Annotated in this window: 33 protein-coding genes (1 of these 33 cut by a window edge); 25 read left to right on the top strand and 8 right to left on the bottom strand. The window is 32.7% G+C overall.

Annotation, left to right across the window (positions count from 1 at the left end):
• Positions 1–686 (bottom strand): choice-of-anchor J domain-containing protein (locus WNY60_RS04980; protein WP_342861687.1); only part of this gene is annotated, 686 nt, incomplete at its 3' end.
• A 181-nt stretch (positions 687–867) separates the two neighbouring features.
• Entirely contained in the window at positions 868–3,219 is a 2,352-nt protein-coding gene (gene pbpC, locus WNY60_RS04975) for a penicillin-binding protein 1C (protein WP_342861686.1), read from the bottom strand.
• Positions 3,220–3,307: 88 nt separating this feature from the next.
• On the opposite strand from pbpC, the gene WNY60_RS04970 reads away from it, so the two are divergent.
• Positions 3,308–5,191 carry a T9SS type B sorting domain-containing protein gene (locus tag WNY60_RS04970; protein WP_342861685.1) on the top strand — a complete coding sequence of 628 codons (1,884 nt, stop codon included), beginning with the start codon at positions 3,308–3,310 and terminating at the stop codon, positions 5,189–5,191.
• A gap of 20 nt (positions 5,192–5,211) precedes the next feature.
• On the opposite strand, the gene WNY60_RS04965 is transcribed toward WNY60_RS04970, so the two are convergent.
• Both WNY60_RS04965 and WNY60_RS04960 read right to left on the bottom strand, forming a co-directional pair.
• Positions 5,212–5,685 (bottom strand): hypothetical protein, encoded by a 474-nt coding sequence (locus WNY60_RS04965; protein WP_342861684.1) that lies wholly within the window; start codon positions 5,683–5,685, stop codon positions 5,212–5,214.
• Positions 5,686–5,725: 40 nt separating this feature from the next.
• Positions 5,726–11,302 (bottom strand): MG2 domain-containing protein, encoded by a 5,577-nt coding sequence (locus WNY60_RS04960; protein ID WP_342861683.1) that lies wholly within the window; start codon positions 11,300–11,302, stop codon positions 5,726–5,728.
• A gap of 255 nt (positions 11,303–11,557) precedes the next feature.
• Here WNY60_RS04960 and WNY60_RS04955 point away from each other — a divergent pair, with 255 nt between their 5' ends.
• From WNY60_RS04955 to WNY60_RS04945, 3 genes are all read left to right on the top strand, one after another.
• Positions 11,558–13,111: an aldehyde dehydrogenase family protein gene (locus WNY60_RS04955; protein ID WP_145005389.1), complete on the top strand. Its 1,554-nt coding sequence runs from the start codon at positions 11,558–11,560 to the stop codon at positions 13,109–13,111.
• 185 nt (positions 13,112–13,296) lie between these two features.
• Positions 13,297–14,241: an OmpA family protein gene (locus WNY60_RS04950; protein WP_342861682.1), complete on the top strand. Its 945-nt coding sequence runs from the start codon at positions 13,297–13,299 to the stop codon at positions 14,239–14,241.
• Between the two features lie 15 nt (positions 14,242–14,256).
• Positions 14,257–14,901 carry a hypothetical protein gene (locus WNY60_RS04945; protein ID WP_342861681.1) on the top strand — a complete coding sequence of 215 codons (645 nt, stop codon included), beginning with the start codon at positions 14,257–14,259 and terminating at the stop codon, positions 14,899–14,901.
• Positions 14,902–15,105: 204 nt separating this feature from the next.
• On the opposite strand, the gene WNY60_RS04940 is transcribed toward WNY60_RS04945, so the two are convergent.
• The 3 genes from WNY60_RS04940 to WNY60_RS04930 are packed head-to-tail and all read right to left on the bottom strand — an operon-like array spanning position 15,106 to position 17,917.
• Positions 15,106–16,236 carry an ATP-binding protein gene (locus WNY60_RS04940; protein WP_145005397.1) on the bottom strand — a complete coding sequence of 377 codons (1,131 nt, stop codon included), beginning with the start codon at positions 16,234–16,236 and terminating at the stop codon, positions 15,106–15,108.
• Positions 16,237–16,239: 3 nt separating this feature from the next.
• Positions 16,240–16,989 (bottom strand): SDR family NAD(P)-dependent oxidoreductase, encoded by a 750-nt coding sequence (locus WNY60_RS04935; protein ID WP_145005399.1) that lies wholly within the window; start codon positions 16,987–16,989, stop codon positions 16,240–16,242.
• Positions 16,990–17,041: 52 nt separating this feature from the next.
• Positions 17,042–17,917: an aldo/keto reductase gene (locus WNY60_RS04930; protein ID WP_342861679.1), complete on the bottom strand. Its 876-nt coding sequence runs from the start codon at positions 17,915–17,917 to the stop codon at positions 17,042–17,044.
• Positions 17,918–18,077: 160 nt separating this feature from the next.
• Here WNY60_RS04930 and WNY60_RS04925 point away from each other — a divergent pair, with 160 nt between their 5' ends.
• The 15 genes from WNY60_RS04925 (at position 18,078) to WNY60_RS04855 (ending at position 34,163) form a co-directional block, all read left to right on the top strand.
• Positions 18,078–19,079, top strand: coding sequence for a MoxR family ATPase (locus tag WNY60_RS04925; protein ID WP_028283944.1), 1,002 nt, complete (start codon positions 18,078–18,080; stop codon positions 19,077–19,079).
• A 58-nt stretch (positions 19,080–19,137) separates the two neighbouring features.
• Complete coding sequence (locus WNY60_RS04920) at positions 19,138–20,004, top strand: DUF58 domain-containing protein (RefSeq protein ID WP_145005405.1); 867 nt, start codon at positions 19,138–19,140, stop codon at positions 20,002–20,004.
• 28 nt (positions 20,005–20,032) lie between these two features.
• Positions 20,033–21,706: a hypothetical protein gene (locus WNY60_RS04915; protein ID WP_342861678.1), complete on the top strand. Its 1,674-nt coding sequence runs from the start codon at positions 20,033–20,035 to the stop codon at positions 21,704–21,706.
• Complete coding sequence (locus WNY60_RS04910; RefSeq protein ID WP_342861677.1) at positions 21,706–22,710, top strand: VWA domain-containing protein; 1,005 nt, start codon at positions 21,706–21,708, stop codon at positions 22,708–22,710. Before WNY60_RS04915 ends, WNY60_RS04910 begins: the two co-directional genes overlap by 1 nt.
• An 89-nt stretch (positions 22,711–22,799) precedes the next feature.
• Positions 22,800–23,837 (top strand): VWA domain-containing protein, encoded by a 1,038-nt coding sequence (locus WNY60_RS04905; RefSeq protein ID WP_342861676.1) that lies wholly within the window; start codon positions 22,800–22,802, stop codon positions 23,835–23,837.
• A gap of 57 nt (positions 23,838–23,894) precedes the next feature.
• Entirely contained in the window at positions 23,895–24,734 is an 840-nt protein-coding gene (locus tag WNY60_RS04900) for an aerotolerance regulator BatC (protein ID WP_342861675.1), read from the top strand.
• A 26-nt stretch (positions 24,735–24,760) separates the two neighbouring features.
• Positions 24,761–26,545 (top strand): BatD family protein, encoded by a 1,785-nt coding sequence (locus tag WNY60_RS04895; RefSeq protein ID WP_342861674.1) that lies wholly within the window; start codon positions 24,761–24,763, stop codon positions 26,543–26,545.
• 71 nt (positions 26,546–26,616) lie between these two features.
• On the top strand, positions 26,617–27,372 hold the full coding sequence (locus WNY60_RS04890) for a tetratricopeptide repeat protein (RefSeq protein WP_342861673.1): 756 nt from the start codon (positions 26,617–26,619) through the stop codon (positions 27,370–27,372).
• Between the two features lie 103 nt (positions 27,373–27,475).
• Positions 27,476–27,718: a hypothetical protein gene (locus WNY60_RS04885; RefSeq protein ID WP_342861672.1), complete on the top strand. Its 243-nt coding sequence runs from the start codon at positions 27,476–27,478 to the stop codon at positions 27,716–27,718.
• 88 nt (positions 27,719–27,806) lie between these two features.
• On the top strand, positions 27,807–29,384 hold the full coding sequence (locus WNY60_RS04880) for a SulP family inorganic anion transporter (protein ID WP_145005425.1): 1,578 nt from the start codon (positions 27,807–27,809) through the stop codon (positions 29,382–29,384).
• A 10-nt stretch (positions 29,385–29,394) separates the two neighbouring features.
• Positions 29,395–30,198, top strand: coding sequence for a universal stress protein (locus tag WNY60_RS04875; RefSeq protein WP_342861671.1), 804 nt, complete (start codon positions 29,395–29,397; stop codon positions 30,196–30,198).
• Positions 30,199–30,226: 28 nt separating this feature from the next.
• On the top strand, positions 30,227–30,853 hold the full coding sequence (locus tag WNY60_RS04870; RefSeq protein ID WP_145005431.1) for a carbonic anhydrase family protein: 627 nt from the start codon (positions 30,227–30,229) through the stop codon (positions 30,851–30,853).
• 36 nt (positions 30,854–30,889) lie between these two features.
• The gene (locus WNY60_RS04865) at positions 30,890–31,558 is read left to right on the top strand and encodes a DUF2490 domain-containing protein (protein WP_261375452.1); all 669 of its coding nucleotides are present in this window, start codon (positions 30,890–30,892) and stop codon (positions 31,556–31,558) included.
• 104 nt (positions 31,559–31,662) lie between these two features.
• A complete protein-coding gene (locus tag WNY60_RS04860; RefSeq protein ID WP_342861670.1) occupies positions 31,663–33,525 on the top strand; it encodes a SulP family inorganic anion transporter in 1,863 nt (620 codons plus the stop codon).
• 11 nt (positions 33,526–33,536) lie between these two features.
• A complete protein-coding gene (locus WNY60_RS04855; protein ID WP_145006824.1) occupies positions 33,537–34,163 on the top strand; it encodes a carbonic anhydrase in 627 nt (208 codons plus the stop codon).
• 3 nt (positions 34,164–34,166) lie between these two features.
• On the opposite strand, the gene WNY60_RS04850 is transcribed toward WNY60_RS04855, so the two are convergent.
• Positions 34,167–34,712, bottom strand: a complete 546-nt coding sequence (locus tag WNY60_RS04850) for a CvpA family protein (RefSeq protein ID WP_342861669.1) — start codon at positions 34,710–34,712, stop codon at positions 34,167–34,169.
• A 51-nt stretch (positions 34,713–34,763) separates the two neighbouring features.
• Between WNY60_RS04850 and WNY60_RS04845 the strand changes: the two genes are divergently transcribed.
• The 6 genes from WNY60_RS04845 to WNY60_RS04820 all read left to right on the top strand — a co-directional run.
• Complete coding sequence (locus WNY60_RS04845; protein ID WP_292943063.1) at positions 34,764–35,120, top strand: hypothetical protein; 357 nt, start codon at positions 34,764–34,766, stop codon at positions 35,118–35,120.
• A 142-nt stretch (positions 35,121–35,262) separates the two neighbouring features.
• Positions 35,263–36,282 carry a phenylalanine--tRNA ligase subunit alpha gene (pheS, locus tag WNY60_RS04840; RefSeq protein WP_342861668.1) on the top strand — a complete coding sequence of 340 codons (1,020 nt, stop codon included), beginning with the start codon at positions 35,263–35,265 and terminating at the stop codon, positions 36,280–36,282.
• A 171-nt stretch (positions 36,283–36,453) separates the two neighbouring features.
• The gene (locus tag WNY60_RS04835) at positions 36,454–36,957 is read left to right on the top strand and encodes a transcriptional regulator (RefSeq protein ID WP_339808106.1); all 504 of its coding nucleotides are present in this window, start codon (positions 36,454–36,456) and stop codon (positions 36,955–36,957) included.
• An 11-nt stretch (positions 36,958–36,968) separates the two neighbouring features.
• Positions 36,969–38,099 (top strand): efflux RND transporter periplasmic adaptor subunit, encoded by a 1,131-nt coding sequence (locus tag WNY60_RS04830; protein WP_342861667.1) that lies wholly within the window; start codon positions 36,969–36,971, stop codon positions 38,097–38,099.
• Between the two features lie 22 nt (positions 38,100–38,121).
• Positions 38,122–41,259: an efflux RND transporter permease subunit gene (locus WNY60_RS04825; protein WP_342861666.1), complete on the top strand. Its 3,138-nt coding sequence runs from the start codon at positions 38,122–38,124 to the stop codon at positions 41,257–41,259.
• A 4-nt stretch (positions 41,260–41,263) separates the two neighbouring features.
• Positions 41,264–41,883, top strand: the start of a protein-coding gene (locus WNY60_RS04820; protein ID WP_339808103.1) for an efflux transporter outer membrane subunit. Its footprint extends 799 nt past the window's final position; only the first 620 of its 1,419 coding nucleotides appear in the window; its start codon is at positions 41,264–41,266; its stop codon lies off the right edge, out of view.

Genomic DNA, 41,883 nt, shown 5'->3' with positions numbered 1-41,883 from the left:
GGAGAACCTGCTCCAGTTGGAGCTCCTGTTCCAGCTGGTTGAACAACTACTTCCCAAGCAGCTTCTGTCCCTCCTAAGGTCCAAGATAAATCTACAGATGTAGATGTTACTGCATCTAAAGTAAGTCCTGAAGGGTTTGGACATGTAGCGTTGTATATAAGTACGTTGTCAATTAACCAATACCAAGCCCAAGAATCGGCATCATTATATATAAATCTAACTTGCATGTTAGCGTTAGCATAGGCTGTAATATCTATGTGTTGTTGGTCAGGTGCATTAAAATTACCTGCTGATGCTGTTTGATTTAATACTTCGACCCAAGCAGTACCATCAAAAACCTCAACGATAGCATTGTCTGCTCCAATATTTCTGTAATATTGGTCAAAATCTAGAAATAGTGCAGTTGCTGCCGAAGCATCAAAAACAGGAGAGGTTAACGTTTCTAATAATAACGTACCGTTTCCGTTTGCATCACTATCTGCTATAGCTGCATTTGTGCCATCTAAGCTTGAAAAACCTCCTTGAATTCCAGAAATCCATGAATCACCTGTTGCTGCTCCTGCATCTGTTATCGTCCAGGTTGCAGGTATGGAGGCATTAAAATTTTCTTGTAAATAAGTTTGTGAATTAGCTTGCCATCCTGTTAGTAGAAATAGTAAAGCTAAAATGAACGTAGTTTTTTTCATTTTAATGAGATTGGGTGTTAGTTTATTTTTTTTTGAAAACCTTGCGAAAAACACAAGTTGGTTATTTAAAGGTATACTTTTATTAAGAATAATTTAACACAGATAGACGTAATGCGTTTTTTTTCGACGAAAAGAGTATTAATTGTTAAAATTGTAAGATTTATATATCGTGTTTAGAATATTATTTAGAAATTATCACGTTTCTTTTTATTTCATTACCAAATTCGTCGACTACAACAAGTGAATGTTCTCCAATTTCGGGCTTAATTGCGATATCATGAATATCTGTAGTTTGACCAATGTAAGTTTTGTCTATATACCAAAAAAGAGTGCTATTTTTTTTAGAATGTGCAACTTTTAAAACGAGTTCGTTCGTCGTTTCGTTAAAATCCTTAGGTAGATAAATAGTACTTTCATTTTTGGGATAAATAAATTGCATTGTGACTTCATTTTCACCTAAACAATCAAATCTAAAAGTTGGAAGTGATTTATAAAAAGGATTCTTTTTTTTATAATAGTATTCCATTAAAGGAGGAAGTGTGAACCAAGACTGAGTGTTAATGTTATTTAGATCTTCGCAAGAGGTATTAACCTGATAAGTGTTTGTTTTGTCTAGGTGAATTAACTTATGATAAGGACACGGTTTTGTTTTAAGACCACTTAGTTGTACGTATTGAAGCTCTGTATCTAAACAGTTAAGCGAGGCTCTGTAGCCACTAAGTCTACAGATTCTAGTTTCTTGCATTTCATCAAAAGGTTTTTTAAACCATTGACTATTTGGAAGCGCATCAAATACGTCAAATAAAATTGGAGCTGCAGATTGTACACCAACTAATCCTGGTCTACCTTCTCCGTCAGCATTACCTACCCAAACACCTACAACATAATCTTTTGTTGTACCAATTGCCCAAGCATCTCTAAAACCGTAGCTAGTACCTGTTTTCCAGGCGATTTGTTTAGAATTGTCAAAAAACTCCCAATTGTCATCGCCTTCTGGTCTGTTTACCTCCTTTAAACTTTGATACGTTAGATAGATTGAGGCAGCATCAAAAAGTGTTTTTTGATTAGTTTTTTTTCCAAAATCAATGGTTTGCGAGTCGTAGAAAGTAGGTTCGCAAAATTCATTAGAAAAATACTCGCTTGAAGTGTCGTTAAAATGATTTATAGTCGAAGAGAACGCTGCATAACTTTTACATAAATCCCATAAATTACTTTCTGCTCCACCTAAAATTAAGGATAATCCGTAATGATTTGCATTATAGGTTATGTCTTTTAGTTTTAAATCTTTTAGATAATGATGAAATCTATCTAAACCAAACGCTTGTAACATTCTAACTGCAGGAACATTTAAAGAGCGTGATAAAGCGCGTTTTGCAGGAACAGCTCCATCAAATTCTTTATTAAAATTTTCGGGACTATAATTTCCAAATTGAGAAGGTATGTCTGCAACTAATGTGTTAGGAAGTATATCTCCTGCATCAAGCATAGCAGCATATAAAAAAGGTTTTAAGATACTACCAGTACTTCTAGGCTTGTTAATTATGTCTACATTTTTTTGATGTGCTTTATCTGTTGGAGCGTTACCAACATAGGCTAAAACTTTTCTAGTTTTAACGTCTAAAACTAAAACTGCAATGTTATATATTTCATTTTGTTTTAAAATGTTATAATGATTAGAAACAATGCTGTTTACTTGTTCTTGAAGTTGTTTTTGAACTGTTGTTTTAACTCGTTTTCCTTTATTAGTTTTTGAAATAGTTTGTAGTAAATGAGGTGCTGTTTGTGGTAATGGATATGGTTTTTGAGGCAAGATTTCAGCTAAAGAAAGATTATAGGTTAATGAATCAATAGTATTGTTTTCTAATAATTTTTTTAATAACCTGTTGCGTTTTTCTAGTAATTTTTTTTGATTTTTACCTGGGTAAATTAGGCTTGGTGCATTGGGTAAAACAGCTAAAGTTGCGCTTTCTGCCCATGATAAATCATGAGCGTTTCTGTTATAATAACGCCAAGACGCAGCATCTATACCAACAACATTTCCGCCAAAAGGCGCATGACTTGCATAAAGCGATAATATTTTTTCTTTACTATGCCTTAACTCTAATCTAGTGGCTAAAATAATTTCTTTAAACTTTTCTAAATAGGTTCTTGATTTTCCTTTTCTAGATAGCCTAATAACTTGTTGGGTAATTGTACTTCCACCACGTTTGACTTCACCAGAATTTAAGTTTTCTTTTAAGGCTTTAATTATAGAGATAGGATTAAATCCAGGATGTTTATAAAAATAGTCATCCTCAAAAGCGATAACACACGTTTTAAATTTTTCCGGAATACTATCGCTTTCTGGAAAACGCCACTGTCCATCTTTTGCTATTTGAGCACCTAATAATACATTAGTGTTACTAGTAATAACAGTTGCTGTTGGATCTTTAAAAAGTATACTTGGTAAACAAAAAAAATAGGCTACTAATAGTATAAAAAACACTATTGTTTTTTTAAAATGTTTTGAAATAATAGCAATTAACCTATACATGAGTGCTACAAAAAGGCTTTAGTTGTTTTAATAATTGTGAATTTAAAAAAATACATTTATACTTGATGATAATATCTTAATTATAAACGTGAAAAGCTACCGATTTACTGTTAATATCATTTTATTTTTATCTCTATTTTTTGCAACTCAAAATGCAATAGGGCAGTTGGGATTTTGTAATGGTAATTCTGGAGATATTATTTTTAGTGAAACTTTTGGAACTGGAATTGGTCAAAGTGCTTTACCTGCAGGAACAACAACCTATACCTATGCTAATGGGTCTGAGCCAGAAGATGGTTTTTATACGGTAAGTAATACCTCTAACTTTTTTGATTGGTTTATAATTCAAGATCATACTTTAGATGATGTTAATGGTAAAATGTTGGTAATAAACTCTGATTTTACAACAGGTGAGTTTTACCGAACAACTATTAATGGACTTTGTGTGGACACATCTTACGAGTTTTCTTCGTGGTTAGTAAATTTGACACCTTCTACCGGATTTTGCGGTTCAGGAGCTATACCTATAAATGTAAGTTTTGAGATTTGGGATAGTTCTGATACTAATTTATTAGCCTCTGGTAGTACCGGAAACTTGGGTAGTTTGCCTTCACCAGAGTGGTTACAGTATGGATTAGTTTTTCAGACACTTCCTGGTCAGACGTCTGTTATATTAAAGATGAAAAATAATGGTGTTGGAGGATGCGGAAATGATCTTGCAATTGATGATATTGTTTTTAAAAGTTGTGGAGATAATATATCAATAGCAGATGCATCAGCTTCTAATATGATAAGTTTATGTAGTAGCCAAACACCTTTTAGTACGTTTTTGACAGTAACGCCAGATAATAGCGTATTTAGTACTCATTTTTATCAATGGGAAGAGAGTTTAGACGGAACCACATGGACCGATATTATTGGAGAAACAACTCAAAATATAACCATTAATGGTATTATAGATACTAGATATTATAGGAGTAAAGTAGCTGAATCTGTTGCAAACTTAAATAATAATCTATGCAATGTTGTATCAGAAGTTTTTCAGGTAGATGTAACACCACTGCCACCTGCTCCAACACTGGCGTGCTGGGAAACCGCAACTATAAATAATACGACTTGTTCATGGGATGTTGTTGGTGCGCAACCAATTCAGCCTATTGTAGCATGTTGGGAAACTGCGATATTTAATGCTACAACTTGTGCTTGGGAAGTCTCTGGTACGCAACCATTACAACCTTCAGTATTAGAATGTTGGGAAACCACTATATTTAATACTACTACATGTGTTTGGGATATTATTGGTGACCAACCATTTAATGAAGAAACTGAATTTGTAAATTTCTGTCAAAATGAAACGATTACTTTACAAGCCATTACAGATATAATTAGTCCAACATATATTTGGGATACAGGCCAAACGACATCGTTTTTAGAAGTAGATGCTTCTGGTATTTATATCGTAGAAGTAACTGATGGTTGTTTGACTACCATTATAACTTTTATTGTAGCCCAATTAGAAACACCTTTACTTGATAGTATTACCTCCAACGGAAACGATATTGTTGTTAATACAAGCAATACTGGTGATTTTGAATATTCTATAGATGGTGTTAACTATCAGAATTCCAATGTGTTTTTTAATATTGAAGGTGGTTTGTATACAATTTATATTAAAGCTAATGGATGTGATGATGTCGTGACCACATCGTTTTTACACTTTTACATACCGCAATTTTTTACACCAAATAACGATACAAACAATGATACCTTTGATTTAAAAGGAATCCAATATTTTCAGTCCTCAGAGGTTTATATATATGATCGTTTTGGCAAGCTTTTAAAAAGCTCAAAAAATAAATCCTTTTCTTGGGATGGTACATTTAATGGAAGCCCAATGCCTACATCAGATTATTGGTATGTTATAATAATAGATGGTCAGCGTCGTGTTGGACATTTTACTTTAAAACGATAAGGGTTTCTGCGAAAGCAGTATTATAAATTTAAAGTTTTTAATACAGACTTAAGTTCGGTTTCTTTTTGCGTGCCAATAATAAATTTACTTCCATCTTTAAGTGTGATAGATAGTCCTTTATTACCTTTTATGTTATAAACTGTTCCGTATTTAGTCCATAATCTAATTCCCCAACCACCAACAAAACCATAGTTTACAACTTCCATGGTTTTAACATCGTTTAATTTAACCTTCTTTTTTACAAACGGATTAAAAGACATTCTAATTTCGGAATGGTCAATTTCTGTTTTTAAACGAATTAATCCAAAAAGCCCAATAACTAAAAAAAGGATTATTGTAAAAGCAATTAAGCCTTGATTAGATAAAGGTTTATCTCCAAAACTTTGACCAATAATTAATTGTTTATAAATACCATATATTGGTGTCAATCCAATGCCAATTAACAACACCCAAAGCCACCATTGGTTAAATCTTTGCACTTCTTTAAAATTCATAGTTTTAGTATTAAAAAAATACCACTTTCGTGGGAAACTTTTATTTTTCAACTTCAATCCATTGTCCTTTGTTTCTAACAAAAAAGTTGTTATCGTACATTGCTTCAGCTTGTAATCCTGGTAAATAGTATTGTCCTAAATACGAAGCATTAAGCATGACGTTAAACGTGTTGGTTTTTTTAGGTCCTAAGTCAAAATAAAAATTAACACGATCGTCTCTAATATCTGTAAACCTAGCCTGACTTGAAGTTGAAGCTCCAAAGTCTGTAAAACGTGTATTTACTATTTCCCAACCTGATGGAAAAATTTGAGTCAATGCAACGTCATTTATGTTGTAGTCTTTAGTATTAGTAATTTGTACTGTTGCAACAAAATCTTGACCTTGTTGTAGTTTGGAAACATCAATTTTATTACCCTTTAAATCTTTGTAAATTATACTTGTGGTCAGACCTCTTTGTTCTGCTAACTCTTGACCCAATGGTAGTTTTCCAGAATTTAAAACACGTATATAAACTATGTTTTGTTTGTTGTTTTTAACGGTTATGCTGTTGCTTCCATCGTTAATTGCTAAAGTACGTTGTGCAATAGCATTTTTAGTATCGATTGTTTCGGTTTTACCATTAATGGAGTAGCTTAATTTCATGGCTTTTCCGCCATTTGCATTAACCCTTTTAGCCATAGCTAGTAAGCTATATGCAGTGGTTTGTGTACTCATCCAACGTTGACTTGATAAATCATTTGCAATGGTTTCTGATAAATCTTTAACCCGTTTGTCTTTAGTTAAAATCATAGTTTCTAAAGCCATAGCTCTGTTTCTGTCAACAGATCCATAGGTGTAATAATTGTATTTTTGTGGCTTAAAGTTAATATTTGCAGTACTTGACACTTGGATGCTAGCTTCGGTTTGACCAGCTAAAGCATAAGCAGCTGCTAAACGCCATTTGGCTTCGTTAGAAATTTCTGAAAATTCGCGTAAACGATTCATAGCTCCCAAATCTGCACTTCCAGCTAATGCTAAAGTGTATAAGCGATAGGCTTGTGCTAAGTCGGAATTATATGTTCTGTAGCTTGGTCTCCAACTTTGTGCAGCTTGTTTTTGGTATTTAATCCAATTACTTTTAAATGTTAATGGTAGAACAAATCCTTTTTTCTCTGCTTCTAATAAGAAATGTCCAGCATAACTAGTTCCCCAATCATTAGCACTGTTTTCTCCAATCCAATAGCTTAAACCACCATTTGGTCTTTGAAAATGACCTAAACGTTTGATTCCGTTTTCTATGTTTGCTTGGATTTCTTGTTTTTTATTGAAAGGTAAATCAAAGATGTCTTGCAAGAATAACTGAGGAAACACACTTGATGTGGTTTGCTCTACACAGCCATGAGGATATAGTACTAGATATTGTAATCTTCTAGTAAAATCCATTGGAGGCAATGTTGAAAACTCAACGCTTGCACTATTTGTTCCAGTAACACCAAATGTCGAAAAGTCAATAGTTTTAGACCCATTTGAATCTAAAGTAGCATCTAGGCTTTTAGACGAAATTGGATTTACATTTTCAACATCAATCTCTACTTTATAAGTTGAAGATTCTCCATTTCCAGTTGCAATAACTTCAACAGTATTAATGCCTTTTGCCTTGCTAACATCTAATTCAAAATAAGCCATTTGCTCATCTGGACGTGCAAAAGTTAGTGCCTTAGTTTGGTCTCCAACAACTGTAATTCCTTTGCTTAATTTTAATTTAACCGATACGTTTTTTACATTAGGTTCCATAGCAAAAACAGTAACAGGTAGTGTTACCTTTTCTCCTGGACTTAATTTTCTTGGAAGCGTTGCTAAAACCATTAAAGGTTTTTTGACCTGTACAGATTTGTCAGTGCTTCCATAAGCTTCAGTTGTGTTATTACCTGCAACAACCATTGTTCTTACTGCTCCAACGTAATTTGGTATTTTAATTTTATGTGTTTTTCTTTCGCCTGCTTCTAGATTGAATGGCCCAAGGAATTTAACAACAGGTTTAAATCTATTTGCTTTTTTGTTTTTTCCATCAGCAGCATTTCCATCTCCTCCAATAGCAAAAACTTGTTCTATACTTCCGCTATATGCACCAACTACATCATCAAAAACATCCCAAGTTTTTACGCCTAAAGCCTCTCTAGCATAAAAGGATTGCCATGCGTTTGGTGTTTTAAAACGTGTTAAGTCTAATAACCCTTCTTCAACCATAGCAATAGTGTAGGTCATGGCTTTGTTGTTTTTTTCTGAAACAAATACTTCAAATTCTTGTTCAGGTTGCAAGACGCTTGGCATTCTTATTTCTGGTTCTAATTTAGTATTTGGATCTTCTACCAATAACGGAATTACACCAAATAAGCGTAACGGTAAATCATTAGCAGTAGATGCGTGTGGTTGTAGCAATGAGATATTAATAAATACGTTTGGAGCCATGTCTTTTGTGATAGCAATATCTACAGTGGTTTCTCCTTTTTTAGTTTTTACCCATTTAGTTTGTAAGACCTCTGATCCATTTTCTATACTAACTAATGCGCGACCTTCTGTACCTGAGGGGAAAGTAATTTTTGCAGTTTCGCCAACATTATAGTTTTCTTTGTCTGCAGCAAACACTAACATTTTTGCAGCTTCTTTATCTCCAGAAGGTTGACGTTTCCACCAGTCTTTATAAAAGTATGCAGTGCGACCAGTCATGTGACCAGAAACGGGATCTTTTATAGTAATATAATAACGACCACCTTCGTTATCTGGCACTTTAATATTAAACGATGCTTTACCGCTTACATTAGTATTTACTTTGCTGTTTAAAAATGGTTTGTGATAGCTGCTAGAGGTATATTGTGATAGATTGTCGTAAGAGGAGTTCCACCACCAACGCCATTCTATTTTATACACTTTAATCTCTAAATTATTACGTTTTATTGGTTTTCCTTGATCATCCACAGTCACTAAATCAAACGTGTGATTTTCATCTGTAAAAAAAGAACCGTAAGCTTTTGCTTTAGGTGATTTTAAACCAACAAAAGAGTTGTAAGGAGCATATGGCATTGTAAATGCATCCATGGAAAAATCGCCTCCGTTTTCAAAAGCACGTACTAAAAATTGTGCATTTAGCATACCAGGAGCATCTTGTCCAATGTTTAAGTTTTTGGTAATATTTGCTAAACCTTCAGTATCCACATTACCTTCAAATATGGTAACCTCTTCTGTATTAAAGTTTTTGGATGGATCTAAAAATTGATAGTCTTCGTAATTTTTAAAACCAGAATAAGAGGTGCTAAATTTTGCTTTAATTTCGGCTTTTACATTTTTAGCTGGAGCACCATGTAGCCAATTTACAGCTAGTTTTCCGTTTAATGGCGTGTTAGATTTAAGTATATCGTCTTCAAAATCTATTTTAATTTTAAGGCGATTAGGCTTTACAGTTTCGACTTTAAGTCCTTTATAAAATGTTGCTCCTCCAACGCTAATTTTTGCATTCCAGTTTCCTGTTTTGTCTTCAGTAGCAGTTGGGATATTAAATTGATAAAAATTATTTAAGCCTTGATTACTTATATTCTTATAAGCTAATTTACCATTAGCATCAGTTACTTCTAATTTTACTGGATGTCCTTTTGGTAGCTTGTTTGCTATATCATTTAGCATAAAAGTTAAATGAATAGAATCTCCTGGTCGCCAAACGCCTCTTTCAGTATAAATATAGCCTTTAAGTCCACGTTGTAATGTTGCTCCTGAAACATCAAATTTACTCAGTGATAGCGAGTTTCCGTCGCGTAGTTTCACGTAAGTGTTATTATTACCTTTAGACACTATTGCAAAAGCAGCCAACTTATCGGATTTGATTTTTCCTAATCCATCATTATCGGTATTAGTAGTTGCTAATTCTTGTTGTTGGAAGTTGTATAGAACGACCTTAGCAGCTGGTTCTGGATTGGTAGTTAAAATATTGGTCACTGCAAAATGATACGTATTACTAGCGCCTTTTTTTACAATAGCTCCTAAATTAGAACCAATTAAGTTTTGCGAAATCACCTTATTATTATAGTAAGCATCATTGCAAGGGTTATTGCGTTCTCTCCAGTTGTAATTATTGTCGCGATAGCTGTAAGTGATATTGTCCCAATATTCTTCTTCTTTTAAATCTTCGTCTTCTGTATTTGTGTAAGTATAATCTCCACCACCATAATAATAGTCGTCTTCATAATAATAATCGTCCTCATAATATTCTTCTTCATTATCACTGCTATTACTTGCATTCGCGTCACAGTCGTACAACGAATATGCTTTTTTATAATCTAACTCTACACGATAAATTGCACCAGGATCTGATTTGATGTATTTGGATAAGTCAATGCTATAGGTTTTCCATTTTCCATCATTTTCTATAGGGTTTTCAATTAGTTTAATGGTGTGTTTAGCAATACGACGACCAACACGTCTTATTTGGTTTTGATTATTACTTTCAAGAGTATTGTCTTGTAAAAATTGCAAAATATTATCTTCAAAAATTTTGATTACTCTAACATCTACAGCGCTTAAGTTTACAGCTTCAAAATTGAATTTTAACTCTTGAGAGTTAGGTAGTATTACACCACTATTAATTAGTTTAACTTGAGGTTTGACGTCTTCAAAAGCGATAGTTTCACTAAACGGTGTTTTTAGTTTATAGTCGTCTACGTTTTTTATCCCTTGAAAAACATCGACTTGTACATTACCTGTAATTTTTGATTCAGGATAGGCTTTTAACACGTTTCCGTTTACTATAAATTTAGGGTTTTTGCTATTTTGGATAGTGACTAAACCATCAAAATTTTGCTGTTTTTTAATTGGGTCAGAAAAGTTAATTGACAAATATTGTTCTGGTGTCTGAATAACGTTTACAGACATGATTTTAAAGTTGTTTTTTCCAGGAATAGAAAAAGTGTTTTCTCCAGAATTGTCTGCTTTAATTGCTTCGCCATTCCATTTAATTAAGATTTCAGAATCTTCAACTAATCGATTAATACTATCTATTTTAAATTCAAAATATTTTGAAGGCTGGCTTTTTTCGTTCCATTCAATATTTAGGTTTTTGCCTTTTTGAGTTGCACTAATTAACTGTTTAGCCTGTTGTAATGTAATAATATCAGATGCTTTAGCAACGCCTAAAAGGTATTGCCACTCTTTGGAGTAAGATTGTAAATCATTTGTTTCAATATTAAAATTTGGAGTAATAGTTTTAAACTGAAACGTATAGCTACTAAATTGTTTTGGAAGGTCTTTATATAATTCGCCTAAATTAATTGTCGCTGCATACTCTGTATCTGGTTTTAAATTTTCATCCGGAACAAACCTTAAAGAATGATCGTTTATTACAACAATTTTACCTTCCACATAAGGTGAGATTTTAAATACGTTTTTATCAAGCACTTGGTCAGGTTGCCATCCATCTACCACTTTTGCTAAATTGATGTTTATATTATCTGCAACAGACACGCGTCCTGACGTTGTAAAACTAATGTAATCTCTAAATTTAAAAAGGTTATCCGTTTCAGTGACCTCTTTTTTACAAGAATTAGCTAGTATAAACACAAGAAATAAGATTGATAGCGATTTTAATTTCATGGTAAACAGTATTTTATATTTTTATATCTATGTTAAGAGAAGTTGCTGAGAAAAAACTTGATATCTGGTTATTAAAACAAAACTTGATGTTAAAGTTATTGCAAATTTTCAATTTTCAAGTATTAATCATAGACAATTTTTAATCTATTTTTTTGAGTTAAAGCTTAACAGTATTATAAGACAGGACGTATTTTAAAACGAAGAAATATTAGTATATTCGCTAAAAATTAAATAATTCGTAAAAATTAAAGAAATATGCAAGCAGTTTCAACTGATTTCGGAATAAAAGAAGCTTTAAAACAATTAGGCTTAAAAGATATAAATGAAGGGACTTCTACAGGGTCTAATAATTTTGGAAGTGGAGATTTAATCGCTTCATATTCTCCTACTGATGGAAAATTAATAGGAAAAGTATCTACAACTACTAAGGAAGATTACGAAAAAGTAATCACTACAGCTACGGAAGCTTTTAAAAGCTTTAGAGCGATGCCAGCACCACAAAGAGGTGAAATTGTAAGACAATTTGGTAATAAATTAAGAGAATTAAAAGAACCTTTAGGAAAGTTAGTCTCTTACGAGATGGGTAAATCTTTACAAGAAGGATATGGTGAAGTACAAGAAATGATTGACATCTGTGATTTTGCAGTTGGGCTATCAAGACAACTTAATGGGCAAACAATACCATCTGAACGTCCAGGACACGTAATGCGCGAGCAGTGGCACTCTTTAGGTGTTGTTGGTATCATCTCAGCATTTAACTTTCCAGTAGCAGTTTGGGCTTGGAATACAGCTTTAGCATGGGTTTGTGGTGATGTATGTATCTGGAAAGGATCAGAAAAAGCACCATTATGTTCTGTAGCATGTCAAAACATTATTGCTGCAGTTTTAAAAGAAAATAACTTACCAGAAGGTATTTCGGCAATCATAAATGGAGACTACAAAGTAGGAGAGTTTATGACAACAGATCATAGAATCCCATTAATATCTGCAACAGGATCTACTAGAATGGGACGTATTGTTGGAGCAACAGTAGCAGAGCGTTTTGGAAAATCGTTATTAGAATTAGGAGGAAACAACGCCATTATTATTACACCAACAGCAGATTTAAAAGTAGTTGTTCCTGGTGCTGTATTTGGAGCAGTTGGGACTTGTGGTCAACGTTGTACATCAACTAGAAGACTAATCATTCACGAGTCGGTTTACGATAAGGTAAGAGATGCAATTGTAGGTGCTTATGGACAATTAACAATTGGTAATCCATTGGATCAAAAAAATCATATTGGACCATTAATCGATAAGGATTCAGTAAATACGTATTTAGCTGCAATTGAAAAAGCAAAAGCAGAAGGAGGAAATGTACTAGTAGAAGGAGGCGTTTTAGAAGGTGAAGGTTACGAGTCTGGATGTTATGTTAAGCCAGCTATAATTGAAGCAGAAAACAGTTTTGAAATTGTACAGCATGAAACATTTGCACCAATTTTATATTTAATGAAATATTCTGGTGAAGTTGAAAACGCAATTGCTGTTCAAAACGGAGTAGCACAAGGATTATCATCTGCAATCATGACAAACGAAATGAAAGAAGCAGAAAAATTCCTATCCTTTGCAGGATCTGATTGCGGAATAGCAAACGTAAACATTGGAACATCTGGAGCAGAGATTGGTGGTGCTTTTGGAGGAGAAAAAGAAACAGGTGGTGGACGTGAGTCAGGATCTGATGCTTGGAAAGTATACATGAGAAGACAAACAAACACAGTAAATTATTCGGACGAATTACCTTTAGCTCAAGGTATTAAGTTTGATTTATAATAATTATTTTTTCGCTTTCGCGGAAGTTAAGCCACATCGAAAGATGTGGCTTTTTTTGTTTTAAGCTAACTTTTTAGGTCGTTGGTCGATTTTTAAGCGTCTATAATTCATTTAGTTAAGATAAATGTTAAAAGATTTTTAATTTTTTAATAACTTGATAGTCATTAACTTAAAACAAAACCATAATGAGTAAAAAAACCGGTTATCTTCTTGGTATTTTACTGACCATTATCTTAGGTACAATTTTGTACTGGTATTTATGTTGTAAACCATGTCTTGAAGCAGATAAAGTTGCTATAGATAATACAACAAATACTGAAGATGTTTCAGTAAAAACAGATCAAAAAACAGCAACCATTAATGCATTTGCAGTAAAAGATGTTAATGGTGATTTAGATTTTCAAATTAATGATAATTTAAACTTTAAAACTTCTAGCCCTTTAATTATTGATTCTATCACTTCTAGTGTGGGTGAAGGCGCAAATAAGCTGGTCGCGTATTACAATAGTAATCCTAATAAACTATTAAATATTTATGGTCATTATCGTAGTGATGAGGTTAATAACTCAGTCTTTCCGGATTTAGGGTTAGCACGTGCCAATGCTGCAAAAAATTATTTTGTATCAAAAGGTATGGCTTCAAAAAATATTAATACTTACGGTAAATTGGATGATAATTTTAACGCTAATGCAGAAGGTGTATTGCAAGGACCATTAAGTTACGAAGTAAAGACTGTAGCTGCAGGAGACACAAGTATTGAAGAAGACACCAAAAAGTTAGGAGACACCATAAAAGCAGATCCTTTAATTTTATACTTTGATACTGCTCAAGCGACCATTAGTTTGTCGGATAGTCAAAGACTAAAAGTTTCAAATATGGTAAAATATATAGATAAGGTTGATGGTGCATTAATTACTGTTACTGGCTTTACAGATAATACTGGTAGTCGACCAACTAACATAAAATTAGGGCAAGGACGCGCTGATTTTACAAAACAATATTTAATCCAAAATGGAATAGACAGTAGTAAAATACAATCATTTTCCAAAGGTCCAGATTTACCTATTGCAGATAATGCTACAGAAGAGGGTCGCGCAAAAAATAGAAGAGTAGAAGTAACCATTAACTAACAAAAAATAAAAATTATGAATGTATTATTAACTATAAGTATTCCATGCTGGTTAATCCCATTATTAGTAGGAGCAATATGTGCAATATTAGGCTATTTATTAGGTCGTTTATTTGGAGGTAGCAATCAGGATAATAACAATAACATAGATTTAAATGTTTATAAAAATAGAATTAGCAAATTAGAAACCGATTTAGCTGCCTGTAAAGCAAGTAAAGATAGCGTGTCACGATCCTCTGGAGCTGGTAATACCGCAACTTCATTTACTTCAAATGTAACACCAACATCAACTTCAGCAATTAAAAAAGATGTTGTAGCTAGTGCTGCTCCTATAACTCCTAAGGTAACCGAAGCAACTGTGATTGCTTTTGATGCAACAGCAGCTAAAACAGCATTGGGTAAAAAAATAAAACAAGACGATTTAACTGTAGTTGAAGGTATAGGACCAAAAATTAAAGAGTTATTTCATAATCATAATATTACAACTTGGACAGCATTGGCAGGTTGTACAGTCCAAAAATGTCAAGAGATACTTAAAAGTGGAGGGAAACGATTTGAAATGCATAAACCTGGAACTTGGCCTAAGCAAGCAGATTTAGCAGCTAAAGGATCGTGGCAAGAGTTAAAAGATTGGCAAGACCAATTAGATGGAGGAAAATAATATTTAACTCTTTAAACAAAAAAGCCAATATTTACAATTGTAAATATTGGCTTTTTAAGTTATTTAAAACCTTATTCAATGCCGAAACTTTGTCGGGAGAATCAAGGTTTTCTGTTAATTAATAGGTTTGCTATTGTTTAATAGCTGTATTAATTAACTATTTATAGTTGTTGTTTAAGTATACTTTAAACAACAACTTTAATCTTAATTGTATTTTACTTTTCGTAAAATACGCAAGACGTCTTTGTACTTTCTGTATACTTCAGGAAGCGGTTTTAAATATGGTTTTGCCTCATTTAATTTGTCCAAAGCTTCATGAAATAAATTCAGATAACATATAAGATACGTATCAGGTAGGTTGTTTAGATCTTTTATTTCGTTATTATTTAAAATTTGTCTTTTTTTTAGTTTTTCTAAAATCACATTATTACTATTGTATATGTGGTGTAATACTTTTTTGTCAAATTGTGGAGGATTAAAAACTAAGGTAGACTCTATGTTATAGCTAGCATTGTCAGTAAAATTAATAACTGTTTTTTCTAATGGATAATATTTATAAGAATTTTGAAGTCCTAGTTTTAAGTATTCAATAATCGTAAAAGAATCTTCATTAAAAGTAATTGCAACTTCATCTAAAGTTGAAAAAAATAAACGGACTTGCTCATTAATAAGCTCAATGTCTACTCTAGAGTAAAACGTTTCATCTTTAACTTGCTTTTTTTCGCCAGACCAACACAGGACAAAATATTCTTTAAAAACAATATAATTAGGATTGTAGTCTTGGCGTTTTTTCATAAAATCAAAAACACCATCTAATGTATATTGTATATTGTTTTGTGCATGGTTCTCAATAGCTTCAACGATTTTGGAGTTTACATCTTGTATTTCGCTATTAAAAACTTTAGGCATGCTAATGCTTCCATCTCTAAAAAAGACTGATCCTCCATAATATTTCCAAATGTTTTTTCTAAGAGAAGTCAAACCATTATTAGCGCGTATAGTAACTAATCCAACGACTTTGTGGTCTGGTAAGTGTGGAAAAGGAATATTCTCGTATTGTACAATTGGTGGATTTGATAAATAAGCGTTGATTAAGTTTTGGATTTTAGAATCGTCAAAAAAATCAACGCCAATTATGGTGTTATCTTCATCCTCTACGCCTATAACTATAAACGAGTTGTTTTTAGGATTGGAATTGGATAAAGCGCAAACATGTTTTAAAAATTTAGCTTTACCTTCTTTTTGATTAATATCAATTTTTCGCTTTTTATCATAAAAACTATTCTCGTCGTTATGTGCAAGTAAGTTTTTAATAAGTAAGCGTTTATTAATCATGGATTACTCTTTTTTTACAATAGTTGAGGTTGCTTGGGCTGTGCAAAACATTAAAACATCAGCAATATTAACATGTGCTGGACGTGATACTGCAAAATAAATAACCTCTGCTAAATCCTCTGGCTGTAGCGCTTTGTAGCCTTTGTATACGTTATCTGCTTTGGCGTCTCCTTTAAATCTAACCTGAGAAAATTCTGTCTCTACCAAACCAGGATTTATGGCTGTGACTTTAATGCCAAAAGGATTAAGATCAATACGCATCCCTTCTGTAAGTGCCACAACAGCATGTTTACTTGCACAATACACATTACCTTTAGGGTAGACTTCTTTTCCTGCAGAAGAGCCTATGTTAATAATATGTCCAGATTGGCGAGCAGTCATTTGTGGTATAATGGCTTTGCTAACGTATAACAACCCTTTGACATTAATGTCCATCATAGCATCCCAATCGTCTAAATCGCCATCTTGTATTGGGTCTAATCCATGTGCATTTCCTGCGTTATTAACTAATATGTCAATATGTTTAAATGTTTCTGGTAAACTATTAATTGCCTCAAATACTTCTTTTTTGTCTCTAACGTCAAAATTTAACGTGTAGACATTAGTTTGTTTTTCTAAAGCTTTTTCAATGGTGTCTAATCTTTCTTGACGACGTCCACAAAGAATTAAGTTAATGCCTTGTTTTGCAAATTCATGAGCTGTTGCACGACCTATTCCGCTAGTTGCTCCTGTTATTAATGCTGTTTTATTCATTTAATTATGTCTTGTTTAAGCAATTATTTGTTTTTAGTTTTTGACCTTGTTTTTAAGGTACTTTATGTCCTTGACTAGCTACCAAAATTAAAAACCAATCTTCTAATTCTAAATTTATCTTTGTTGCTGCAATTGCGCCAGATAACCTGTTGCTATTTGTGGTGCCAACTACAGGTGTGATGTTGGCAGGATGTTTTAATATCCAAGATAAAAGTAATTGATCTTCAGTAGCATTGTATTTTTGCGATAATACTCCTAATTGCTTATGAATTCTTCTTGTTTGTTCTGTGTCTTCTTTAAAAGTTATACCTAAAGGGGACCAACACATAGGTTTGATATTATTTAATAAAAGGTCATCCAATGTGCCATCATGCATTGCTGTATGATGAGTGAGAGAAAATTCGATTTGATTTACAGAAACCTCAATTTTTTGAGTTAATAAATTGGTTTGAGAAGGTGTAAAATTAGAGACACCAAACTCTTTTATTTTACCTTGTTGTTTTAGTGTTGTAACAGCTTCAGCTACTTCGTCAACTTGTAATAAAGGACTAGGTCTGTGCAGTAATAATAAATCTAAATAGTCCGTTTTTAAGTTTTTTAGGGATTGCTCTGCAGACCAAATTATATAATCCTTGCTATAATTATAATGTTTAACTTTTAATTGCGGACGTGCATTGCCAATATACTCTATTCCACATTTAGAAATTAGTTGTATCTGGTCTCTGTCTATATTGCTTTCCGCGAAAGCGTTACCAAACTCTGCTTCAGTTGTATAATCGCCATAAATGTCTGCGTGGTCAAATGTAGTAATCTGATTATTAATACAATGGTGCATTAGGTTTATGTATTCTTTTTGGTCTAATTGTTTGCCCCATTTTCCCCAAGTCATGGTTCCGGCAATTACTTGAGAGTACTTATTTTTTGTCATAGTTTAAAATCTTCAATAAAAGTAAAACATAAATTACTCTTAAAAGTCTAATAAACACCCTATTTTTAACCAATTATTAACACGATTGCAATAAAAAAATTAACAATTTGCACAACTTGAATTAGAATAGATAGTTCATTGCCTTTAAAAATATTACATAATGGAACAAACAAGTACAATTGATATTAAATCGATTAACGAGAAAATTGAAAAGGAAAGTGCATTTGTAGATTTACTAATGCTTGAAATGAATAAAGTTATCGTTGGACAAAAACACATGGTCGAGCGATTATTAATTGGACTATTAGGACAGGGACACATTTTGTTAGAAGGTGTACCTGGATTAGCAAAAACATTAGCTATTAATACGTTGTCTCAAGCTATTGATGCTAGTTTTAGTCGTATACAATTTACACCAGATTTATTACCATCTGATGTTGTTGGTACCTTAATTTTTAATATGAAAGAGAACGATTTTTCTATTAAAAAAGGACCGATTTTTGCAAATTTTGTGTTAGCGGATGAGATTAACAGAGCACCTGCAAAAGTACAATCTGCTTTGTTAGAAGCCATGCAAGAAAAGCAAGTGACTATTGGAGATGAAACGTTTAAATTAGATAAGCCATTTTTAGTAATGGCAACTCAAAACCCAGTAGAACAAGAAGGAACGTATACTTTGCCAGAAGCACAAGTGGATCGTTTTATGCTAAAAACGGTTATAGATTATCCTAAACAAGCCGAAGAGCAACTAATTATGCGTGCTAATTTAAAAGGTAATTGGGACAAGGTAAATCCTGTCGTGTCTGTAGCGCAAATATTAAAAGCGCAGGAAGCAGTTAGAGAAGTCTACATGGATGAGAAAATTGAAAAATATATCTTAGATATTATTTTTGCGACACGTTATCCAGAAAACTATAAACTAGCCGATTTAAAACCATTAATTAGCTTTGGTGCTTCACCACGTGGAAGTATTAATCTAGCAACAGCAGCAAAATGTTATGCATTTATAAAGCGTCGTGGTTATGTAATACCAGAAGATGTGCGCGCTGTAGTGCATGATGTGTTGCGCCACAGAGTTGGAATTACCTATGAGGCTGAAGCCGAAAATGTAACGTCTGTAGATATTATTAATAAAATAGTTAACGAAATTGAAGTTCCATAATTGAGTTATTACAAATTGTTAATTGTAAACTCAAGACTGCACACTGCATACTTAAAAAATGGATACTAAAGAATTACTAAAAAAAGTACGAAAAATAGAGATTAAGACACGTCGTTTGTCTGATCATATATTTGGAGGAGAGTACCACTCAACCTTTAAGGGTCGAGGTATGACTTTTTCTGAAGTAAGACAATACCAATATGGTGATGATGTTAGAAACATAGATTGGAATGTTACTGCACGTACCAATCAACCACATATTAAAGTTTTTGAAGAAGAAAGAGAATTGACCATGATGTTAATGGTTGATGTCTCTGGATCAGAATTATTTGGTACAGAAAACCAATTTAAAAGTGAAATTGTTACTGAAATTGCTGCAACATTAGCCTTTTCTGCAACGCAAAATAACGATAAAATTGGATTGATTTTATTTTCCGATCAAGTCGAATTATATATACCTCCCAAAAAAGGGCGTTCTCACGTTTTACGAATCATAAGAGACTTAATAGAATTTGAGCCTAAAAGCAAACAAACCAATATTGTCGAAGCTTTAAAGTTTTTACGTAGTGTGATGAAAAAGAAGGCGATTGTTTTTGTAATGAGTGATTTTATTGCAGACGATTACCAACAAACCCTTAAAATAGCTGCAGGAAAGCATGACATTACAGGGATTAGGGTTTTTGATAAACACGAGGCTAGTATTCCTAATTTAGGAATGGTGCAGATGGAAGATGAAGAAACTGGCGAATTAATGTTAGTCAATACAGGATCAAAATCAGTAAGACATAATTACGCTAAGTTTTATAACCAGAAAGTAGCCTATTATAAAGATAGTTTTGCTAAATCTGGAGCAGGTAGTTTAGCTTGCAGAACAGATGAGAGTTACGTAAAAAAACTATTAGGTTATTTTAAAACTAGAGGATAATTAATTAGAGTAAAGTAAAAACTTAACAGTGAATACAAAAATAAATTATAATAGGTTGGGTACAATTAAGACTATAAGCATAGGTCTTATTGCTTTTACCTTTTTGCTTTTACCATTCATTTCTTTTTCACAAGTTAAAGCTACAATAGATTCTACTTCCATTAAAATTGGACAACAAATTACTTATAAGATTGAGGTAGAAACTGATACTGTAAATAGCGTTGTGTTTCCGGTTGGTCAAACTTTTATGCCTTTAGAAATGATTGAGGCCTATAAAACAGATACAACAAAGCAACAAGCTAAATATAAACTGATTAAAAAATATGGACTAACCCAATTTGATTCTGGTCAATACGTTATTCCTAAACAAAAAATAATTATTGCAGGTAAGCAATATATAACAGACTCGTTATTAGTTAAAGTCAACAACATAGTTGTAGACACAACAAAACAAAAATTATACAACATCAAACCTATGATAGCGGTTGAAAAACCAGCTAGTGATTGGTGGAAGTATGTTTTATTAGCATTAGTAATAGTAAGTCTAATTGGATTTCTAATTTACTGGTTTGTATGGCGTAAAAAACCTTTAACAGAAGAGGAGCAAATAGCTTTACTACCACCTTATGATAGAGCAAAATTAGCATTACAAAAATTAGACGAGAGCAATTACCTAGCTTATGATAAGTATAAAGAGTATTACTCAGAGTTGACCTTAGCAATCCGTAAATATTTAGACGAAAAAGTTTACGACAGAGCGTTAGAAAGTACCACAGACGAGCTAATTACGCGCTTAGAAGTATTAAGTGATGGTAATCAAATTGAATTAACAAAAGACCATATTAAAAAAATTGAATCGGTTTTAAAACGTGCCGATTTAGTAAAGTTTGCAAAGTCTGCTCCAGATGTAGAGTTAGCAAAAATTGATAGAACAGTAATTGATCAAGAAATTGATTATGTAAAAGAAGCGTTACCAGAAGCTTCAGAAGAAGAAAAACTTTTAGATTTAGAATATAAAAAACAACAAGAAAAAAAGGAGTTTCGTCAAAAAGTATGGGTGACTATCGCTGCCATTATTTTTATGTTGGGACTAACATTTGCAGCTTTTAGTTACAGGTATGGTTTTAATTATGTCGTAGACACTATTTTTCAAAAGGACACAAAACAATTATTAGAAGGTGGTTGGGTTGACAGTGATTACGGTTTTCCGCCAATAACTATATCTACTCCAGAAGTTTTAAAGCGTGAAGAAGTAGCAATACCAGACGATTTAATCGATAAAATAAAAATTTCTAGTTTTAAATATGAACTAGAAGATAAGTTTACGGTAGATATTACATCTACAGTAGTTAAAAGCTCACCAGATCAAGAAGATGCACCTTCTCCAGAAACTAATGTATTAAAAACTATTGAAGATAATTTAAAAGCTATTGAAGCAGATGGTGGAAGAAATATAATTTCTAACAAAGACAAGTTTAAAACTCCAAATGGAGCAGAAGGTGTTAAAACATCCGGAACATTTGATTATCCAGTAGATGACGATAAAGAGGATTATGTAAATGGACAATTTGTAATTTTAAGTTTTGCTAATAAAGATGTAACTCAGCAAATATTAATTACATATTTGAAGGATGATATTTATTTAGACCAAGTTGTAGAGCGTGTTTTAGCGTCTGTAGAACTTAATCAAAAAGAAGACTAATGTTAGACGGGATTACATTTTTAAATAAAGAATTTTTCTGGCTGTTACTGGCATTACCATTAGCAATAGTTTGGTATGTTTTTAAGCACAAACAGCAAAACGCAGAACTAAAAATATCTAGCCTTAAAGGGTTTAAAATTACTAATTCTTGGCTGCCAAATTTAAAACATTTATTATTTGCTTTGCGCCTTTTGGCTTTAGGTGTTTTAATAGTTGCATTAGCAAGACCACGCACATCAGAGACTAACACAAAAACCAAAACAACTAGAGGTATAGATATTGTTATGGCAATTGACGTATCTGCAAGTATGTTAGCAAAAGATTTAAAACCTAATAGGTTAGAAGCGCTAAAAAATGTGGCTTCAAAATTTATAAAAGGAAGACCAAATGATAGAATAGGTTTGGTGGAATATGCAGGAGAAAGTTACACAAAAACACCAATTACTAGTGATAAGTCAATAGTTTTAAATTCACTTGAGGATATTAAATACAATACCATTATAGAAGGTGGTACAGCAATTGGAATGGGCTTAGCAACAGCTGTTAACAGATTAAAAGATAGTAAAGCTAAAAGTAAAGTCATTATACTATTAACAGATGGAGTCAATAATTCTGGTGTGTTAAATCCAAAAATTGCTAGTGAGCTGGCTGTAGAGTTTAATATAAAAGTATATACTATTGGTCTTGGTACTAACGGTATGGCTTTGTCACCAGTGTCTGCGTTGTCAAATGGTAGGTTTCAGTATGATAGAGTCCAAGTAGAAATTGATGAAGATTTACTAAAAGATATTGCTAAAGTTACTGGAGGACAATATTTTAGAGCCACTAATAATCAAAAATTAGAGCAAATCTATACTGAGATTAATAAGCTTGAAAAAACAGAAATTGATGAAATTAAATTTACAACTTACCAAGAGCATTTTAGACCCTTTGTTTGGATTGCAGGACTGTTATTGTTAATTGAGTTTTTAATCAGAATAACACTATTTAGAAGCTTTGTATAAATGATTAATATAAAGCAATTGTAAAAAGTTTAAAATAAAAAGATAGTTAGCATAAATAGTAATGTTGGTTAGCTTAAAATAAAAAATAAATGTTTCAATTAGAAGAAAAAATATGGTTTTGGACACTACTGGTAATTCCAGTATTAGTGCTCTTCTTTTTATTGCTACTATTATGGAAAAAGCAAACACAAAAAAGATTTGCAAACGCAGCGCTTTTAAAGCGACTTAGTCCTAATAAATCAATATTTAAATCGGTATTAAAATTAGTTGTTTTATGCTTAGCTTTTGCTAGTTTAACCTTAGCTTTAGTAAACCCAAAAGTTGGTACAAGTCTAGAGACTGTAAAACGAGAAGGTGTAGATATTGTGTTTGCGGTAGATGTTTCTAAAAGTATGTTGGCAGAAGACATTAAGCCAAACAGATTAGAAAAATCACAACAATTAGTCTCTAAAATTATTGATAAACTAGGTAGCGATCGTGTGGGTATTATCGCTTACGCAGGAAAAGCATTTCCGCAATTACCAATAACAACAGACTATTCTGCAGCAAAAATGTTTTTGCAAAACCTAAATACTGATATGCTATCCTCTCAAGGTACTGCAATTAATGAGGCAATTAACCTTGCAAAAACCTATTATGACGATGATCAACAGACAAATCGTGTTTTAGTAATTTTGTCTGATGGAGAAGACCATAGTGAAGCTGCAGTCCAAGTTGCAGAAGAAGCAAGTAAAGAAGGCATAAAGATTTTTACCATTGGTGTTGGAGACGTTAATGGAGGACCAATACCTTTAAAACGTAACGGAGTCCTGCTTAACTATAAAAAAGATAAACAAGGCGAAACCGTTATTACTAAACTAGACGAGGACACATTAAAAAACATAGCTAATCAGGCAAATGGTACTTACATAAATGGTGCGATAACAGACAAAGTTGTAAATCAAATGACGGACATTTTAAATAAAATGGATAAAACAGAATTTGAAGCTAAGCAAGTCGCTAATTTTGAAAGTAGATTTCAATGGTTTTTAGGTTTAGCTATCTTACTACTTTTTATAGATATTTTCTTGTTAGAAAGAAAAACAGCTTGGCTGAAAAAATTAAATCTATTTAACGAGAATTTATAAAACCCTTAACATCAACAATTGCAAGCCTTTAGTATATTTGCGAGTTATTTAATTTAAATGAAACACTTTTTAACATACATATTTTTATTGGTATCCTTATCAATCTTAGCTCAAGATAATACGGAAGATAAAGCTATAATTAAACAAAAGTTAGAAGCTCAAGGTTATACTGCTCAAGCTAATGCTTTAGCAAATAATGACGATTTTGTTGAAGCCGAAATGGAATACCGTAAAGCACTATCTTTACAACCAAAGCAAGCAGCAGGTGCCTATAATTTGGGGACTCAGTATTTTAAAAAAGGAGATTTTGAAGAGTCATTATACAGACACCAGCAAGCAGCTAAAAATGCCACCTCTAAAGAAGAAAAACATAAAGCCTTCCATAATATAGGAAACATACTAATGGAAGAAAAAAAGTGCAAAGAAGCGGTTGAAGCTTACAAAAGCGCTTTAAGAAACAATCCGTCAGATGATGAAACGCGCTATAATTTTGCATTAGCAAAGGAGTGTGCAAAACAGCAAGAGGACGACAAGCCTCAGGAAGACGATAAAGACGGAGAAAACGATAAAGATAAAGATCAAAATAAAGACGAAGATCAAAAAGAAAATAACGAGAAAGAGCAAGAAGATAAAAATAAAGACGATCAAGGAGAGCAAGACAAAAAAGAAGGTGATCAAGATAAGGATGAAGATGGTAATCCTAAAGATGATCAAAAAAACGATCCCAAAGAAGGTGACCAAAAAAACGAACAAAATCAACCACAACCAGGTCAAATGTCACCACAGCAAATAAAAAACTTGCTAGAAGCCATGAATAACCAAGAGCAAAAAGTACAAGAAAAAATAAATGCAGAAAAGGTTAAAGGCGTAAAACAACAAACAGATAAAGATTGGTAACTAACATTTTATATTGTATTAATTAGATGAAATTACTGAAACACATATGTATCCTTTTATTAGCCTGTACAACAAGTTTTACTTTTGCACAAGATGAAGATGCGGTTCAGTTTCAAGCAAAAGTTAGTAAAAAAAGATTAGGCTTAAATGAGCGTTTGCGTGTTGATTTTCAAATGAATAAAGATGGTGACAACTTTGTGCCACCTAGTTTTTCAGATTTTATTGTAGTTGGTGGACCAAATCAATCGGTTAGCAACTCTTGGAATGGTAAAACAAGACGTTTTACTAAAATTTACAGTTACTTTTTAGCGCCTAAACAAATGGGTACGTTTTCTATAAATCAAGCTAAAATCGAGATTGATGGTCAAGAGTATAAAACATCACCAATAAGTATAACCGTTACAAAAGCTATTGAGAAGCCTGAAGATCCAAACGATCCAGATTATTTATTACAAGAACATATCCATTTAGTTGCAGAAGTATCTAATGCTAATCCTTATCTAAACCAGCCCATAAGTGTTGTTTATAAGTTATACGTTTCGCCAACCGTTGGAATTAGTAATTACAGAGAAATTGAAAGTCCAGTTTATAATGGTTTTTGGAGCCAGAGCATGGATGATCAGAGAATAAAAGCTCAAAACGGAACTTATAAAGGTGAAGATTATAGATTTGTAACACTACGTAAAACCGTTTTATACCCTCAAAAAACCGGGAAATTAGTCTTAGAGCCATTAAGTTTGGATCTTACTATAGACGTGCCAACCAATAGACGAGACATTTTTGGTAATCGTATAAAAACTCAAGCACACAGAACAATTACTGCAAGCGTTAGAACAATTAATGTAAAACCTTTACCAGAAGAGGGTAAACCAGATAATTTTACAGGAGCAGTTGGTGATTTTGTGTTTAGTTTGACAACAACAAAAAACAGTCTTAATGCAACGGAATCTCTACAAGCTAAAATTGAGGTTTCTGGTCAAGGAAATTTAAAATTGTTTGAGTTGCCAAAGTTAACAACGCCAAGTACTTTAGAGGTTTATGAGCCGGAACACCAGGAAAATGTTAGGACCAACATGGCAGGTATGCAAGGTAATATTTCAGACCTATATACGGTTGTGCCTCAATATAAAGGTAAGTTTCCGATTCCTCCAGTTAGTTTTTCTTATTTCGACTTAAAAACCGAAACATATAAGCAAATTAGCTCTGACGAAATAGTAATAAATGTATTAGAAGGACCAGTTTATGCAGAAGCGGATAATAAATTACCTGTGTCTAGTAATGGTAAACAACCTGTTGTTTTAAATGAAAATCAATTCGCATTTATTAAAACAGATTCAAACTTTACAGCTATTCAAAACGATACTTTTTTAAACTCGACTATATTTTGGACTAGTCTTTTAGGACCTTTATTAGCAATTCCATTAGCCTTATTTTACAGAAGAAAACGAGAAGAGCGATCGGCAGATGTAACAGGGAACAAAAAACGTAAAGCAGATAAGTTGGCTAAAAAGTATTTAACTGAAGCTAAAAAAGCACTAGGCCAAAAAGAAGCATTTTATGTTGCGCTAGAAAAAGCTTTGCATAATTATCTTAAAGGTAGACTTAATATAGAAACCTCAGATTTAAGCAAAGAAAAGATTGCAAAATTATTATCTGATAGACAAGTAGATAGTCAGGTGATTGTAGCTTTTGAAGCGATTTTAGAAAATTGCGAATTAGCAAGGTATACGCCAATTACTAACGTTACAATGCAGCAAGATTATGACAAAGCAGCAACAACAATTAATTTAATAGACAAACAGATTAAGTAGTGTTAATACATACTGAAAGCTAGATTTGACTCATTATTAGGTAAAATATATTAAGGCAGAAAGCGGATTACATGAAACATTTACTTTACATATTATTTTTTTTCATAGGAAACTTGGTGGCTCAAAACCAATCCGTTTTTGAGCAAGCCAATGCGTTATATACAGAAGGTAAATTTGAAGATGCTATTACAAAGTACCAAGCAATATTAGACACCAAACAGCACTCTGCAGAGTTGTATTACAATCTAGCTAATGCACATTATAAGTTAAATAATATAGCACCTAGCATTTATTATTATGAAAAAGCTTTGCAGTTAAAACCCAACGACACTGAGATACTTAATAACATCGCATATGCTAAAAATATGACTGTGGATGCCATACAAGAGGTTCCGCAATTAGGTATGTCTAGATTTTTTAATAAGTTAACCAATGCCTTTGCTTTTGATGATTGGGCTAAAATAGCTATAGGCTTTATTTTAGCATTTGTAGTGTTATTTTTGGTATACTATTTTACAGATAGTACGACTCGTAAAAGAGCAGCTTTTAGCTCTAGTGTCGTATTTTTATTTTTATCTTTAATAAGTTTAGGTTTAGCGTTTCAAAAACAGACACTAGACAAAAAAGATAATCCAGCAATAGTATTTGCTCAAAAAAGCGAAGTTAAAACTGAGCCAAATAGCGTAGGGACTGACGCTTTTGTATTACATGAAGGTACTAAAGTACAAGTATTAGACACTATTAATGATTGGAAAAAAATTAAAATAGCAGACGGTAAAATAGGTTGGATATTATCCAACGACATAAAGCTGTTAAATAATTTTTAATTATTCCTTAACACTAAAATCGTACTTTAGTTATATATTTGCCTTTCTTATTTAGACAAATATGCATAAAAAGATAGTTTCCATCTTCTTTACAATTTTATTTTTGGCGCTTATAACAGCTCCATCTATAATTATTGTTATGGATGATACTGTGGATGTATCTGTGTTTTATAGTTTGTCAGAAGAAGAGGAAGAGCACAAAAATGTAAACTTGACTTTTGTATTAGAAGACACAGAAGATGCCTTTTATGAAGCCTCTAGTATTAATAAGTATTTAGGTTACCACTTCAAAACCTATCCTAAACCACACCTTAATTTAATTTCCCCACCTCCCGAATTCATTTAATAATAAATTAGTCGGACTATTAGTCCATTTAAAATAATTATTAAAATATTACCAATAACAACTGTTATTGGTACAAATGAATTTATATATGTTTAAAACATTAAAAAATGACTTACCAGCGAGTATAGTCGTGTTTTTTGTAGCACTACCTTTATGTTTAGGTATTGCTTTAGCAAGTGGTGCGCCACTTTTTTCTGGTCTAATTGCCGGAATAATTGGTGGAGTTGTAGTAGGAGCTTTAAGTGGTTCTAAAATTGGAGTAAGTGGTCCTGCAGCAGGATTAGCAGCAATAGTATTAACAGCAATTGGATCATTAGGAGGTTATGAAAACTTTTTAGTAGCAGTTGTATTAGGAGGAATTATTCAAATAGTATTTGGTATTTTAAAAGCTGGTATTATTGGATATTACTTTCCGTCATCAGTAATTAAAGGGATGTTAACAGGTATTGGAATCATTATCATTTTAAAACAAATCCCTCACTTTTTTGGCTACGATGCAGAGCCTGAAGGTGCTGATAGTTTTATTGAAACTTCAGGAGAAAACACCTTTTCTGCAATATTAAATATTACAGATAACATTACTATGGGATCAATGACTATTGGTTTAATAGGTTTAGCAATTTTATTATTATGGGATAAAGTATTGTCTAAAAAAGGTAAAGTGTTTCAAATTGTTCAAGGACCTTTAGTAGCAGTGGTATTAGGTATTGTATTTTTTGTTGTAACACAAGGCTCTAGTTTAGGTATAGCAAACACACATTTAGTTAGTGTTCCAATTCCAGAAGATTTAGACTCGTTTATAGGACAGTTTAGTTTTCCTAATTTTACAGCAATAACAAATCCTCAGGTTTGGATAGTTGCTTTTACAATTGCATTGGTAGCAAGTTTAGAAACGTTACTATGCGTTGAGGCAACAGATAAAATTGATCCAGAAAAAAACGTAACGCCAACTAACAGAGAGTTGTTAGCTCAAGGAACAGGAAACATCATTTCAGGTTTAATTGGTGGTCTGCCAATTACACAAGTAATCGTACGTAGTTCTGCAAACATCCAATCAGGAGGTCGTAGTAAAATGTCTGCTATTATTCATGGTTTTTTATTATTAATTTCAGTAGTATTAATTCCTAAATTGTTAAACATGATTCCTTTATCTGTTTTAGCAGCAATCTTATTAATTGTAGGATATAAGCTAGCAAAACCAGGTTTATTCAAAAAAATGTATGACATGGGTTGGAAGCAATTTGTACCATTTGTAGTAACAGTTGCAGGTATTGTCTTTATTGATTTATTATGGGGAATTGGTTTAGGGTTGTTAGTCGGAATTGTAGTAATATTAATTAAAAGCTACCAAAACTCACACTTTCTACACATCGAAGATAATAGTAACGGAAAGCATAAAATTAAAATGACGTTTGCTGAAGAAGTTACTTTTTTCAATAAAGGTGCTATTTTAAAAGAATTAGATAGCTTACCAAAAGACACGTATTTAGAGCTTGACGTTAGAAAAACTAGATATTTAGATAACGATATTATCGAAATATTAGAAGATTTTGCATTTAAAGCTAAAGAAAGAAATATTGATATTCAGTTAATATCAGAACGTGGTATAGTTGAAAATCCAGATAGTTTTATCGAGTTTTTTAAACTAAGACCAAAATCAGCATAAATTTTAAATCATGAAAAACAATAAATATAAAATATTGTTGCTTTCAGATTTAAATAAGTCGGCAACATCAGAACTGATAAGTACGGTAAGTTTAGCAAGAATGTTAGATGGAGACATCACTTTATTTCATGTTAAAAAACCGACTGACATTGTAGAAAGAGAAAGCCAATTATCTGCTATGCGTTCCATTAATGAGGAGCATATTTCAACTAATAAAATAATTGAAAACCTGATTAAACCTGTTTGTCAGGAATATCAATTAAATATTGGATATGATGTTGCTATTGGTAATATAAAATTCGAAATTGAAGCATATATCAAAAACTATCAACCTGATATTATTGTTTTAGGTAAAAGAAAATCTAAAACCATTAACTTTATGGGAGATAATATTACAGATTATGTTTTAAAAACACATAAAGGATCAATTATGATTGCAGCACCAAACCAATCGTTGCAACCAAATCAAGAAGCAATGTTGGGTGTTTTAAATACAAACGATCAAGCATCAGACACTAATTTTATTGAAAGATTGATTAGTAAAACTAATCAGCCTATTAAAGCATTTAAAATAGTGTCTAAGTTAGAACAATCAAATACAACAGCTAATAATAAAACGGTAGAGTATGTATTTGATAAAGGAGATGGTGCAGTAGATAATGTTTCAAAATATGCTTTAAAAAGCAAAATTAACCTAATGTGTTTTGATAATGCGCAGCAGCAAAAGTCTAACACTAACATTAAAAGTGTAATAAGTAAACTAAATGTTTCATTATTACTAACAGGACAACAATCAAAAATGCTACATAAGTAGTCATTTAATAATATTAAAATACACAAAAATGAAAGCACATACAAAAGAAACTCAGGCAACATTAACACCTGATAAAGCAATACAGTTTTTAGTAGAAGGAAATGAGAGATTTCAAAACAACCTTAAAGCAAATCGTAACCTTTTAGAGCAAGTTAACGATACTAGTGAAGGACAATTTCCTTTTGCAACAATATTAAGTTGTATAGATTCTCGTGTTTCTGCCGAGTTGGTTTTTGATCAAGGTCTTGGAGATATTTTTAGTGTACGTATCGCAGGTAATTTTGTAAACGAAGACATCTTAGGGAGTATGGAGTTTGCATGTAAGTTAGCTGGTACAAAAGTTATCGTCGTATTAGGTCACACTAGTTGCGGAGCTGTTAAAGGTGCTTGTGATCATGCAGAGATGGGTAACCTAACAAAGTTAATCCAAAAAATTACACCAGCTGTAAATGCAGTAACAGAACCTAAAGACGAAAGTTTACGTACCTCTAAAAACTTAGAGTTTGTAGATGAGGTATCAAAGAAAAACGTGCATTTAACAATAGATAGAATACACGCAGAAAGCCCAATTTTAACAGAAATGGAAAAAAATGGCGAAATAAAAATCGTTGGTGCTATGTATGATATTAATACAGGAGCAGTAGATTTTTACTAGAAATAGATAATTTTTATGAGGATTTTGAAAATGAAAATGAAAAGGAATAAAATAATAGCAACACTAACATTTATGTTAGTGTTGCCTTTTTATGGACTAAGCCAAGATAGTAATTTAGGTAATTGGCTAATCTATATTGGAAGTAAAGAGCTTAAAAATGGATGGAATATTCATAACGAAGTGCAATACCGTAATTACGATGCTGTAGGAGATTTAGAGCAATTATTGTTAAGGACAGGTTTAGGGTATAATCTTACCGAGAATAACAACAATTTACTATTAGGTTATGGTTATATATTATCAGAAAACTATGTTGGAGATACAGATCAAAAAGTATCAGTAAACGAACATCGAATTTTTCAGCAGTTTACAACAAAGCAAAATGTGGGTGTGCTTGATTTAAGTCATCGTTATCGCTTTGAACAACGTTTTGTTGAAGATGATTTTAAAATGCGATTTAGATACTTTTTAGGCTTAAAGATTCCGTTACAAAATAAGGCTGATGGTAATAATCCATTGTATCTTTCAGCTTATAATGAGATTTTTTTAAATACTAAAAGTGAAATCTTTGACAGAAACCGTTTATATGGAGGATTAGGGTACCAATTTTCTAAACAACTAAGGTTAGAATTAGGATACATGAATCAGTTTTTTGAAACCTCAAGCAGAGATCAAATCAATATTATGGCGTTTGTTAATTTTTAAAACTCACAAACTCATAATTTACTGTTAATTAAGACTGATAGAGCAGGCTAAACTTTTATTCTTCAAAAAAAATGTTAATTTAGTATAAACCCAACTATTAAACTATGAAGAAATTTTTCGCCAATTTCAAAGGAGATGCATTTGGAGGTATCACAGCAGGTATTGTGGCTTTACCATTAGCATTAGCTTTTGGTGTTTCCTCTGGTTTAGGACCTAGTGCAGGTTTATATGGAGCTATATTTATTAGTTTTTTTGCAGCCTTTTTTGGTGGCACACCAACTCAAATTTCTGGTCCTACTGCGCCAATGACAGCAGTAAGTATGGTTGTAATTGCTAGTATAATTGCAACGCATGATGGTGACGTTACTAAGGCATTACCATATATCTTAACTGTATTTTTATTAGCAGGTTTAGTACAAGTTGGATTAGGCGTTTTAGGTTTTGGTAAATACATTAAATATATACCATATCCAGTTGTATCTGGTTTTATGACTGCAATTGGTGTTATAATATTAGTGACACAAATCCTGCCATCCATTGGTTATTATCCAAAAGAGGATATAGAATACGTCAACAAATTTAAGCCACAAGCTGAAGAGTTAATTTTAGAAAACATTCTTAGAGAAGAAGCAGGAGAAGGGATTTTAGTCTTAGAAGATTTTAAAGAAACTATTAAAAGAGCTGGAGAGTTACAACCGGAAGATATTGCTAAAGAGTCTAAAACACTTGCAAAAACTGAGGCATCAGGCGTTTTAGGGACACTAAAAGTGTTACCAAGAGCCATTCAAAATATAAATTGGTTAGAGCTTGCCTTAGCGTTAGCTACCATATTTATAGTATATGGTTTTAAGCGTATAACAACCAAAATACCAAGTGCTTTAGTGGCATTAGTTGTGGTTTCTGGTGTAGCCTATGGTTTTGGTTTAGGCTATCGTCCCATTGAAGAAATTCCATCAGGATTACCAATACCTAATTTTGAAATAATAACAGGTTTTAGTTTCGCTAGTATTTCGCCTTATATCTTTACAGCAATAACATTAGCATTATTAGGTGCAATTGACTCATTGTTAACAAGTGTTGTAGCAGATAATATGACCAAGACTAAGCACAACCCTAATAAAGAATTAATAGGACAAGGTATAGGTAACAGTATCGCGTCAATTTTTGGTGGTATTCCAGGAGCTGGTGCAACCATTAGAACTGTAGTAAACATTAATGCAGGTGGACGTACTAGACTATCTGGTATGATCGCAGGTGTAATGTTACTATTTATCTTATTAGCATTAGGACCAGTTGCGTCAAAAATTCCAGCAGCAGTATTAGCAGGTATTTTAATTACAGTAGGTATTGGTGTTATGGATTATAAAGGTCTAAAAGCAATTCCTGCATTACCAAAGGACATGAAGATTGGACCATTAAAAGTCAGCTCTGAAGTATTGATAATGCTTGTTGTATTAGTACTGTCTAGCGTATGGGATTTAATTTATGCAGTGGGTATTGGTTTGGTTATCGCATCCTTATTATTCATGAAAAAAATTGGAGACCTTACAGCGCAACGTTCAGACGTGAAACCGTTAAAGGAAGAAGCTTGGTCGGACGAGTCAAATTTCCCTATAGCCTTAAAAGAGGAAGTATTTATAAAACACATCAAAGGACCATTATTTTTTGGTTCAACTTCAGACTTTCAGCAATTAGCAAAACAAATTCCAAGTACAGCAAAAACAGTAGTAATTAGATTGGGTCGTATGCAGTATATGGATCAATCTGGATTATATGCGATGGAAGACGTTTTGGTAGATTTAAAAAAACAAAACATAAATGTGTTGTTTGTTAATCTATTAAAACAACCACGATACATGATGGAACGTATTGGTATTATTCCAGAATTAATACCAACACAACATATTTTTAAAGACTTTAATTCATGTTTACATTGGATTAAAACTAATGTAGAGGATAAATTTTAAGGTAGTCGATAATGGATATCAAAAAAGTATTTGAGAATAATCAAAAGTTTGTACAAGATAAATTAGCCACAGATAAAGACTATTTCGAGAATTTAGGTAAAGGACAAAGTCCAGAATTACTATATATAGGTTGTAGTGATAGTCGTGTAACTGCCGAGGATTTAATGGGTTTAGGTCCAGGAGAAGCTTTTGTACATCGTAATATTGCAAATATGGTATCAGGTAACGACCTAAGTGCCATGTCAGTTGTAGAGTATGCAGTGGTACACTTAAAAGTTAACCACGTTGTAGTTTGTGGTCACTATGCGTGTGGAGGCGTAAAAGCAGCAATGCAATCCGCAGATTTGGGCGTATTAAACTCCTGGTTGCGTAACATACGTGATGTATATCGTATACATAAAGACGAGTTAAACGCAATCCAAGACGACGAAAAAAAATACGACCGTTTAGTAGAGCTAAACGTAAAAGAACAATGTGTTAATCTATTAAAAACAGCTGCAGTACAAAAAGCATACAGAGATCGAGACCTAAAAGTACATGGTTGGGTGTTTGATGTGCATACAGGTAAGCTAATTGACCTAAAAATAGATTTTGATCATTACCTAGAAGACATAATGGAAATTTATCACTTAGATTAAACCTTAAACTTCAGATTCAGTAGTCGGTTCCTCAGGATCAATTATAGGCTCTTGCAATAAAGTATCATCAGACTTAATAATACTAGGAAAAATCATTGGAGCTAATGATTTTACAGGAGCATATAAAATAGAATCTTCAATATCCTCCTCCTGCACAAAAGGGATAGTATTATTCATTTTATCAAAAACAATCAATAAAACACTCAAAATTAAACCAATTTTAAGCGCACCAAAAGCAGCACCTAAAAGTTTGTTTAAAATCCCTAAAGACGCAAAATCAGCTAACTTAGTTAACGCTTTACCAGCTAAGCTAATGACTAAAATTATAATCACAAACGTAATAGCAAACGCAGTAGTATTAATTGTTTTTTCATTCCAAGACGTTTTATCCATTAAAAATTCGGCAACAAAATAGCTAAAATGAATAGCACCATAAACACCAGCAATTAAAGCAACAATGGATGCAAGTTCTACAAAAAGACCCTTAAACAAACCACGTACCAAACCAAATAATAGTAAAGCACCTAAAACAATATCAATTACAGCCATAAAGTTAGATTTTAGACAAATATAAATTAACTTTGCGACTTTAAAATTAATATGGCAAGAGACGAACAGTTAAAAGAGAGATGGCAAGAGGTTGTAACCAAATTATCTAACCAGTTTGCAGATGGAGACACACTAGATTTAGATGCAATAATTTATTTAATAGGCGTACAAGAGTTAGGACAATTAGACCGTAAATTTAAAAAAGATCATAAGTTAGACCTTATGCATATTGCAATCTGTAAACTGCTAACACCTTATGGGTATTATGAATTTGATTTTGTAGACGAAGACGGTTGGCCACACTACATAGCAAAAGAAGAATTACCAAATTTAAAAGCAGGAGAACAAAGCATCTTAATGAAAGAAGCCATAGTAAACTACTTTATAGAGACCGATTATATTAAATAAATTTTGGGCGTTACCCAAGGGTCGCGCTCTCGGCAGTCGCTTTTAATTTGCTTTAAGGCAAATAAAAGAGCTTCAACAAATGCCTCCATCGCTAACGCAAATCACGATAAAATTCATAAATTTGCCAATCATTTAGAAGATCATGATAGACAAGATAAAAGAACTTATAGCAGAAGCAGAAGCCTTTAAGGCACAAACCAAAGAAGAGGTTGAAGCGTTTCGTATAAAGTATTTAGGAAAAAAAGGATTACTTAATGACTATTTTGCCGAATTTAAAAACGTGGCAAACGACCAGAAAAAAGAATTTGGTCAAGTAATTAACACCCTTAAAACTACTGCTCAAAATAAAGTTAATGCTTTAAAAGAAGAGCTAGATAACAATACACAAGACGCAGGTATAAGTGGAGATTTATCAAGACCAGGAGAACCAATAACCATTGGCTCACGTCACCCAATATCTATAGTAAAAAATCAAATTATCGACATCTTTTCAAACATTGGATTTAATGTTAGCGAAGGTCCAGAAATAGAAGACGATTGGCACAACTTTACAGCACTTAACTTGCCAGAATACCATCCAGCAAGAGACATGCAAGACACGTTTTTTGTGCAAACCAATCCAGATATCCTATTACGTACCCATACAAGTTCTGTACAAGTGCGATATATGGAAAACAATAAACCACCAATACGTACAATATCTCCAGGACGTGTATATCGTAACGAAGCAATATCAGCACGTTCACACTGTTTTTTCCATCAAGTAGAAGGGTTGTACATAGATAAAGACGTCAGTTTTGCAGACTTAAAGCAAACCTTACAATACTTTACCACAGAGCTTTTTGGTAAATCTAAAATTAGATTGCGTCCATCATACTTTCCGTTTACAGAGCCAAGTGCAGAAATAGATGTGTATTGGGGACTTGAAACAGAAACAGATTATAAAATCACCAAAGGAACCGGTTGGTTGGAAATAGGTGGTTGTGGTATGGTAGATCCTAATGTGTTAACCAATTGCGGTATAGATGCAGAAGAATATTCTGGATTTGCTTTTGGTGTAGGTATAGACCGTATAGCCATGTTATTACATCAAATAGGAGATATAAGGTTGTTAAGTGAAAACGATGTAAGATTTTTAGAACAATTCAAATCTTCTCTATAACGCTAATAATCAAGCAAATAAAAATTTAAAGCCAACTGTTAATAGTTGGCTTTTTTATTTAACAACACTTTAACTTCGTTTTGTTCGGTTTGTTCCGAACTAGAATGTAAATTTGCACAGATTTTAATAGCAATAGGTATTAATTTCTATAAAATTAAAAGTAGTTAAATAATGAAACAAGATATCTGCAAAGAAAAAATGGGGCTAGTTGAAAAATTAGGTGTGCATTTAGAAACCAGAGAGCAATTAGCTCCTGTTGCTGCTCGTATATTGGCTTATATAATTCTTACTGGTAAAAAAGGCACCACGTTTGAAGATATGGTTACCGTACTGTGTGCTAGTAAAAGTACAATATCAACCCATCTAAATCATTTACAAGATCTAAACAAAATTCAATATTTTACCAAAACAGGTGATCGTAAAAAGTATTTTATAATTAAAAAAGATACTATTATTCAACACATAGATAATATGGTAAAACACTGGAGAGAAGAACGCATAATTCATTTAGAAATCAAAGATTATAAAGAGACTATTAATAAAACTAAAATAGAAAATGATGATGAGAAATTTGATTTACAATTTCATGATGATTACATCAAATTTATAGACGAAGCTAGTGCTTCAATTAAAGATTTAAGAGAAAAAATAACAGACAATCAATTCCATATTTAAACTAAGTAAAAATGAAACATAATAGATTATTAACAATACTATCACTAGGCGTCTTCTTAGTCATTGTAAGTTGTGGTAACAAAGACCAAAATCAACCAGTAGCTGAGGCTCCACCTTCACCTTTTCCAGTAACACAATTACAGACTAAAACGGTAACAGGATTTACAGAATATCCTACAACAATAGAAGGTAAAGTTAATAGTGATGTAAGAGCAAAAACCTCTGGCTATGTTGAGAAAGTATATGTAGACGAAGGACAAAAAGTACGTAAAGGACAAGTCTTATTTAAACTAGAAACACAATCGTTAAGTCAAGATGCAGGTGCAGCAAAAGCACGTGTTAATGTGGCACAAGTTGAGGTTGATAAACTAATTCCTTTAGTAGAAAAAAACATTATTAGTCCAGTACAATTAGAAACTGCAAAAGCTAATTTAGCACAAGCAAAAGCTAATTATAGTGGTGTGTCTGCCAATATTGGTTATGCCACAATTAAAAGTCCAATAGATGGTTTTGTAGGCGCCATTAACTTTAGAGAAGGTGCATTAATTAGTCCTAGTGATGCAACACCATTAACAACTGTTAGTCAAATAGACGAAGTTTATGCTTTTTTTAGTTTTAACGAAGCGCAATATATAGATCATTTACAACGCTCAGAAGGTCAAAATAAAGCAGAGCGCATCAAGAATTCGCCAGACTTAACTTTAGTTTTAGCTAACGGAAAAGAATATTCTGAAAAAGGACGTATTCAAACCAGTACAGGACAGATTAACCAAAGTACAGGTACAATACAAATTAGAGCTGCTTTTGATAATCCAAACGAAATTTTAACTAACGGAAACAGTGGAAAAATTAAATTTCCAATAGAGTATAAAGACGCTATCGTTGTGCCACAAACTGCAACTTTTGAGCAGCAAGGTAATATTATGATTTTTAAATTAGGAGCAGACAATAAAGTAGAAACTTCTATTTTAAAAGTTAAAGGGACAGTAGATAATTTATATGTAGTAGATTCTGGTTTAGAGGCTAACGATAAGATTATTATTTCAGGAGTAGGAAAGTTAAGAAACGGTATGGCAATTGCACCTCAGGACACGTCTTTTGACGAAGCAATTAAACCAGTTCCAACTTTATTTAGAAATTAGATAACCAACAAACATATTTATCATGTTAAAAACATTCATTGAAAGACCAGTGCTTTCAACAGTAATCTCTATTATCATAGTTTTACTAGGAGTTATTAGTATAACTAGCTTACCTATAGAGGAATATCCAGATATTGCACCTCCAACCATTAAAGTAGTTGCAAATTATACAGGAGCAAATGCCGAAACCGTTTTAGAGAGTGTTATAATACCTATCGAAGAGCAAATTAATGGTGTAGAAGGGATGACATACATTACATCTACAGCTTCTAACACAGGTGCAGCCGAAATTACCGTGTATTTTGATCAAGAAATTGATGCAGATATTGCAGCTGTAAACGTACAAAACCGTGTGTCTAGAGCAACACCTTTATTACCACAAGAGGTAATACAAACAGGTATTACCACTCAAAAGCAAGAAACAAGTGCATTAATGTTTATCTCAATGTATTCTGAGAGTGAGGATTACGATGCTACTTTTATTCAGAATTACTTAAAAATAAACGTTATTCCAGCAATGCAACGTATTAGCGGTGTTGGAGATGTTAGTGTATTCTCGCAACAAGATTACGCGATGCGTATTTGGTTAAACCCAGAAAAATTAGCGTCTTATAATTTAATACCTTCAGATATTTCTGCAGCTTTAGCTGAACAAAACTTAGAAGCAGCAGCTGGATCGTTAGGAGAAAATAATGGTGAATCATTTTCATACACTTTAACTTATAGTGGTCGTTTTAAAGACGAAGCACAATACAGTGATATTGTTATTAAAGCCTTAGGAAACGGAGAGTTTTTACGTTTAAAAGATGTGGCAACTATAGAGTTGGATGCACAATCTTACGCATCAAACGCCATGAGTAAAGGTAATCCTGCTGTTTTTATGGGGATTTTCCAAACTAAAGGATCTAATGCACAAGAAATTATTGAAAACATAAAAGTAACCTTAGAGCAAGTAAAAGCAGACCTTCCAGAAGGTTTAGATGTATTTGTTCCTTACGATACTAGTTTATTTTTAAATGCCTCTATAGATAAAGTAATTACTACTTTGTTAGAAGCCTTTTTACTGGTATTCTTGGTGGTATTTATATTCTTACAAGATTTCCGTTCTACATTAATTCCTGCAATTGCAGTACCAGTATCTATTATTGGTACCTTCTTTTTCTTGAATGTATTTGGGTATTCTATTAACTTATTAACGCTATTTGCCTTAGTACTTGCTATTGGTATTGTAGTAGATGATGCCATAGTTGTTGTAGAAGCTGTCCATGCTAAAATGGATGAAGGCGAGCACAACCCGAAAAAAGCAACCATTACTGCTATGAGTGAAATTTCTGGTGCCATTATTTCTATTACATTAGTTATGGCTGCAGTATTTATTCCTGTAACCTTTGTAACTGGACCAACAGGAGTGTTTTATGAGCAATTTGGTGTAACTTTAATTATTGCCATTTTAATTTCGGCAGTAAATGCCTTAACCTTAAGTCCAGCATTATGTGCTTTATTATTAAAAGAACATAAAGAGGACGAAGAGTTAAAAGGAAAAGGTCCATTAAAGCGTTTTTATACATTATTTAATCGTGGATTTAATGCAACCATTGATAAGTATGGAAAATCGCTGCAGTTTTTATACAAAAAGAAATTTATTTCAGTATTACTATTAATCATTGCAGTAGTCGGTATTTATTGGGCTTCAACTACAACTCCAACAGGTTTTGTACCAAATGAAGATAGAGGAATTGTTTTTGCTAATATAGAATTACCACCAGGAGCATCTTTAGATAGAACAGATGCTGTAGCAAGAAAACTTTACGCTCAAATTGAAAACATTGATGGTATTGAAGCTGTAAACTTTATTAAAGGTAGAAGTTTAATAAGTGGTGCAGGTAGTAACTTTGGTTTTGGTATTATAAAACTTAAAAACTGGGATGAACGTGAAGATGCATCACTTTCCGCGGAAGCGATAACAGGAAAATTATTTGGTGTAGCAGCAGGAATACCTGATGCCAATATCATATTTTTCTCTCCTCCAAGTATACGTGGTTTTGGTAACTCAGCTGGTTTTGAAATTAACTTATTAGATAAGTTTGGTGGTGAGTTTACAGATTTAGATAAAGCCAATAAAGATTTTTCTATGGCTTTAATGAGTCATCCAGAAATCAAATATGCAACATCATCTTTTAGTACAAGTTATCCACAATATGAAATGGAAGTTAATGTACCATTAGCTAAAGAAAAGGGTGTGTCTGTAAGTAGTATCTTTTCAACTTTACAAGGGTATATTGGTGGAATTTATGCTTCAGATTTCTCAAGATTCGGAAAACAATTTAGAGTATACATTCAGGCTTTACCAGAAGACAGAGCAGATGAAAACGCTTTAAATAGCATGTATGTACGTACAGATTCTGGCGAGATGACGCCAATTACACAGTTTGTAACCTTAGAGCGTGTGTATGGACCACAATCGGTAACGCGTTTCAACTTATTTAATTCTACCATGATTTCTGGTGCTACAAACGAAGGGTTTAGTACAGGTGATGCTATTAGAGTTATTGAAGAAGAAGTTGCAAAATTACCTAGTAATTATACAGTTGCTTACTCAGGTTTAACACGTGAAGAGGTAAACGCAGGAAACCAAACAACGTTTATATTTATACTAAGTATCTTATTTGTATACTTTTTATTAAGTGCACAATATGAAAGTTACTTATTACCATTTGCGGTCATATTCTCATTACCATTTGGTGTTTTTGGAGCTTATATTACAACTAAGTTTTTAGGATTAGAAAATAACATATATTTCCAAATTGCTTTAATCATGCTTATTGGTCTATTGGCCAAAAATGCCATACTTATTGTCGAGTTTGCTTTGGCCAGACGAAAAAATGGCGAGAGTATTGTAGATGCAGCAATCCATGGAGCCAAATCACGTTTACGTCCAATTTTAATGACTTCGTTTGCTTTTATTTTAGGATTGATGCCATTAGCATTAGCAACAGGTGTTGGATCTGAAGGAAACAACTCGATTGGATCTGGAGCAGCAGGAGGAATGTTAATTGGTACTATTCTAGGAGTATTTGTTATTCCAATCTTATTTATATTATTCCAATGGTTACAAGAAAAAGTTTCGGGTAAACCAGCAGTACAAACTATTGAAGACTAAAACAATGAAATCAATATTAAAACATAGAAATGTTAGTAAAGGCGCATTAATACTAGTTGTTGCATTAACACTACAAAGTTGTTTTGTAGCTCAAGATTATGTGAGACCAGACTTAGATGCTGAAACGCAAGCACTTTACAGAACTGATAATTTACCAACAGATAGCGTATCTATAGCAGATGTATCTTGGAAAAATTTATTTACAGACCAATACCTTCAAAAATATATAGAAGAAGGTCTTCAAAATAATATGGATGTGCGTATTGCTTTGCAGCAAATTTTAGCTGCTGAAGCTTATGCAAAACAAGGTAAAGCTGGTTATTTACCATCAGTAAGTGTTGGCGCAAATGCAACGCATCAAGAGTTGTCAGAAAACAGTCAATTTGGAGCTTTATTTAGTGGAGGAATAGATACTTATGATATTACAGCTAACTTATCTTGGGAAGCAGATATTTGGGGGAAAATTAGAAGTAATAAACGTGCAACACAAGCTGCTTACTTACAAAGTGTCGCAGGACATCAAGCAGTAAAAACGCAATTAATTTCTAGTATTGCTAATACGTACTATAATTTATTGGCATTAGATGCGCAACTAGAAGTGACTAAACAAACTATTTTAACTAG

The sequence above is a fragment of the Olleya sp. AS48 genome (assembly GCF_038900355.1).
In the GTDB taxonomy this organism is placed as follows: domain Bacteria; phylum Bacteroidota; class Bacteroidia; order Flavobacteriales; family Flavobacteriaceae; genus Olleya.
Note: the sequence above shows the minus strand (reverse complement) of the source record. Positions and strands in the feature narration are given on the sequence as shown.

What these genes read in the sequence shown, in the direction of transcription:
- pbpC (WP_342861686.1), bottom strand. Translation starts at nt 3,219, where the DNA reads ATGTATAGGTTAATTGCTATTATTTCAAAACATTTTAAAAAAACAATA.
- WNY60_RS04965 (WP_342861684.1), bottom strand. Translation starts at nt 5,685, where the DNA reads ATGAATTTTAAAGAAGTGCAAAGATTTAACCAATGGTGGCTTTGGGTG.
- WNY60_RS04960 (WP_342861683.1), bottom strand. Translation starts at nt 11,302, where the DNA reads ATGAAATTAAAATCGCTATCAATCTTATTTCTTGTGTTTATACTAGCT.
- WNY60_RS04955 (WP_145005389.1), top strand. Translation starts at nt 11,558, where the DNA reads ATGCAAGCAGTTTCAACTGATTTCGGAATAAAAGAAGCTTTAAAACAA.
- WNY60_RS04950 (WP_342861682.1), top strand. Translation starts at nt 13,297, where the DNA reads ATGAGTAAAAAAACCGGTTATCTTCTTGGTATTTTACTGACCATTATC.
- WNY60_RS04945 (WP_342861681.1), top strand. Translation starts at nt 14,257, where the DNA reads ATGAATGTATTATTAACTATAAGTATTCCATGCTGGTTAATCCCATTA.
- WNY60_RS04940 (WP_145005397.1), bottom strand. Translation starts at nt 16,236, where the DNA reads ATGATTAATAAACGCTTACTTATTAAAAACTTACTTGCACATAACGAC.
- WNY60_RS04935 (WP_145005399.1), bottom strand. Translation starts at nt 16,989, where the DNA reads ATGAATAAAACAGCATTAATAACAGGAGCAACTAGCGGAATAGGTCGT.
- WNY60_RS04930 (WP_342861679.1), bottom strand. Translation starts at nt 17,917, where the DNA reads ATGACAAAAAATAAGTACTCTCAAGTAATTGCCGGAACCATGACTTGG.
- WNY60_RS04925 (WP_028283944.1), top strand. Translation starts at nt 18,078, where the DNA reads ATGGAACAAACAAGTACAATTGATATTAAATCGATTAACGAGAAAATT.
- WNY60_RS04920 (WP_145005405.1), top strand. Translation starts at nt 19,138, where the DNA reads ATGGATACTAAAGAATTACTAAAAAAAGTACGAAAAATAGAGATTAAG.
- WNY60_RS04910 (WP_342861677.1), top strand. Translation starts at nt 21,706, where the DNA reads ATGTTAGACGGGATTACATTTTTAAATAAAGAATTTTTCTGGCTGTTA.
- WNY60_RS04905 (WP_342861676.1), top strand. Translation starts at nt 22,800, where the DNA reads ATGTTTCAATTAGAAGAAAAAATATGGTTTTGGACACTACTGGTAATT.
- WNY60_RS04900 (WP_342861675.1), top strand. Translation starts at nt 23,895, where the DNA reads ATGAAACACTTTTTAACATACATATTTTTATTGGTATCCTTATCAATC.
- WNY60_RS04895 (WP_342861674.1), top strand. Translation starts at nt 24,761, where the DNA reads ATGAAATTACTGAAACACATATGTATCCTTTTATTAGCCTGTACAACA.
- WNY60_RS04890 (WP_342861673.1), top strand. Translation starts at nt 26,617, where the DNA reads ATGAAACATTTACTTTACATATTATTTTTTTTCATAGGAAACTTGGTG.
- WNY60_RS04880 (WP_145005425.1), top strand. Translation starts at nt 27,807, where the DNA reads ATGTTTAAAACATTAAAAAATGACTTACCAGCGAGTATAGTCGTGTTT.
- WNY60_RS04875 (WP_342861671.1), top strand. Translation starts at nt 29,395, where the DNA reads ATGAAAAACAATAAATATAAAATATTGTTGCTTTCAGATTTAAATAAG.
- WNY60_RS04870 (WP_145005431.1), top strand. Translation starts at nt 30,227, where the DNA reads ATGAAAGCACATACAAAAGAAACTCAGGCAACATTAACACCTGATAAA.
- WNY60_RS04865 (WP_261375452.1), top strand. Translation starts at nt 30,890, where the DNA reads ATGAAAAGGAATAAAATAATAGCAACACTAACATTTATGTTAGTGTTG.
- WNY60_RS04860 (WP_342861670.1), top strand. Translation starts at nt 31,663, where the DNA reads ATGAAGAAATTTTTCGCCAATTTCAAAGGAGATGCATTTGGAGGTATC.
- WNY60_RS04855 (WP_145006824.1), top strand. Translation starts at nt 33,537, where the DNA reads ATGGATATCAAAAAAGTATTTGAGAATAATCAAAAGTTTGTACAAGAT.
- WNY60_RS04850 (WP_342861669.1), bottom strand. Translation starts at nt 34,712, where the DNA reads ATGGCTGTAATTGATATTGTTTTAGGTGCTTTACTATTATTTGGTTTG.
- WNY60_RS04845 (WP_292943063.1), top strand. Translation starts at nt 34,764, where the DNA reads ATGGCAAGAGACGAACAGTTAAAAGAGAGATGGCAAGAGGTTGTAACC.
- pheS (WP_342861668.1), top strand. Translation starts at nt 35,263, where the DNA reads ATGATAGACAAGATAAAAGAACTTATAGCAGAAGCAGAAGCCTTTAAG.
- WNY60_RS04835 (WP_339808106.1), top strand. Translation starts at nt 36,454, where the DNA reads ATGAAACAAGATATCTGCAAAGAAAAAATGGGGCTAGTTGAAAAATTA.
- WNY60_RS04830 (WP_342861667.1), top strand. Translation starts at nt 36,969, where the DNA reads ATGAAACATAATAGATTATTAACAATACTATCACTAGGCGTCTTCTTA.
- WNY60_RS04825 (WP_342861666.1), top strand. Translation starts at nt 38,122, where the DNA reads ATGTTAAAAACATTCATTGAAAGACCAGTGCTTTCAACAGTAATCTCT.